At 42.9% G+C, this 57,671-nt stretch carries 48 protein-coding genes and 1 tRNA gene (2 of these 49 cut by a window edge); 33 read left to right on the top strand and 16 right to left on the bottom strand.

Annotated features, from left to right (window positions below; genetic code table 11):
* Positions 1-177, top strand: partial view of a glycoside hydrolase family 10-like protein gene (locus AC59JO_RS14830; protein WP_413669928.1) — the final stretch only. The gene continues 1,389 nt to the left of window position 1, outside the view; the window shows 177 of its 1,566 coding nt (coding positions 1,390-1,566); its start codon lies off the left edge, out of view; its stop codon occupies positions 175-177.
* Between the two features lie 159 nt (positions 178-336).
* Here the strand turns inward: AC59JO_RS14830 and AC59JO_RS14825 are convergent, their stop codons facing one another.
* The 4 genes from AC59JO_RS14825 to AC59JO_RS14810 form a co-directional block, all read right to left on the bottom strand.
* Complete coding sequence (locus tag AC59JO_RS14825) at positions 337-1,128, bottom strand: DUF1835 domain-containing protein (protein ID WP_413669929.1); 792 nt, start codon at positions 1,126-1,128, stop codon at positions 337-339.
* A gap of 180 nt (positions 1,129-1,308) precedes the next feature.
* Entirely contained in the window at positions 1,309-4,647 is a 3,339-nt protein-coding gene (locus AC59JO_RS14820) for a vitamin B12-dependent ribonucleotide reductase (protein ID WP_497306191.1), read from the bottom strand.
* Positions 4,648-5,270: 623 nt separating this feature from the next.
* On the bottom strand, positions 5,271-6,032 hold the full coding sequence (locus AC59JO_RS14815; RefSeq protein ID WP_413669931.1) for a phosphosulfolactate synthase: 762 nt from the start codon (positions 6,030-6,032) through the stop codon (positions 5,271-5,273).
* A 270-nt stretch (positions 6,033-6,302) separates the two neighbouring features.
* Positions 6,303-7,706: a tetratricopeptide repeat protein gene (locus AC59JO_RS14810; RefSeq protein WP_091172989.1), complete on the bottom strand. Its 1,404-nt coding sequence runs from the start codon at positions 7,704-7,706 to the stop codon at positions 6,303-6,305.
* Positions 7,707-7,945: 239 nt separating this feature from the next.
* Here AC59JO_RS14810 and amaB point away from each other — a divergent pair, with 239 nt between their 5' ends.
* From amaB to AC59JO_RS14745, 13 genes are all read left to right on the top strand, one after another.
* Positions 7,946-9,487 carry an L-piperidine-6-carboxylate dehydrogenase gene (gene amaB / locus AC59JO_RS14805; RefSeq protein ID WP_497306188.1) on the top strand — a complete coding sequence of 514 codons (1,542 nt, stop codon included), beginning with the start codon at positions 7,946-7,948 and terminating at the stop codon, positions 9,485-9,487.
* A 453-nt stretch (positions 9,488-9,940) separates the two neighbouring features.
* Positions 9,941-11,590, top strand: a complete 1,650-nt coding sequence (locus tag AC59JO_RS14800; RefSeq protein WP_497306186.1) for a S8 family serine peptidase — start codon at positions 9,941-9,943, stop codon at positions 11,588-11,590.
* A gap of 161 nt (positions 11,591-11,751) precedes the next feature.
* Entirely contained in the window at positions 11,752-12,273 is a 522-nt protein-coding gene (locus AC59JO_RS14795) for a YceD family protein (protein ID WP_413669935.1), read from the top strand.
* Between the two features lie 15 nt (positions 12,274-12,288).
* On the top strand, positions 12,289-12,480 hold the full coding sequence (gene rpmF / locus AC59JO_RS14790) for a 50S ribosomal protein L32 (protein WP_090534782.1): 192 nt from the start codon (positions 12,289-12,291) through the stop codon (positions 12,478-12,480).
* Positions 12,481-12,496: 16 nt separating this feature from the next.
* A complete protein-coding gene (gene plsX, locus AC59JO_RS14785; protein WP_413669936.1) occupies positions 12,497-13,435 on the top strand; it encodes a phosphate acyltransferase PlsX in 939 nt (312 codons plus the stop codon).
* A gap of 11 nt (positions 13,436-13,446) precedes the next feature.
* Positions 13,447-14,436 (top strand): beta-ketoacyl-ACP synthase III, encoded by a 990-nt coding sequence (locus tag AC59JO_RS14780; RefSeq protein WP_413669937.1) that lies wholly within the window; start codon positions 13,447-13,449, stop codon positions 14,434-14,436.
* 245 nt (positions 14,437-14,681) lie between these two features.
* Entirely contained in the window at positions 14,682-15,155 is a 474-nt protein-coding gene (gene accB / locus AC59JO_RS14775) for an acetyl-CoA carboxylase biotin carboxyl carrier protein (protein ID WP_413669938.1), read from the top strand.
* 117 nt (positions 15,156-15,272) lie between these two features.
* On the top strand, positions 15,273-16,607 hold the full coding sequence (gene accC / locus AC59JO_RS14770; RefSeq protein ID WP_413669939.1) for an acetyl-CoA carboxylase biotin carboxylase subunit: 1,335 nt from the start codon (positions 15,273-15,275) through the stop codon (positions 16,605-16,607).
* A gap of 67 nt (positions 16,608-16,674) precedes the next feature.
* Positions 16,675-17,541: a twin-arginine translocase subunit TatC gene (tatC, locus tag AC59JO_RS14765; RefSeq protein WP_413669940.1), complete on the top strand. Its 867-nt coding sequence runs from the start codon at positions 16,675-16,677 to the stop codon at positions 17,539-17,541.
* Positions 17,542-17,709: 168 nt separating this feature from the next.
* Positions 17,710-18,147: a ribose 5-phosphate isomerase B gene (rpiB, locus tag AC59JO_RS14760; RefSeq protein ID WP_497306182.1), complete on the top strand. Its 438-nt coding sequence runs from the start codon at positions 17,710-17,712 to the stop codon at positions 18,145-18,147.
* A gap of 109 nt (positions 18,148-18,256) precedes the next feature.
* On the top strand, positions 18,257-19,825 hold the full coding sequence (locus AC59JO_RS14755; protein WP_497306180.1) for a M28 family peptidase: 1,569 nt from the start codon (positions 18,257-18,259) through the stop codon (positions 19,823-19,825).
* Between the two features lie 348 nt (positions 19,826-20,173).
* Positions 20,174-21,562 carry a LutB/LldF family L-lactate oxidation iron-sulfur protein gene (locus AC59JO_RS14750; RefSeq protein WP_497306178.1) on the top strand — a complete coding sequence of 463 codons (1,389 nt, stop codon included), beginning with the start codon at positions 20,174-20,176 and terminating at the stop codon, positions 21,560-21,562.
* A 6-nt stretch (positions 21,563-21,568) separates the two neighbouring features.
* Positions 21,569-22,117: a dihydrofolate reductase family protein gene (locus AC59JO_RS14745; RefSeq protein ID WP_497306176.1), complete on the top strand. Its 549-nt coding sequence runs from the start codon at positions 21,569-21,571 to the stop codon at positions 22,115-22,117.
* Positions 22,118-22,276: 159 nt separating this feature from the next.
* Here the strand turns inward: AC59JO_RS14745 and AC59JO_RS14740 are convergent, their stop codons facing one another.
* The 6 genes from AC59JO_RS14740 to AC59JO_RS14715 all read right to left on the bottom strand — a co-directional run bounded on the left by AC59JO_RS14740 (position 22,277) and on the right by AC59JO_RS14715 (position 28,124).
* Positions 22,277-22,837 carry a hypothetical protein gene (locus AC59JO_RS14740; RefSeq protein WP_413669945.1) on the bottom strand — a complete coding sequence of 187 codons (561 nt, stop codon included), beginning with the start codon at positions 22,835-22,837 and terminating at the stop codon, positions 22,277-22,279.
* A 167-nt stretch (positions 22,838-23,004) separates the two neighbouring features.
* Positions 23,005-23,583: a gliding motility lipoprotein GldD gene (gldD, locus tag AC59JO_RS14735; RefSeq protein WP_497306174.1), complete on the bottom strand. Its 579-nt coding sequence runs from the start codon at positions 23,581-23,583 to the stop codon at positions 23,005-23,007.
* Positions 23,580-24,386 carry a shikimate dehydrogenase family protein gene (locus tag AC59JO_RS14730; RefSeq protein ID WP_413669947.1) on the bottom strand — a complete coding sequence of 269 codons (807 nt, stop codon included), beginning with the start codon at positions 24,384-24,386 and terminating at the stop codon, positions 23,580-23,582. Before AC59JO_RS14730 ends, gldD begins: the two co-directional genes overlap by 4 nt.
* 672 nt (positions 24,387-25,058) lie before the next feature.
* On the bottom strand, positions 25,059-26,075 hold the full coding sequence (locus AC59JO_RS14725; RefSeq protein WP_497306172.1) for a hypothetical protein: 1,017 nt from the start codon (positions 26,073-26,075) through the stop codon (positions 25,059-25,061).
* Positions 26,076-26,192: 117 nt separating this feature from the next.
* The gene (pyk, locus tag AC59JO_RS14720; protein ID WP_413669949.1) at positions 26,193-27,632 is read right to left on the bottom strand and encodes a pyruvate kinase; all 1,440 of its coding nucleotides are present in this window, start codon (positions 27,630-27,632) and stop codon (positions 26,193-26,195) included.
* Between the two features lie 66 nt (positions 27,633-27,698).
* Positions 27,699-28,124 (bottom strand): IPExxxVDY family protein, encoded by a 426-nt coding sequence (locus AC59JO_RS14715; RefSeq protein ID WP_497306170.1) that lies wholly within the window; start codon positions 28,122-28,124, stop codon positions 27,699-27,701.
* A gap of 148 nt (positions 28,125-28,272) precedes the next feature.
* Here AC59JO_RS14715 and AC59JO_RS14710 point away from each other — a divergent pair, with 148 nt between their 5' ends.
* The 3 genes from AC59JO_RS14710 to rnc are packed head-to-tail and all read left to right on the top strand — an operon-like array spanning position 28,273 to position 30,522.
* Positions 28,273-28,509 carry an acyl carrier protein gene (locus tag AC59JO_RS14710; RefSeq protein WP_031266521.1) on the top strand — a complete coding sequence of 79 codons (237 nt, stop codon included), beginning with the start codon at positions 28,273-28,275 and terminating at the stop codon, positions 28,507-28,509.
* A gap of 20 nt (positions 28,510-28,529) precedes the next feature.
* Positions 28,530-29,783 carry a beta-ketoacyl-ACP synthase II gene (fabF, locus tag AC59JO_RS14705; RefSeq protein WP_413669951.1) on the top strand — a complete coding sequence of 418 codons (1,254 nt, stop codon included), beginning with the start codon at positions 28,530-28,532 and terminating at the stop codon, positions 29,781-29,783.
* Between the two features lie 13 nt (positions 29,784-29,796).
* Positions 29,797-30,522: a ribonuclease III gene (gene rnc / locus AC59JO_RS14700; protein WP_413669952.1), complete on the top strand. Its 726-nt coding sequence runs from the start codon at positions 29,797-29,799 to the stop codon at positions 30,520-30,522.
* Positions 30,523-30,534: 12 nt separating this feature from the next.
* Here the strand turns inward: rnc and AC59JO_RS14695 are convergent, their stop codons facing one another.
* Positions 30,535-31,344: a hypothetical protein gene (locus tag AC59JO_RS14695; protein WP_413669953.1), complete on the bottom strand. Its 810-nt coding sequence runs from the start codon at positions 31,342-31,344 to the stop codon at positions 30,535-30,537.
* 247 nt (positions 31,345-31,591) lie between these two features.
* Here AC59JO_RS14695 and AC59JO_RS14690 point away from each other — a divergent pair, with 247 nt between their 5' ends.
* The 3 genes from AC59JO_RS14690 (at position 31,592) to nadD (ending at position 33,786) form a co-directional block, all read left to right on the top strand.
* Entirely contained in the window at positions 31,592-32,467 is an 876-nt protein-coding gene (locus AC59JO_RS14690) for a YicC/YloC family endoribonuclease (protein ID WP_413669954.1), read from the top strand.
* A 73-nt stretch (positions 32,468-32,540) separates the two neighbouring features.
* On the top strand, positions 32,541-33,122 hold the full coding sequence (gene gmk / locus AC59JO_RS14685; protein WP_413669955.1) for a guanylate kinase: 582 nt from the start codon (positions 32,541-32,543) through the stop codon (positions 33,120-33,122).
* 91 nt (positions 33,123-33,213) lie between these two features.
* Positions 33,214-33,786, top strand: coding sequence for a nicotinate (nicotinamide) nucleotide adenylyltransferase (nadD, locus tag AC59JO_RS14680; protein WP_091216099.1), 573 nt, complete (start codon positions 33,214-33,216; stop codon positions 33,784-33,786).
* Between the two features lie 514 nt (positions 33,787-34,300).
* Here nadD and AC59JO_RS14675 read toward each other — a convergent pair.
* From AC59JO_RS14675 to AC59JO_RS14660, 4 genes are all read right to left on the bottom strand, one after another.
* The gene (locus AC59JO_RS14675) at positions 34,301-34,762 is read right to left on the bottom strand and encodes a MaoC family dehydratase (RefSeq protein WP_413669956.1); all 462 of its coding nucleotides are present in this window, start codon (positions 34,760-34,762) and stop codon (positions 34,301-34,303) included.
* 58 nt (positions 34,763-34,820) lie between these two features.
* On the bottom strand, positions 34,821-36,437 hold the full coding sequence (locus AC59JO_RS14670) for an ATP-dependent DNA ligase (RefSeq protein WP_497306166.1): 1,617 nt from the start codon (positions 36,435-36,437) through the stop codon (positions 34,821-34,823).
* Positions 36,434-37,519 (bottom strand): ligase-associated DNA damage response exonuclease, encoded by a 1,086-nt coding sequence (locus tag AC59JO_RS14665; protein WP_497306165.1) that lies wholly within the window; start codon positions 37,517-37,519, stop codon positions 36,434-36,436. Before AC59JO_RS14665 ends, AC59JO_RS14670 begins: the two co-directional genes overlap by 4 nt.
* A gap of 234 nt (positions 37,520-37,753) precedes the next feature.
* Entirely contained in the window at positions 37,754-38,704 is a 951-nt protein-coding gene (locus AC59JO_RS14660) for a S66 peptidase family protein (protein WP_497306163.1), read from the bottom strand.
* 109 nt (positions 38,705-38,813) lie between these two features.
* Between AC59JO_RS14660 and metG the strand changes: the two genes are divergently transcribed.
* The 5 genes from metG to AC59JO_RS14635 all read left to right on the top strand — a co-directional run bounded on the left by metG (position 38,814) and on the right by AC59JO_RS14635 (position 43,907).
* The gene (gene metG / locus AC59JO_RS14655; protein ID WP_497306161.1) at positions 38,814-40,886 is read left to right on the top strand and encodes a methionine--tRNA ligase; all 2,073 of its coding nucleotides are present in this window, start codon (positions 38,814-38,816) and stop codon (positions 40,884-40,886) included.
* A 140-nt stretch (positions 40,887-41,026) separates the two neighbouring features.
* Positions 41,027-41,098, top strand: a tRNA-Arg gene (locus AC59JO_RS14650).
* A gap of 259 nt (positions 41,099-41,357) precedes the next feature.
* Positions 41,358-42,653, top strand: a complete 1,296-nt coding sequence (locus AC59JO_RS14645) for a site-specific integrase (protein WP_497306159.1) — start codon at positions 41,358-41,360, stop codon at positions 42,651-42,653.
* 103 nt (positions 42,654-42,756) lie between these two features.
* Positions 42,757-43,263 (top strand): DUF6922 domain-containing protein, encoded by a 507-nt coding sequence (locus AC59JO_RS14640; protein WP_497306157.1) that lies wholly within the window; start codon positions 42,757-42,759, stop codon positions 43,261-43,263.
* Positions 43,221-43,907 (top strand): nucleotidyl transferase AbiEii/AbiGii toxin family protein, encoded by a 687-nt coding sequence (locus AC59JO_RS14635; RefSeq protein WP_497306155.1) that lies wholly within the window; start codon positions 43,221-43,223, stop codon positions 43,905-43,907. Before AC59JO_RS14640 ends, AC59JO_RS14635 begins: the two co-directional genes overlap by 43 nt.
* A 306-nt stretch (positions 43,908-44,213) precedes the next feature.
* Here AC59JO_RS14635 and AC59JO_RS14630 read toward each other — a convergent pair whose 3' ends face one another.
* On the bottom strand, positions 44,214-44,852 hold the full coding sequence (locus AC59JO_RS14630) for an RNA polymerase sigma factor (RefSeq protein ID WP_497306153.1): 639 nt from the start codon (positions 44,850-44,852) through the stop codon (positions 44,214-44,216).
* Between the two features lie 205 nt (positions 44,853-45,057).
* Here AC59JO_RS14630 and AC59JO_RS14625 point away from each other — a divergent pair, with 205 nt between their 5' ends.
* The 8 genes from AC59JO_RS14625 to AC59JO_RS14590 all read left to right on the top strand — a co-directional run.
* Positions 45,058-46,221, top strand: a complete 1,164-nt coding sequence (locus AC59JO_RS14625; protein WP_497306151.1) for a FecR family protein — start codon at positions 45,058-45,060, stop codon at positions 46,219-46,221.
* Between the two features lie 363 nt (positions 46,222-46,584).
* The gene (locus tag AC59JO_RS14620) at positions 46,585-49,944 is read left to right on the top strand and encodes a SusC/RagA family TonB-linked outer membrane protein (protein WP_497306150.1); all 3,360 of its coding nucleotides are present in this window, start codon (positions 46,585-46,587) and stop codon (positions 49,942-49,944) included.
* Between the two features lie 27 nt (positions 49,945-49,971).
* Positions 49,972-51,519, top strand: coding sequence for a RagB/SusD family nutrient uptake outer membrane protein (locus tag AC59JO_RS14615; RefSeq protein WP_497306148.1), 1,548 nt, complete (start codon positions 49,972-49,974; stop codon positions 51,517-51,519).
* A 116-nt stretch (positions 51,520-51,635) separates the two neighbouring features.
* Complete coding sequence (locus AC59JO_RS14610) at positions 51,636-53,660, top strand: kojibiose hydrolase (RefSeq protein ID WP_497306146.1); 2,025 nt, start codon at positions 51,636-51,638, stop codon at positions 53,658-53,660.
* Between the two features lie 270 nt (positions 53,661-53,930).
* Positions 53,931-55,178, top strand: coding sequence for a cytochrome c3 family protein (locus AC59JO_RS14605; RefSeq protein WP_497306144.1), 1,248 nt, complete (start codon positions 53,931-53,933; stop codon positions 55,176-55,178).
* A 37-nt stretch (positions 55,179-55,215) separates the two neighbouring features.
* On the top strand, positions 55,216-55,383 hold the full coding sequence (locus tag AC59JO_RS14600; protein WP_497306142.1) for a hypothetical protein: 168 nt from the start codon (positions 55,216-55,218) through the stop codon (positions 55,381-55,383).
* Positions 55,384-55,646: 263 nt separating this feature from the next.
* Positions 55,647-57,512 (top strand): SGNH/GDSL hydrolase family protein, encoded by a 1,866-nt coding sequence (locus AC59JO_RS14595; protein ID WP_497306141.1) that lies wholly within the window; start codon positions 55,647-55,649, stop codon positions 57,510-57,512.
* A gap of 14 nt (positions 57,513-57,526) precedes the next feature.
* Positions 57,527-57,671, top strand: partial view of an SxtJ family membrane protein gene (locus tag AC59JO_RS14590; RefSeq protein WP_497306139.1) — the beginning only. It continues 242 nt past the right edge of the window; the window shows 145 of its 387 coding nt (coding positions 1-145); it begins with the start codon at positions 57,527-57,529; the stop codon falls past the right edge of the window.

Raw genomic sequence — 57,671 nt, 5'->3', positions numbered from 1 at the left:
GAAAAGATAAATATCGACAATCCTAAAAATATCCTTAAGATCAAATATGATCCAACACTCGGGTATGATGATAATACCGTCGTAAAAGGCAAAACCTATTTTTATGTGGTCACGGCACTGGATAGGATGAAAAATGAAAGCGAACGATCACCTACGATTGCGGTTACGGTGCCGTAAGGTATCTAATAAGATCCGTTGTCATTTCGAAACGAGGAACGAGTGAGAAATCTTATACATCATGCTTTGCGATCATGCTAACCGCCCAACCAGGCGCATAAGATTTCTCTTTCGCCCCAATGCTTTGCCCCTTCCTGCTCAGTCGAAATGACACAATGTTTAAATCTTCTCTATCAAACCCTTTTCTTTCAATTTATCCAGGTAGATATCAATCTCCAAATCGCCCATACCAAAAATGCTTTCAGATTTCCAGAAGGCATGGTAAATTTCGATTTTGGTTTTTGCGCCGCTCTTGTAGATATCCAATAGTTTTTGCTCAATATAAGTTAATCCATCTGCATTGTTTTGCATCCGTTTCAGGTGCGCTTTTAATGCCGGTTTAAGCAGCGGAACACCACCCCAAAAAGTGTTTTCATTGAGCCATTTTTCTAATCCCGCCAGATCATTATTTACGTACAATCTCCAGGCATCAAAGGCCAAGCCAAGCTCCCACTCGTTCAGCCGTTCGCGGGCGTCGTACAGCTCTTCAAATTGCTCGCCGGTCAACTCTCCTAATCCTTTCTTATTATCAAACTGAACACAATCTGCCAAACAAATGAGGTAAATAGCCGGGGCCGACATATCGGTTTTTAGCGATAACATCTCCAATACTCCCAACAGGTTTACCTGGCAATGCAAGTCGAACTCAAACCACAGATTAATCTCTTTGTACTGGCTGTTCAATTTACCGAGCTCGTCCAACACTTTATGCTGGTAATCGCCCTCCGGCGCGTTAAATGTCTTTTCGATCCAGTCACGGCGGGCACTCCAAAAACTGCCCGAAAGGATATTTTCCTGAAGCGGACCCTCAGAAAAAACTTCCCGCCAAACCATAACATCACCATCAAGCCCGGTTTGATCAAAACCATCTAACGCAGCATCGCCATTTAATATGTGTAGGATAGAGTTCATAAAAGCTAAGTTATAAATAATTAGCCCCCCACCCCGCTAAAGGCGGAGTTTTTTGATTTGCTTAATTTGCTATGACAGTTGTTATAAATACCTTGACCTTTCTTAACAAACAAGCCCCACCGGAGAGGCAGGGCTGTCACATAATTAACTATTTATAATTGATTAAAAAATCCATATTTATTAAGAGCACCCCATAGAGTTGCCGCAATTTAAACATTTGTAGCAGGTGCCGGAACGTACGGTGGTATGCCCGCAAACGTTGCAACTTGGCGCATCGCTTTGTACGCCCATACTAACGTCGAAAGATAAGCCTTTTCTTTGACCATTTGAAGAATTATCTGAAGATACCTGATTATGGGTAGATGGCTGGTAAACATTAGTTTCATCAGTATTAAAATCCTCATCGCCCATTTGCGGGTTGCCCAACACACCGTTCTTGTCGGTAATAACGTGTACAAGATCGGTACGGTCCTGGTATTCGTAACCCAACATCCTGAAAATGTAATCGATAATAGAAGTAGCGCTCTTAATGTTCGGGTGACCGATTACCATACCTGCCGGCTCAAAGCGGGTAAAAGTAAATTTCTCTACATACTCTTCAAGCGGCACGCCATATTGCAAACCTACCGAAACGGCTATAGCAAAACAGTTCATGAGTGAGCGGAAAGTAGCTCCCTCTTTGTGCATATCCACAAAAATTTCGCCCAGGGTGCCGTCCTCATATTCGCCGGTACGTACAAATACATTTTGGCCACCAATATTGGCTTTTTGCGTAAAACCACGACGCTTATACGGCAGGCTTTTCTTTTCAACCACCCGCGATAACTGGCGCATGAAAGCGGTATCCTTTGATTTTTCCATGATGGCCATGGCGGCTTCAATAACCTGTTCCGGGGTTAAGTCTGCCAGTTTTACATTGGCGGCTTCGCCCAATACTTCTTCAACAGTGTCCAGTTTATCATCGGCTTCCTCTTTAACATCCGATTTGGTTGAAAGCGGTTGCGACAATTTACAGCCATCGCGGTAAAGCGCGTTGGCCTTTAAGCCCAACTGCCATGAAAGCTCATAGCAATCTTTAATCTCCTCAACTTTAGCTTCGTTTGGCAGATTAATAGTTTTGGAAATAGCGCCAGAAAGGAAAGGTTGTGCGGCAGCCATCATTTTGATATGGCCATGAGCGTGGATGTAACGCTCGCCTTTCGCCCCACATTTATTAGCACAATCAAAAATAGTATAATGTTGCTGTTTAAGGTAGGGAGCACCTTCAATGGTCATTGTACCGCAGATATATTCGTTAGCTTCGGCAATCTGTTTTTTATTAAAACCGATTGCTTTCAATAAATTAAAATCGGGCGCATTGTATTGCTCGGCAGTCATGCCCAGGCGTTTCAGGCAATCTTCACCTAACGTCCAGATGTTGAACGCAAAGCTAATTTCAAAAGCGGATATCATTGCCTTGTCCAGTTTTTCCAGTTCATCGTCTGTAAACCCTTTGGCTTTAAGTGAATCAATGTTGATGTGTGGTGCACCTTTTAAAGTCGCCGCGCCCTTAGCATAATTAACAATGGCAGTAACCTCATGCTCCTGGTAACCTAAATTACGCAAGGCTTCGGGTACGGCCTGGTTAATAATCTTGAAATAACCTCCGCCAGATAGTTTTTTAAATTTAACCAGCGCAAAATCAGGTTCGATACCGGTAGTATCACAGTCCATTACTAAACCGATAGTACCGGTTGGCGCTATAACGGTAGTTTGGGCATTCCGGTAACCATATTTTTCGCCCATTTCAACCGCTTTATCCCAGGCATTACAGGCCGCTGAAAGCAAATAATCAGGGCAGATTTTTTGGTTGATACCCGGTGGAGCAGTTTCCAGTCCCTCATAGTTTTCGGTAGAGTTGTAGGCCGCGTAGCGATGGTTGCGCATTACCCGCATCATGTGGGCTTTGTTATCATTATAACGACTAAAAGTACCCAGTTCGCGGGCCATTTCGGCTGAGGTGGCATAGGCTGTGCCAGTCATGATAGCGGTAATTGCACCGCCGATGGCACGGGCTTTGTCACTGTCGTAAGCAATACCACTTACCATCAGCGCCGAACCGAGATTGGCATAACCCAAACCAAGCGTACGGTAATCATATGATAATTGAGCAACTTCTTTTGAAGGGAATTGTGCCATCAGCACAGATATTTCCAGAACTATAGTCCACATGCGGCAAGCGTGCTCAAAACCTTTTACATCAAACACCCGGGTTTGCGGATCAAAGAAATGAGCCAGGTTAATGGATGCCAGGTTGCAGGCCGTATTATCTAAAAACATGTATTCCGAACATGGGTTGGATGCATTGATCCTGCCACCTTCGGGGCAGGTATGCCACTCATTAATGGTGCTGTCAAACTGAACACCCGGATCGGCACAGGCCCATGCTGCAAAAGTAATATCATCCCAAAGCTTTTGTGCAGATATAGATTTTACGGTTTTACCGCTCATGCGGCTGGTCAGGTTCCAGCTTGAACCTTTTTTAAGCGCATTGAAAAAACTATTAGGGATCCGCACCGAATTATTGGAGTTCTGACCGGATACAGTGCGATAAGCTTCGCCCTCATAATCGGAAGAATAACCGGCGGCTATCAAGGCAGCTACCTTTTTCTCTTCCTCCACTTTCCAATTCACGAAGCTTTCTATTTCCGGGTGATCAAGATCGAGGCAAACCATTTTGGCCGCCCGCCGGGTTGTACCGCCCGATTTGATGGCACCGGCTGCCCTGTCGCCGATTTTCAGGAACGACATCAGCCCCGACGAATAACCACCTCCCGATAGTTTTTCATTATCACCCCGAATCTTGGAGAAGTTTGTACCCACACCCGATCCATATTTAAAAATACGAGCCTCTCGAACCCATAGGTCCATAATACCACCCTCATTCACCAGGTCATCATCAACAGAAAGGATAAAGCAGGCATGGGGCTGCGGGCGCTCGTAGGCCGAGGTTGATTTGCTAAGCTGTTCTGTTACCGGATCCACAAAATAATGCCCCTGCGGCTTGCCTGTGATACCGTATGAAGTATGCAAACCGGTATTAAACCATTGCGGCGAATTTGGTGCTGCCAATTGCCCCACTATGGTGTAAACAATTTCGTCATAAAATATATCGGCGTCTTTTGGTGTAGCGAAGTAACCGTAACGCATGCCCCAATCTTTCCAGCAATTGGCCATACGGTGGGCAACCTGTTTAATGCTTTTTTCCGATCCGGTTGTGCCATCGGGCTGTGGCACCCCTGCTTTACGGAAATATTTTTGAGCCAGGATATCGGTAGCCACCTGCGACCAGCCAGCCTGCACTTCAACATCGTTCATTTCAAATACAGCATCACCAGATGGGTTGCGGATAACCGACGATCGTTTTTCATATTTAAACAGGTCGTAAACACTGGTGCCTTCTTTGCTAAAATAGCGTTCTGTTTTGAGTCCCTTGCCTCCGCCTGCTGCGGGCGATTTACTGGTAATGTTTTTAGCCATAGCCTTGCGTAAATTATGATAAAATTAACTGAGTAGATGCAACACTAAAAAGGTTCAGGGGTTTTAACTCAAATCTATTAGTATGCTGAATAGCTTAATAGCCGGAGTTTTCCACAGGATTGACAGCAATTGCGCAGGATGAGGATTACGCGAATTAAACAGCTTGATTTTTAGATTTTTACAATGTTAATAATTATAAATTTCATATTTTTTCAGGAGGGGAAGTGTTAGTTATGTAAAGGCTTTACAATAATAGGCCCCCAGCTGGCGCAAGTCTTGTGTGGTCGCCCGTGTGGGGATGACTTGTGCCTTTAGGAGCCCTTGTAAACGTATAACAGGATTTAGCAAGAAAAGCACAAGTCCCCCCAGCTGGCGCAAGTCTTGTGTGGTCCCAGCTGGCGCAAGTCTTGTGTGATCTCCCGTGTGGGGATGACTTGTGCCTTTAGGGCCCTTGTAAACGTATAATAGGATTTAGCAAGGAAAGCACAAGTCAGCCACGCTCATCGTCCCAAACACAAGACTTGCGCTAAAAATGTAAACATATAATAGGACAAGACACAAACAAAAAGCCTCCGGATTGCTCCGGAGGCTGGGTTAATTGTTATATTAAGATCAGTCAACAATTACATCTCTAAAAAATGGTCGAATGTATCGCTGCGGATACCCAACCTTAAGGTTTCAAGCGGTATAATATCCGTTGGAGCGATATTGCCCAGGCTCACATTCGCCCCTATCAATTTAATAAACCAAACCTGCTGCGCTTTTTGAGGCGCTTCCCAAATAATAGATTCTTCTGGTATCTGGGTCAGGATCTCATCAACCAACCCCTGGCGTACCTCACCCGAATCACGGTAGATACCTACGTTACCGCTTTCGCGGGCTTCAGCGATCACTTTCCATGAGCCAGCCTGAATTTCGGCACTCATGAGTTTGATCCATTTATATGGTGCGAAAATCTTTTGTACATCTTTTGAGCCTACTTCAGATATTACAGTTACCTGCTTAGCCAGTTCGCTGATGTATTTGCATTTTACATCATGCTCAATAGTGATTGATCCGTCAGATACTTCGCAATGTTCCAGCTGATATTTATCCAGTAAGCGACGGTAATCATCAAACTGGTTCCGTACAATAAAGGCTTCAAATAGCGTTCCGCCAAAATAAACCGGGATTCCGGCTTCACGGTATAGCTTTAGCTTTTCCTCGAGGTTAGGCGTAACATATGATGTAGCCCATCCCAGCTTTACAATATCAGTATACGTGCCTCCCACCTCAATAAAATCTTCCACTTGTCGCAAACTAAGCCCTTTATCCATAACCATAGTAATGCCTTTATCACGTGGTTTAGCTGTACGGTCGGGAAGATGATTGATAGTGTAGTTCATTGTAAGTATTTGTTATAGCCTATAACTAAAAGTTCTAACGAGACAAAGGTCGCAACAAATATGCAGATGTGCAAATTTCAAATGTTAAATGATCTTAAAATTGATGTGCGAATTTGCAGATTTCAGATGTGCAGATTGAAGATTACAAAAAGCATATTTAGTAACATAAAACAAAAAAAGCAGATGAACCTGATTTATTCATCAAGCCATCTGCTTTTTCATCTGCATATCTGCACATTTAAAATCTGCACATCGTACCTATTTGCACATCTACTTGGTATACCTGTTAATGATATCCACAATCACCTTATTCTTTTGCAATTGCGGCAGGTAATCGAACAGGATATAATGTTTTTCCGGGTCGGCAGCCAAGGCATATTCGAGGTTGTTAAGGGCTTCGTTGTATTCGCCTTTTGCAAACAGGTAGGCCACCATACGATAGTATAGTTCAGCCGCTTCGGGATTGTTTTTGATGGCCTGGGCAATAATTTCAATAGCTTCATTAAGCTTTTGCTGCTCGTAAAGTATCGATGAATAATCAAGCCATGCATCAATATCCAGCGGATTCAGTTCCACTACTTTTTCGTAAGCCTTTTCTGCTTCGTCTAAATGGCCAAGCTTATACTCGGCATCGGCTATGGCAAACCAGTAATCGGCATTGGCTATATCCAGGTCGAGCGCTTTTTTGTAAAAGTGGAGAGCTTCAAAATAACGTTCTTCAAAATCAAGGGTAACACCAATCCCAAACCAGGCATCGGCCAGTTTCGGATCCATCTTAACCGATTTTTTGTAGAAGGCGCGCGCGTCGTCCATCTGTTCCAGCTTTTCATAGCATTCACCAATGGCGCAATACGTATCGGCATTAGGTTGCTCATACTCAAAGGTGTGGCGGTATACTTCTATAGCTTCAGCATATTTTTCAAGGTTAACCAGTGCATTGCCTTTGTTGAAATAGGCCGATGCAAAGCTGTCTTTAATTAATATAGCATAATCATAAGCATCAATGGCTTTTTCAAACAGGCTCAACTTGGTGTAGGCGTTGCCTAAGTTATACCAGGCCGCATAGCTGTATGGTTCGTTATCGATATACTGCTGATAAAATTGAACGCTTTCCTGCTGATTGTCCATTACGTCGTAGCAAAAAGCCAGTTCGTAAAGGGCATCCTGGTTTTCCATATTTTGCTTAAGGCAAAGCTTAAGGTAAGTTATAGCAGTATCATAATCGCCCATGTTTTGGTAAACGTAGGCAATGTGCAGCAGGATCTCGTCGGTCTCTTCGGCAAGGTCAAGGGCCTTTTCGTAGTTTTCCAGCGCCTCCGAATAACGTTCCAGGCTTTCATACAGGTTACCACGGATAATATATATATCCGCATCAGACGCTTCAAGCATAGCAGCCTGATCCAGTGCGGCAAAAGCCTCCGGAACTTTGTTGCTTACCACAAGCAGTTGGGCCTGTTTGATCAGGAAAATTGCCGCAAAAGGGTGCTGGCTCCGCGCGTACTCTGCTACCTGTAATGCCCTGGCCGGATCATTCTTTTCGATGTAGTAGTCGATAATGTTCTCAAACGCCTGGGCATCAAAAAAGTACAAGTCCTGATTTCTGATCATTTCCTCGTACCGTTCTACCGAGAATTTTGGGTCTTCGGTAAAACCAAATTCAAATTCTTCTTCCATTCAATTTTGTTTGCAGAACATCCGCTTTAGGTTGACAAATTGCCTTGTAAAGACTTATTGAGACTCAAATTACAACAAGTAAGCAACCAAAATGCAATTTAGTTTTCAACATTCAAACATTCTTAACAACTGTTCAATACAAAGCATTGATAATTAATGACAATGAATACAACAGGCAACGGATGAGTGATACTGAAAAATTGCCTTAAAGATTTCTACCTTTGGCAAAAGTAACAATTATGGAACCTAATATTTCAGATATCCTAAAACGTTTACATATAAACGATATTAATGATGCCTTTAGTACAGGCGGCAACTGGGGCAGCAACGCCGGTGCCGCAGTAAAAGATATAACCTCGCCGGTCGACGGTAAAAAGATAGCTTCGGTACGTATGGCAACCGAAGCCGATTATAACCAGGTTGTTGAACAAGCTGCCAAAGCATTTAAAACCTGGCGTAAAACCCCCGCCCCTAAACGCGGCGAAATAGTACGCCAGATTGGAGAAGCTTTACGCGCTGCCAAGCAAGATCTGGGAACTTTGGTATCATACGAAATGGGCAAAAGCCTGCAGGAAGGCCTTGGCGAAGTACAGGAGATGATAGATATTGCCGATTTTGCTGTAGGCCTGAGCCGCCAGTTGTATGGTTTAACCATGCACAGCGAAAGACCAGAGCACCGCATGTACGAGCAATACCATCCACTGGGTATAGTTGGCATCATTTCGGCCTTTAACTTCCCGGTTGCGGTTTGGAGCTGGAATTCGTTACTGGCCTGGGTTTGCGGTGATGTATGCATCTGGAAACCTTCCGAAAAAACACCGTTAACTGCTATTGCCTGTCAGCACATTGCGCAGGAAGTTTTTAAAAAGAATAACATTGACGAAGGTGTATCATGCCTCGTTATTGGCGACCGTAACATAGGCGAACTCATGGCTGCTGATACACGCGTTCCCCTGGTTTCAGCCACCGGTTCAACCCGCATGGGCAAAGCGGTGAGTGCTGCTGTTGGCGCAAGACTGGGTAAAAGCCTGCTGGAACTTGGCGGTAACAATTCAATTATCATCAGCGAAAATGCCGATCTGGATATGTCGCTCATCGGGGCAGTGTTTGGGGCGGTGGGGACAGCAGGTCAGCGTTGTACCAGTACCCGCAGGCTCATTATTCACGAAAGTGTTTACGAAGCCTTTAAGCAAAAACTGGTTAATGCGTACAAGCAGATCAGGATTGGAAACCCATTAGATGAGCACAACCACATGGGCCCGCTGATTGATACCGATGCTGTTGCCCTTTATCTTGATTCTATCGGGAAATGCAAGGCCGAAGGGGGCAATTTTGTGGTTGAGGGCGGCAAGTTGGAAGGTGCGGGCTATGAATCCGGCTGTTATGTAAAACCATGTATTGCCGAGGTCGAAAATCACTTTAAAATAGTGCAACATGAAACTTTCGCACCTATCCTTTACCTCATCAAATACAGTACTATTGATGAAGCCATTGAACTGCAAAACAGCGTTCCGCAGGGTTTATCATCGGCCATCATGACCAATAATTTGCGCGAGGCAGAACAATTTTTATCGTACACTGGTTCTGATTGCGGAATTGCCAATGTTAACATCGGTACATCGGGTGCGGAGATAGGCGGCGCATTCGGCGGTGAAAAAGAAACCGGCGGCGGCAGGGAGTCAGGCTCTGACGCATGGAAAGTTTATATGAGGCGGCAAACCAATACTATAAACTATTCAAAAACGTTGCCATTAGCCCAGGGGATAAAGTTTGATCTGTAATTTCTGAACCGGGATTTGGGGGATTTTTAGGATTGATGGGATTTGCTAGTCCCATTTTATAAGTAGTACAAGAAAAAATCCTGTCCTCCCCGTAATCCGCCCAAATCCAGGTTTAGACAATGCGTTAGGGATAGTAGCGGATACCGGCCACGAGCTTAAGGCCTGCAGGCGTATGAGCGAATAGCCCGGCCGGAGGCAACGCCCAAATAGTTGGGTCAATCATAATAGCTCCCGACAAGAGAAAATACATAAAATAAAGGAAACTTATATCTTAAGAAGCCGTTAAAAAAAGATTTAATCAAATAGTTAAAAAGGAATCAAACATATAAGGTACAAAAAGTAATCTCAAAATATGCACATCTGCTTTGTGAATTGGGGATTGCTTCGTACCTCGCAATGACGCTTTTATAACAAGCTTCTAAAGAATTCTATATATCATATTATACACTGTTCATGTTCAAATTTTGCAAGTACGTAGGCGCAACCACTTTATCAGCAGCACTATTAGTTAATTTACCGGCATCGGCACAGCAGGCGCCGGTTGCCGACCCCGCCCCGCCAAAAGCCTGGCACCTGCTCGATTTAAAAGAGAGCGGCTTTTACGGTATCAGCTTAAAGCAGGCTTACATGTTTGTGCAAGGCAAAAAAAGTAAGCCGGTTGTAGTTGCTACTATTGACAGCGGTGCCGATACCTCGCAAACGGACCTGAAAACAGTGTTGTGGGTAAATAAAAAAGAAATTCCCGGGAACGGCATTGATGATGACCATAACGGTTATATTGATGATATCCATGGCTGGAACTTTTTAGGCGGCCCCGGCGGTAAGGCCGACTTTACCGAAACCACAGAGGAAGTGCGTGAATATAACAAACTAAAAGGCAAGTATGCTTCAGCCACCGATTCTACAGCGACTGATAAAAAAGAATACGCTTACTGGCTGCGCGTAAAAACAGTTTATGATTCAACAGTAAACAAAGCTAATACCGAAATTGGCCAGCTTTCGCCGGTCATGAATGCGCTGATGGTTACCAGCGGATATATAAAACGCGGTCTCAACCTACCTGCCAACGGCACGTTTACTCAAGCCGATCTTATTAAAGTTAAGGCCACTAACGATACCTTAAGTCAAAGTAAATATGTTTGGGAGTCGGTATTTTCACAGGAAGGCGCGGGTTCTACCAACGCCAAGATCATTAAAGATTTGAGCGAATACCTGGCAAAACTTAACAATGATATCTCACCTGATCTTACTTCGCGTAAACGAATTGTAGGTGATGATCCGGATACGATGGATGGCAAACCTTATGGCAATAATCTTGTAAAATTTGCGGATGCCGCGCACGGAACAGGGGTAGCCGGGCTGATCGGTGCTGTGCGTAATAACAACTATGGCATTAAAGGCGTGGCCGATAATGTTAAGCTAATGATCATTAAAGCCGTACCTAATGGCGATGAATATGATAAAGATGTAGCCAACGCAATTCGTTACGCGGTTGATAATGGCGCCAGGGTGGTTAATATGAGCTTCGGCAAAAAGATCTCGCCGCACAAGGAGTGGGTTGACGCGGCCTTTAAATATGCTGCATCAAAAAATGTTTTATTGGTGATGGCTGCCGGTAATGACAACCAGGATATGGATACCCAACCCGAATTTCCGAATGATACTTTTTTAGATGGCTCATCAACCGATGCAGACAATGTGATCAGCGTAGGTGCTTCCGGCCCTAAACTGGGGCAAAACCTTGCCGGCGATTTTTCAAATTATGGTAAAAAAAGTGTGGATATTTTTGCACCGGGGGTTAAAGTAACTTCTATCACTACGGATGCCGAAGTTGACACCGAAGACGGCACCAGCTTTTCATCGCCGATAACGGCAGGCATAGCCGCTCTGATCTTAGAATATTATCCAACCCTGAGCGCTAAACAGGTAAAAGAAGCCATTTTAGGTTCGGCTACACCACTTACGGGCACCATGGTATTAAAACCGGGCAGCAAAACCGAAAAGGTTGATTTTACAACACTTTCAAAAACAGGCGGTATAGTAAATGCATACAAAGCTTTGCAACTGGCTTCAAAAATGAAGGGCGAAAGCTTAGCAAACTGATTTTTAGCAACATAACAGTGATTTTTATTTTATCCAAAAATCACTGTTATACAACCTTTTACCTTTCGCCCTTTGCCTTTCACCTTTCCAAAAGGGCAAAATAAAAAAACACTTTCCAGTTATGGTATTTTTCCCTACATTTGCGGGCTAATTGTTGCTCATTGAAATCGCTTAAGAAATATTCGATTCCCTTTACGGGGCTTAAACTGGGGAAACACCTGTTTGAGTATGACATACAGGATGATTTTTTTGACGAGTTTGAATATTCACTCGTTAAAAAAGCAACCCTGCACTGTGAAATTGAACTGGATAAGCAGGAAACTATGCTCATCCTTAATTTTAAGATAGATGGTACAATTGAAACCACCTGCGACAGGTGCCTGCAGGTATTGCCAATACAAGTTGACATTACCGAGCAGCAGATAGCTAAATTTAGCGATGAGCCGGTTGATGAGGATGAAGAAATTATAACACTTGGCAAAAATGATCATGAGATCGATGTTGCCGGGTTGATATACGAATACATTAATGTTGCAGTGCCGTTTATATCAATTTGCGGCGAGGGTAATACCTCAACCTGCGATAAAGAAATGCTTGATAAACTAAACAGTTTATCGGCAAATGGTGAACAAAGTGAGCAAACAGACCCACGGTGGGATGCGCTCAAAAACATGAATAAATAATTAATTTAGGATATTATGCCACATCCAAAGCGGAAATTTTCAAAATCAAGGAGAGATAAACGCAGAACCCATTACAAAGCGGAAGCTCCAACTTTAACTACCTGCCAAACTACAGGCGCTGTGCATTTGCCGCACCGTGCATATACTGTTGATGGTAACGTTTACTACAACGGTAAAGTTCTTATTGAGAAAGCAGCAGTAGCATAAGTTTAATTTTCTGAAAATGAAGATTGGCTTAGATATTATGGGCGGTGATTACGCTCCCAAAGCAGCTGTTTTAGGAGCTATCGAAGCTTATAAAACTTTATCTGCCGACCAGAAACTGGTACTTATTGGCGATAAGGAAGTTACAGTAAGTATTCTTCAGGAAAATGGTGTAAGCCCTGATAACTTCGAGTTTGTACATACAACCGAGGTTATTGGCATGGGCGAGCACCCTACCAAAGCTATTGTTCAGAAACCTGATTCGAGCATATCAGTTGGTTTTCAACTGCTTAAAGCTGGCGAAATTCAGGCTTTCTCATCGGCTGGCAATACCGGCGCTATGCTTGTTGGCGCCATGTTCAGCGTAAAAACTATTCCGGGTGTTGTACGCCCGGCTATGACTACTATTGTACCCAAACTTAAAGGAGGTTTGGGTATTTTGTTGGATGTAGGTGCCAATGCCGATTGCAAACCCGATGTGCTTGTTCAGTTCGGTGTGCTCGGCAGCTTATTTGCCCAGACAGTTTATGATATCAACAACCCACGGGTTGCCCTTATGAACATTGGCGAAGAAGAGGAAAAAGGTAACATCCTTAGCCAGGCTACCTACCCATTAATGAAAGCAACAACGTTGTTTAACTTTGTTGGCAATGTTGAAGGACGCGACCTTTTCAGCGAAAGCGCCGACGTGTACGTATGCGACGGTTTTACCGGCAATATAATATTAAAGCTGGCCGAATCGTTTTACGTTATAACAAGGAAGAAACAGCTGAAGGACGAGTTTTTTGACAGGTTTAATTATGAACAATACGGAGGTAGCCCGATTTTGGGTGTAAATGCCCCCGTTGTTGTTGGTCACGGCATCTCGAGCCCCGAGGCAATAAAAAACATGGTCCTTTTATCACGGAACATGGTAGAGAGTAACCTCGTTGATAAAATAAAACAAGCATTCCAGTAATTTTATAAAAGATGAGTAAAGTTCATGCCGCTATTACCGCTGTACATGGTTACGTCCCCGACTATGTATTAACCAACCAGGAGCTGGAAACAATGGTTGATACAAATGACGAGTGGATAACCAGCCGTACAGGTATCAAAGAGCGACGAATATTAAAAGGCGAAGGCCTTGCTACATCTGATATGGCGGTTCATGCCGTTACCGGGTTACTAAAAAAACGCGGTATCAGTGCCGATGAGATCGACCTTATCATCTTTTGCACTACCACCCCCGATATGATCTTCCCGGCTGCGGCCAACATTTTAGGCGCCAAAATTGGCGCTAAAAATGCATGGGGATTTGATTTACAGGCAGCCTGTTCAGGTTTCCTGTACGGCTTAACATCAGGCGCCCAATTTATTGAAAGCGGTAAACACAAAAAAGTATTGGTAGTAGGCGGCGATAAAATGTCGGCTATTGTTAATTACGAAGACCGTGCTACCTGTATCATTTTTGGCGATGGCTGCGGTGCCGTGTTGCTTGAACCAAATGAAGAAGGTAACGGTGTTATCGATTCGATCTTGAAAAGTGACGGTGCAGGTGCGCAGTATTTAAACCTTAAAGCCGGCGGTTCATTGAAACCGGCAAGCCACGAAACTGTTGATGCCAAAGAACATTATGCTTACCAGGAAGGGCAGGCAGTGTTTAAATTTGCGGTAACCAACATGGCTGATGTTGCCCATGAAGTTATGGAGCGCAATAACCTTAAGGGCGATGATATTGCCTGGTTGGTACCACACCAGGCCAACAAGCGCATTATCGATGCCACAGCAAACCGCACCGGTATCAGCCCCGAAAAGGTAATCATCAATATCGAGCGTTACGGCAATACCACCAACGGCACCATCCCCTTATGTTTATGGGAATGGGAAAGCAAATTTAAAAAAGGTGATAACCTTATTTTAGCAGCTTTTGGCGGTGGCTTTACCTGGGGCTCGGTATATTTAAAATGGGCTTATTGATGTGCAGATTTCAGATGTGCGGATGTGCAAATTTTATAAAAAGCACATTTGGTATATCAAAAAATTAAAACATCCGTAAAAAGCGCCTGTTATCTGCTTATGAACAATGTAAATGACAGGCTATTTATAGTAATCCGTTCACTAATTAATCAACATAATAATCTGCATATCTGCGTATTTGCATATCTGCACATTTGAGTATAACTTAGATATAAACTTTGTCCAAAACCAATTAATCCTTCAACATGGATATTAAACAAATTCAGGACCTTATTCGCTTTGTTTCCAAATCGGGCGTGAACGAAGTATCAATCGAGCAAAAAGATTTTAAGATCACAATAAAAACCAACGAGGTACAGCCTACAGTGGTCCATGCTACAATCCCGGCTGTTACACAGCCAGTTACCCATGCATTGCCAACTGCACCCGCTCCTGCCCCAGTTGAACCTGCTGCACCGGCCGCTCCTGATACATCGAAATACATTACCGTTAAATCGCCTATGATCGGTACTTTTTACCGCTCTTCAAGCCCGGATAAACCTATGTTTGTTAACGTTGGCGACGAGATAAAACCAGGTACTGTGGTATGTATCATCGAGGCTATGAAATTGTTCAATGAAATTGAATCTGAAGTTTCGGGCCGTGTAGTAAAAATCCTTGTTGATAATGCCTCACCTGTAGAGTACGATCAACCACTGTTTTTAGTAGAACCAGTTTAATAATTTGAAAATTGCTTGATTTGAAGATTTGAAAATGGTCAGGTCTTCAAATCAATCAATCATTTTTGAAGATACCATTTTCAAATTGACACATTTTCAAATTTTCAAATTATAATCATGTTTAAAAAAATATTAATAGCTAACCGCGGCGAAATCGCCCTTCGTATTATCCGTACCTGTAAGGAAATGGGTATTAAAACGGTTGCTGTATATTCAACTGCCGATCGCGACAGCCTTCACGTTCGTTTTGCCGACGAAGCTGTTTGTATCGGTCCGCCACCAAGCCGCGATTCATATTTAAATATCCCCAACATCATTTCAGCTGCCGAGTTAACCAACGCCGATGCGATCCATCCCGGCTATGGCTTCCTGTCTGAAAATGCTAAGTTCTCGGCTATTTGTGCTGAGTATGGTATCAAATTTATCGGTGCAACTGCCGAACAGATCAACCAGATGGGTGATAAAGCTTCGGCTAAGGATACCATGAAAAAAGCGGGCGTGCCTATTGTGCCAGGTTCTGACGGTTTGCTTACCGATGTTAAATCAGGTATCGCTATCGCCAACAAAATTGGCTACCCTGTTATATTGAAAGCTACCGCCGGCGGCGGTGGCCGTGGTATGCGTATTGTTTGGAAAGACGAAGAGTTTGAGAACGCCTGGGATTCGGCCCGTGCCGAGTCAGGTGCAGCTTTCGGTAACGATGGCTTATACCTTGAAAAATATGTTCAGGATCCTCGTCACATCGAAATTCAGGTTGTAGGCGATCAGTTTGGTAAAGTATGTCACCTTTCTGAGCGCGACTGCTCTATTCAGCGCCGTCACCAGAAACTGGTTGAAGAGTCACCTTCTCCTTTCATGACCGAAAAACTGCGTAAAAAAATGGGTGAAGCAGCTATTAAAGGTGCTAAAGCCGTTTCATATGAAGGTGCGGGTACAGTAGAGTTTTTGGTTGACAAAGACCGTAACTTCTACTTTATGGAGATGAACACCAGGATCCAGGTTGAGCACCCGGTTACTGAAGAGGTGATCAACTTTGACCTGATCAAAGAGCAAATTAAAGTTGCTGCAGGCATCCCTATCTCAGGTAAAAACTACGAGCCAACAATGCACGCCATTGAGTGCCGTATCAACGCCGAAGATCCGTTTAACGGTTTCCGTCCGTCACCAGGTAAGATAACCAACTTCCACTCACCAGGTGGCCATGGCGTACGTATCGATACGCACGTATATACAGGTTATGTAATTCCGCCAAACTACGATTCGATGATTGCTAAAGTTATTTGCGTGGCCCAAACCCGCGATGAAGCTTTAAGTACTATGGAACGTGCATTGAGCGAATTTGTGATAGAAGGCGTTAAAACAACCATTCCATTCCACTTAAAATTATTGAAGGATCCAAACTTCCGCGCTGGTAACTTTACCACCAAGTTTATGGATACATTTGAGATATAATTCAAACTATCTTCATAAAACACTACGTACTTAGCAAGATAGCGTTTATACAGCGGTATATATTACAATGAGCGAGAACAAGATCATCAAGGCCATAAAGGATAAAGGAAAAACGTTAGAGGCAGAAATGTCCTTCTTTGATCACCTCGAGGCCCTAAGATGGCACCTCGTAAGAGCCTCAGTAGCCATTGTAGTATTTACCGCTGTTGTTTTTTATTACTACGACTGGATCTTTGATACCATTATCATGGGCCCCAGCAAGTCAACCTTCTGGACCTATCGTATGCTTTGCAAAATTGGCGCAGCTTTACACCGCGACGGTTTTTGCATTGATAAAGTAAATATCAAATTAATTAACACCGAAATGGCGGGGCAGTTTACCCTCCAAATCAACTCTGCGCTGATTATTGGCATTACACTCGGCGTTCCTTACCTGATATGGGAGATCTGGCGTTTTATTAAGCCCGCCCTGCATGATGCCGAACGCAAAGCTGCTACCGGCTTTGTATTTTATGCCTGTGTGCTTTTCTTTTTAGGTATCACGTTCGGTTACTTCGTGATTACGCCTATGTCAATCAATTTCCTTTCAAGCTATACCGTTAGTGCCGCTATTGAAAACTTATTTGATATTGACTCTTATATTTCATCTGTAGCTACCCTTACCCTTGCTACCGGTGTGGTTTTTCAACTGCCTATACTGGTTTATATACTGGCGAACCTGGGCGTTATGACACCTAAGTTTATGAAGGAAACCCGCCGCTATGCAATTGTGGTAATCCTGATCATAGCGGCTGTAGTTACCCCTACGCCCGATATGCTTACCATGACGGTTGTTAGTATCCCGTTGTTTGTGCTATATGAGGTTAGTATAGTTGTAGCAGGCCTTGTTGAAAAACGCAGGATCAAAAAGGAACAGGAATTGGATAAAGCATAATTGTCGTTTTCGCCTTTTGACAACTTGCTTTATTGTACGGTAAAGCAAAAAAAGTGAGATTTTCATATTTTCAATTGGATTAATCCCCTTTTTTGGTAAATACACACTGGCTGGTTTATAACAAATTATTTACCTTTAGAAAGTAGTAAAACGTTATACTTTTGTTAAATGAAGCAGGGACTAAAAATCGCTATCGGTTCGGATCACGCCGGGTATGAATACAAACAAATTTTAACAGAGGCTTTATCATCAGTCGAAATAAAAGACTTCGGCACTTATTCATCCGAATCGGTTGATTATCCTGATTTTGCGCATCCGGTTGCCGGCGCCGTTGAAAGCGGCGAATGCGACCTCGGAATCCTGATCTGCGGTGCAGCCAATGGTGTGGCCATAACAGCCAACAAACACCAAAACATTCGTGCAGCTATTTGCTGGAAAGAAGAAATTGCGGTACTGGCCCGCAGCCACAACAACGCCAACATTGTTTGCGTACCTGCCCGCTTTGTCACCCCCGAAGAAGCGAAGGCAATTGTAACTACATTTTTAACTACTGAATTTGAAGGCGGCAGGCATGCTAATCGTGTTGAGAAGATAGCCTGTGTTTAAGCCGGAGATTGGAGGTTAGAGATCAGAGATTAGTCGGATTTGTTCCGGCTGATGGCTATGATCTATTAACTATGATCCATTAACTAACATCGAACTATTAACTAAAAGAATGAATAAATTACCATTATTGCTTATCGCGCTGGCCTCGGCAACTACGGCTTGTGCCCAGCAAAACGCTACGGCAATGAAATATGCCGGGCTGATTACTGCTGAAGACGCGAAAAAGCACCTGAGCATCCTGGCTTCGGATGCCTTTGAAGGCCGCGAAACCGGTAAACCAGGTGCCGAAAAAGCCGCTAACTATATAGCCGGCGAGTTTAAAAAATTGGGGCTTCAGGCTCCTGTTAACGGTTCATACTTTTTTGACGTACCCCTTACCGAAAATGCTTTGAAAGTAACGGCTTTCACCGTTAACGGCAAATCATTTGAGTATGGTACCGATTTTTATTTAGGTGGTTCATTTCCGGATAAAAGCACATCTGTAAATGATATCGTTTTTGTTGGCTACGGTACCGATGCCGAAATTGGCAACGCCGATTTAACCGGTAAAATTGTACTTTGGATCAACGAAGACAAACCCGAAGCAGGTACAACTCCAAATACCAGCTACCGCATGAGCAATGCGCGCATGAAAGTTGTAAAAAACCTGCAAAGCAAAAATCCGGCAATTATATTGGCTGCTAACCCGGGTATTGCAGACGCACTGGCCCGTTTTGGCAAAAGTGTAACCAGTCCGCGGTTAACTATTAAGGATGACGCAGCAAAACCGGCAAATACCAATGCACCTGTATTTAACATCACTGCAACATTGGCCGATGCACTGGTAAAGCCAACAGGAAAAACCTATGCCGATCTTAAGTCAGCTTCGGCAGCAGCGGTTACCCCGGCAACAGCTATTAAAAACAATGTGGTTATCAACTACGCTACTACAAAAAGTGATGTAAAAGCAGTTGACGTATTAGGCTACATGCCCGGTACTGATTTAAAAGATGAAGTACTGGTATTTTCGGCACACTATGACCACATCGGTTTAAACCCAGATGAAAAAGCTAAGGATAAAGTAAACAATGGCGCCGATGATGATGGCTCGGGGACTACCGGCATTCTTGAAATTGCCCGCGCTTTTTCTAAAGCTAAAAAAGACGGTCATGGCCCGCGTCGCAGTATCCTGTTTTTAGGTAACGTTGGCGAAGAAAAAGGTTTGTTAGGCTCTGAGTATTATTCAGATCATCCTGTATTTCCATTGGCTAATACCATTACCGATTTAAATATTGACATGATTGGTCGTGTAGGTGAAGAGTACATTGGCAAACCCGATTCTGCAAACTATGTATACCCAATCGGTTCGGCTATGCTGAGCAAAGAGCTTCATGAAATTGGTGAAAATGCCAACAATACTTACACCAAATTAAAACTTGATTATAAGTATGATGATCCAAATGATCCTAACAGGTTTTACTATCGCAGCGATCACTACAATTTCGCAAAGCACGGCGTACCAATTATCTTCTACTTTAACGGTGTGCACGCCGATTACCACCAGCCAGGCGACGAGGTAAGCAAAATCAACTTCCCATTACTGGCCAAACGTGCTCAACTGGTATTTTATACCGGCTGGGAACTTGCCAATCGCGATAAACGCCCCGTAGTGGATGCAGTTGCTGGAGAAGGGAAATAGTGAATGCTCGATTAGGAGAATGGTTCCCCTACTAAAAATAAAACACAAAAAGGTGCACAATGTGCGCCTTTTTGTGTTTTATAAATCCTGACTACCGCAGGTTTAGCGTAGCGTAACCCGTGGGATGTATGTGTTAAGTTTTCAACTTAACCACAGAAGTGGAAAGCTTAACTACTGAAGCTGAAAGCTTCAACTATTTAACACCACGGGTTACGCTGCGCTAAACCCGCGGCAGCGAGAAAACTTCTAAAACCTTCTCATATCTTATCTGTTCAAAAACAACCACTCACCTAATCAACTTAATCAACCATTCACCAACTTTAAAAACAAAATCCTACTTTCGCATATATGGGAGCAACCGCTGAAGAGTTTTTGGTAAAATCGGAAGAGAAGGCATTTGATGCCGATCATCGCCGTATTATCAATTTCAATATTGACCGGTACAATACAGCGGTTTCGCGTGGCCTGTCGCGCGTTATTAACTTAGATAATGCCAAGAAAAAAGGCCACGTACTTAAGTGGAAAGTGATGGAGAACCTCGACAAATTCCTTCCGGAGTTTGAGGCCAACTTTCAGAAACGCGGCGGTAAAGTGATCTGGGCTAATGATGTGGAAGAAGCCCAGCGCGAGATTCTTAACATCATCAAAAAGGCCAACGCCAAAACCGTGGTCAAATCCAAATCGATGGTTACCGAAGAGATTCATTTGAATGAGTTTTTGGAGAGCAACCAAATCGAATCGCTGGAAACAGATCTTGGCGAATATATAGTGCAGCTATTAGGTCAAAAGCCTTACCATATTGTTACGCCTGCCATGCACCTCAGTAAAGAGGATATCGCGAAGCTTTTCCACGAAAAGTTTGGTACCCCCATTGACGCTACGCCCGAACAAATTACCCTGAAAGCACGCGAGCTGCTTCGCGAAAAATATGTACAGGCCGATGTAGGTATCACCGGCGCCAATTTCCTGCTGGCCGATACCGGCAGCATTGCCATCAGCGAAAATGAGGGCAACGCACGCCTTTGTACCACGTTTCCTAAAATCCACATCGCCATCGTTGGTATTGAAAAGATTATTCCTTCCATTACTGATCTGGATTTGTTTTGGCCGATGCTCTCGACACATGGCACAGGTCAAAATCTTACTGTTTATAACAGCATACTGAGCGGCCCGCGCCAGTCAAACGAAACCGACGGCCCCGACGAAATGTACGTGGTGCTTTTGGATAATGGCCGTACAAATCTCCTGGCAAAAAAAGATCAGCGCCAGGGGCTTTACTGCATCCGTTGCGGGGCTTGCCTTAATGGTTGCCCTATTTATAAAAACATTGGCGGCCATACTTATGCCACTACCTACAGCGGCCCTATCGGTTCTATTATCACTCCGCACACACGCGGAATGGAAGATTTCAAGCACCTGAGTTATGCATCAAGCCTGTGCGGCAAATGCACCGAAGTTTGCCCGGTTAAGATCGATATTCACAAAATGTTGCTTCTGAACCGCCGCGACGCGGTGAAAGAAAACCTGGTTACCAACAAAGAACGCTGGGGCTGGGCCATCTGGAAAAAGGGAATGCTTAAACGTAAGCTCACCGACTTTTTTGGCGGCGGCATGAAAAACTTCCTCCTTAAAACTTTCTTTAAACGAACCTGGGGGCATTTACGCGAGATGCCTAAAGTGGCTGATAAATCATTCAGCAAACAATGGCAGGAGATGAATAACACACCTGAAGAATAGCAATCCATGCGCAAAATAATTTTAAACCTTGCAGTGAGCCTCGATGGCTTCATTGAAGGCCCTAACGGCGAATATGACTGGTGCCTCGCTGATCAGGACTATGGCATGACCGAGTTTTTGGGCAGCAGCGATGCCATTTTCATTGGCCGTAAAAGCTACGACTTGCTGATGGGTACTGACCCGGAAATGTTCGGCGCATTGAAAATGTATGTTTTTTCGGATACCCTTCAGGCATCGCCAAATCCTAACACCAAGATTATCAAAAGCGCTGATTTTAAATCAAGTGTTGAAGCCATCAGGAATCAACCGGGCAGCAATATTTGGCTGTTTGGCGGAGCAAGCCTGCTTTCGGCGTTTATTGATGAAGGTTTTATTACCGAACTTCTCCTATCGGTGCATCCCATTATTTTAGGTAGCGGTAAACCACTATTCACCGGCTCCAAAGATAGGATTGAACTTATATTATTAGGCAGCGAACAATTTTCAAGCGGGCTGGTACAGCTCCGGTATGCCATTAAACCTAAATTTGATTTAGGGATGCTGGAGGGAATGTAACAGACTTTAGGCTCTTAAAAAATGTGTCATTTCGATAGAGCAAGGGGACGGACTGGAAGATGGGGCGACAGAGAAATCTTATACGCCATACTTAGCTCGAATTGCAAGATGTATAAGATTTCTCCTCGTTCGGAATGACAAATTTTACTGGGAAAAGGTCTATCCCACCTGAATTACCACATAGTCCTTTTGCATCCGCTTCACTTGTTCGGCCATTCGTTTAATAAAAAGGTAATTTGCTGTACCGCCAATAACTGCACCAATCACAGGCACCAAACGTTCGGCAGTTCGGGTACCTAATATCATCAACATCCGTTCGGCAATACCTTCCATCATGCTTTTGGTAATGGCTACCCCGGCTTCCACTCTTACTGATGTTGCTACTAATGACATGAAATCGTCGAATCCGTTATCATAGGTGCCCCGGTAATAATACATGATCCCCATGGTAGCTCTAAACTGCTGGGTTATGAGATTAATAAAATCAAATGGGATTCCAGCTACCAATGTAAACATGCCGCCACTACCAGCCATAGCGCCCGAACCTGCCGCAAGACATGCGCACTGGTTAATGAAACCTTCGAGGCCAAGTTTATCAACACCATTTTTTATTTTAAGCTGATCTATACCCTCAAATATTTTCCTGAACCCGGTGTGGGCAAGGCTTTCGGTATGCATCCGGATATCGGTACGTATTTTATTGAGTTTGATGAGTTTCATTGTTTACTGATTAATTGCAGGTAACGATCCTGCGTATATCAGTAACAACAGATGCCAACACCTGTTTTGTCAACAACCCGAAATAGACATAATAATTTAAAAGATTGATGACATCAAACAAACCTTCATGTCCTGTTTCCTGACTCTTAAAGCCTTGCCCCACGTACTCACTTCCATTTAAAGCTTTTGATCATTACAGCCATGTCCTGTTTGATAAAGCTAAGCACAGGCTGGATCGAATCAAGCCGGGGTTCGCTGTTAAAATATAGCGCCCCGCGGATATAATTTTGTGTGCTATCTGTCAAGAAAAACTGAGCTGATGAAGCAGCGTTCCCGTCTATGGTATAATAAATGCCATAAACCTTTTTATCGGCATAGTGGATAATGCCCTCATCAATTGATGTGGCTTTTACGGTATGTTTAAAGGCAAACGTACGCGCGTCTTCAACCAGTTGATTAAACTCCTTTTTGGAGGTGATGGGCTGATAACTTAAATGCAGCGTAGCGTTAAACTGCGGAAATTGCATATTAACCCAGCAGGGCTTGGCATCACGCTTTCTATCCGGTTCGATATAGGCATATTTAGGGTAGGTAAAAGTGTAAGGACAACCTGTAACATAATCCCGGTATTCCTTTTTAGGGAATACTATGCGATAAAATCCGCGCGGCTTAGGGGCATAATCATGATTGCCACCACACGCCGCCAGGAATAGCAATGCCGCTACCAATAGGGTTAAATACTTCATGGGTGTTTCTCTTTTGAATTCCAGATCTCCCATGACTTTTCTGCCTGCAAAACCAGCATTTCGTAACCATTTTTGGTAATAGCGCCACGTTCCCGGCCTTGCTTTAAAAACAGGGTTTCTTCGGGATTGTATATCAAATCATATAAAATATGCTCTTCACCTATAAAATCATAGGGTATAGGCGGGCATTCATCAACATTGGGATGAGTGCCTAAAGGCGTTGTATTGATGATAAGTTTATGTTGCATGATATGGTGCGGCTGAAGGTCCTTAAACAATATATTATCTGCATGATGTGTGGGCTTGCGGGTAACAACTTTATAAGCAATACCTAAATTTTCCAGCACACATTTTACGGCTTTTGCAGCACCACCATCGCCCAAAACCAGGGCATCGTCATTACCATCACCAATTAAAGGCTTTAATGATTCCTCAAATCCGTAGATATCGGTATTGTACCCTTCCAGCCTGAAATCATGGTCTTTAATGCCAATTTCGCCCGAAAATGCGGCTTCAATAGGGCTTTCGGCAGTTACCCTGATACAGTTTACGGCACCGGCTTTACGGGCATCATGCTCTATCCAATCTAAAAAAGGTAATACATTTATTTTATGCGGAATAGTTACGTTGAGACCGCAAATATCGGGATGTTCATCGAGCAGGTCCTGCAGGTCCTTAATATGTTCAATGGGGTAAAGATCATAGCGCGAATCTGTAATGCCTTCGGCTTCGAATTTTTCGGTAAAAAACTTTTTTGAGAATGAATGAGAAAGCGGAAAACCGATTAGTCCGTAATGTTTCATGGTCAATTTTATAACAATACCAGCTGCTAAAGTAATCAATTATAGCATTAAGCCGGCCATGTAACTTTTAATGACGTAATATTAACAACAAAACAAGCAATTTTGATTACCCGATTTAAAAGGGCATACAGCGAAACATTCCGGATAATTTTATTTAGAACGAAATTTATTTCAAAACGGGATATTTTCAACACTAATAAAAAATTGCGGGATATTTTTTAATGTAAATGGCGGTTTTGTAAAGGTAAATGGCAGTTTTATTATGTTGCTTTTGGGCAGCTTTGTTAGATATAATCCCCCTAAGATAAATGACAGTGATTTTTAATGAGGATAAGCTCCGAATTCATAACAATCCAACTGATACAATACCAACTATCGGCAAAGCACCCGCCGCAATATGCCCGAGATGCAAAAACAAATTTTGCGACCGGATAAAAAGAGGTGCGCTGGTTAAGCTTTTGCTTCCCAGGCTTCAGGTAAAACGCTACCACTGCAACAAATGTTTAAATCGCTTTTATAAACGCGGGTAAACTTTATTGAAGAAACATCTACCTTTTATTTTTTAGGATAGCAAGAGAAGTCGGACTTTCAACCTAAACCTGAGTTGTGCCAGATTTTAATTGTGCTTTGCCGGCTTACTTTCGGGTAGCCGGCATTGTTTTTATAAAGGGATTAATTAATTGTTACTTCCTTAAGATATAAATAGACATTATCAGTGGATAACTTAAAAACAAATTCATCCCAGAAAATTTCATTATCCATGGTGCATGATGAATCAAGGTAGCCTTCCTGGTTCCAACTGGAAATTTGCTTCAAGTCGTCAATGATCAGGTCGCCGTAAGCAAATGAAAAATCGCATTCTACCGGATTGTTAAAAAAAGTCCATTTATAAAACCTCCGTGATTGGTTCTCAAGTAAAAAATATTGTAACCTCCACTTATCTTGTCTGTTTTTGATATGAGCACAAAATAATGTGTGTTTTTTATGCTGAGGGAAAATCATTGAGTAACCATACCTGAGCTGCGCAGCTTCCCGATAATTTTCAGGATCCGATATTTTTAATTTACTAAAAAAGGGTTCTAAAAACTCTTCATTAATATACCGGACATAGGCCATGTTTACGCGTTCCTTCTTTTGCTGTTTAATTATTGACACCATCCATGGTTGGTCTTTAAACTCAATAGAAGTTGGTAATAGCTCTGCTTTTTCATATCCTGCTAATTGATACACTTTTTCAGGATAAAATAGGGTGTCTTTCCAAATATTACCTGTAATAATACCTCTCTCTTTATTCATTTTCAATTCAGGCTCGGTCAACTGATCTCCATAAAAGGCAAGACTGGGCACAATAAACCATTCGCCTTCAAAGCATATCCCGATAAATGATATTGAAAAATACTTGTAGATACCTTCATCAATGCATTCATTCACGGTTTTGCTTTGCCACGAGTTTAAATCAACCATCTTTTTAGTTTTTTCATAATCGTGATGACTTGATGAATAACCGCTTAGCTGTTCATGATGCCACTCATAAATTTCATAGTCAACATACGAAAGCTTTACCCAGGTTAGTGCATAAAGCTTATCTCCATCCTGATTAAAAACACCTCCATAATATCCATCTAACAAATTTTCATGAAACCTGCGTTCAAGAATAGTTTTTAGCTCCTGGTTGTAAGGTAAAGACATAGCTGTTTATCAATTACTTTTTGAATATATGATTTTGATCAAAACATTCCCACAATAAAAAAGCCCGCCAGTTATCCCGGCGAGCCTTCTTCATTAAAAGTAAGATCTTAAATGGCCTTATTCAATAACACTTAATTTAAGCGTATTGGTTTTACCCTGCTTAATAATAGGAGTAGAAGCAGTGTTAATAACGATATCACCCGCTTTAATCAGGCTTTCGGCTTTCAGTATATCATTAACATCGGCAATGGTTTGATCGGTACTTTCCAGCTGATCATAGTAAAACGCCCTAACACCCCATACAAGGCTAAGCGCATTTAACAATTGCTTGTTTGACGTAAAGATATATGTACTGGCTTTAGGCCTGTGGCTTGATATTTCAAATGCAGTATAACCTGACGTAGTCATTGAAACAATACCTACCGCATTGCTTTGTTCGGCGATGTGTACTGCCGACTCGCAAAGTGCATCGCTCAGGAAATACGGAGAAGCCGGGTCTTTAACTACCGCTTCTTTAGGGGCGTTAAAAGGATATCCAAACTCTTCAACATTGCGTACAATTTTAGCCATTGTTTCAATAACAATAACCGGAAACTCACCAACAGATGTTTCACCGCTTAACATCACCGCATCAGCACCGTCAAGTACCGAGTTGGCAACGTCATTTACCTCTGCACGGGTTGGGCGCGGTGTAGTGATCATTGACTCCAGCATCTGAGTAGCTACAATAACCGGTTTTGAAGCAGCGCGACACTTACGGGCAATCATTTTTTGCAGCAATGGTACTTCTTCAAGTGGCATTTCAACCCCAAGGTCGCCACGTGCAACCATTACACCATCAGTTGCAGCAACAATGGCATCAATATTTTCAATTGCTTCAGGCTTTTCAACTTTGGCAATTACTTTAGCTGCCGAGCCGTTCCGTGCAATGATGCGTTTCAGGTCAATAATATCCTCACCGGTACGAACAAAAGAAAGACCAATCCATTCAACATCCTGTTTAAGGGCGAATTCAAGGTTGATCAAATCTTCCTCAGTTAAGCTTGGGATAGATACTTTAGTATTTGGCAGGTTAACACCTTTACGTGATGTTAAGATACCACCGTGAACAACTTCACATATAACCGTATCAACTTTGTTGGTTTCTATAACCCTTAATTGCAATTTACCGTCATCAAGCAAAATAATTTCATTTGCCTGTACATCCTGAGGGAAAGTATCATAAGTAATATAGATCTGCTCGTCGTTACCAATGCACTCGTGCGTGGTAATTTTGATGTGCGTTCCGTTAACTAAATGAATACCGCCATCCTTTACAAGGCCAATACGGATTTTAGGGCCCTGTAAATCGGCCAGGATACCTACGTTGGTTTTGTATTGCTCGTTAATTTCGCGGATAAGATCGATCACTACCTTATGATCTTCGGGTTTACCGTGCGAAAAGTTAAGACGGCAAACGTTAACACCTGCCTTGATCATCGCTAATAAAACGTCCTTTTTAGCTGATGCCGGCCCCATGGTGGCAACAATTTTTGTGCGATTATAGTATAGTTCCATATTATTCGGGTTAAAACTGGAGGGTATTTAATGATTGTAAAACCAACATCTATTTTAAATTCGGCGCTAAAATAAAAGATTTTCCCGTGATTTTATTTTTTTTGGGTCAATCTTTACTGCTGCCACTATCTCAGGAATTTTATTGAGCGAAGAGATGATTGTATCAAGCTCATTATCATCTATATAGTTGCGGATCATTAAAAAATAGTCGGCACTTTTTATTTCGGGCACCAGGTAACCGTCTGAGCCTTTATTGCCTATAAAGAAGAAGTCTGTTTCGGTGGTTTCCCAACTGTAGCGGTATAATGAAAACAAAACAGGCTCGGCCCCGGGATAGATATCCACTTCCAGGTCATCGTTTTTTACGAAATTAAAATTCAGATACTTGTTGATTAGAAAACAAACCCGGTAATCCTTAAGTGAGCTTGTTACTGCAATGAGCACAAAATCAAAATCGATCTCAAACTTTAAAAATTTCCTGTTCAAAATCATTACTTTTACGCCGTCAAAATTACTAATACAAACCGTTTCAATAAAATTTTGTTTAGAGATTTATATTGTAAAAGTTTTAGATTTGTTTATTGACAGAATTTATTTTTCTTTGCACTGAATTTTTATTAATCATTAAACTATAAAGACTATGTCTGATATCGCTTCAAGAGTAAAAGCTATTATCGTAGAAAAACTGGGTGTTGACGAAAGTGAAGTTACGCCAGAAGCGAGTTTCACCAATGATCTTGGTGCCGACTCGTTAGACACCGTGGAATTAATCATGGAGTTTGAAAAAGAATTTAACGTGGCTATTCCTGACGATCAGGCAGAAACTATTGGTACTGTTGGCCAGGCAGTTGCTTACCTTGAAAAAAACGTTAAATAAGAACTCCCTAACTGGATTAAATGGAGTTTAAAAGAGTTGTAGTAACCGGGCTTGGAGCACTTACTCCTATTGGCAACACTGTTTCAGATTACTGGAACGGACTGATCAATGGAGTAAGTGGCGCTGCCTTGATTAAAAGTTTTGATACCGAAAAATTCAAAACTAAGTTTGCGTGCGAAGTAAAAGGCTTTGACGCGGATGGTTTTTTGGGCCGTAAAGACGCCCGTAAATTAGATCCTTTTGTACAATACGCTTTATTCTCAACAGAAGAAGCTGTAAAAGACGCGGGATTAGATTTCTCGAAACTGGATACCAGCCGCATTGGCGTTATCTGGGGTTCGGGTATTGGCGGTTTAAAAACTTTCCTTGATGAGGTAATGACCTTTGCCAAAGGCGATGGTTCTCCGCGTTTTAACCCGTTCTTCATCCCTAAAATGATTGCCGATATAGCTCCTGGCCATATCTCAATTAAATATGGTTTGCGCGGGCCTAACTTCACTACCGTTTCAGCGTGTGCCTCATCAAATAACTCACTGATTGATTCATTTAACTATATCCGTTTGGGTAAAGCTAACATGTTTATCAGCGGTGGTTCTGAGGCAATCATTAACGAAGCCGGTATTGGTGGTTTTAACGCTATGCATGCATTATCAACCCGCAATGATGATCCGGCAACGGCATCACGTCCGTTTGATCTGGACAGGGATGGTTTTGTGGCTGGCGAAGGTGCAGGTACCATTATTTTAGAGGAATTAGAGCACGCTAAAGCCCGTGGCGCTAAAATATACGCCGAAATGATAGGCGGCGGCATGAGTGCCGATGCTTATCACATGACCGCACCTCACCCCGATGGTTTAGGCGCTGCTTTTGTAATGCGCGCTGCCCTTGAAGATGCAAACTTGAAACCTGCCGATATTGATTATGTGAACGTTCACGGCACATCAACCCCAATTGGTGATCCGCAGGAAATTAAAGCAATACAGGATGTGTTTGGCGATGATATTTACCGTATCAACATCAGCTCAACCAAATCAATGACAGGTCACCTGCTTGGTGCTGCCGGCGCGGTTGAAGCTATTGCATCGATACTGGCATTGAAACATGGTATCATCCCTCCAACCATTAATCACTTTACTGATGATCCGGCATTTGATCCTAAGATCAATTTCACCTTTAATACCGCTCAAAAACGCGATATTAACATAGTTCAAAGTAACGGGTTTGGTTTTGGCGGCCACAATGCTTCTGTAATATTTAAAAAGTACGAAGATTAATTGTGGTAATTTGATGCCTATCAATCGGTTCTACAAACTATATATATCCCCTAACCGGAAATATGTTAAAATATTAAAGAATTTGCTCGGCTTCGTGCCGGGCAATTTGTCTTTATACCGCATGGCTTTTCGCCATAAATCGGTAGCACAAAACATTAAGAAGGGGGTGAAGAACAGTAACGAGCGCCTGGAGTTTTTGGGCGATGCCGTATTGGGCAGCGTTGTTGCTGAAGTACTTTTTAAATTATACCCTTATGAAGATGAGGGATTTTTAACCGAGTTACGCTCAAAAATAGTGAGCCGCGTTAACCTCAATGCGCTGGGTAAAAAATTGGGCTTTGACAAACTTATTGAGTATGATAACCGGATGCTTAATTCAAGCAGGCAGGGGTCATTACTTGGCGATGCGTTTGAAGCCCTGATTGGTGCGGTTTATTTGGATAAAGGATACGATTTTACCAAAAACTTCCTGATCAACCATATCATAAAGCCTCATATCGACATCCACAAGCTTGAGCAAACCGAAACTAACTTCAAAAGCAAGCTTATTGAATGGTGCCAGCGCCATGGCCGCGATATTATTTTTGAACTGGTAACCAACCAGGATGGCGAAAGCACCAAACTTTTCACTGTGCAAGCCAATGTTGATGGTGAAGTAATGGGCTCAGGTAAAGAATTCAGCAAAAAGAACGCCGAAAAGCTTGCCGCAGAAAAAGCGTGTGAAGCTTTAGGTATTTAAAATGCCTTTTGTTTAAAGCGGTAATTTCTTTTCCTTTTTAAGCTCTACAGGCCCCTCGCCAAGTTTTACAGTTGAATCCGGAACGATAAATGTTGGACTGTTTAGGCGCTCAAGCTTATCTTTTTCGCTGCTGTTTTTGTAGTACTCATATGCCCGTATGGTATGCTTAATCAGGTCATAATCTGTCCAGGCTTTGATATCCTTATATGTAGGTGTATAATAGTTCATGAACTTACGGGCGAGGCTATCTGTAGCCAGGCCAGTGTATTGTTTCACAAACGGAATATTATAATGTTTATGAATCTCTGCCTGTTCAAGTTCGCTTTGGGCGTTTTGTGCAAAACGACGCGCTCTGTTAGGGGTTGTACCCAAAAGCTCATAAAGACCGGTTACAGGATTGCTTAAAAAAGATAATGCCGGCGGCCTTCCGTTGTAAGTAGAACCTTGTTTCTTGTAATCTTTCAAAACCTCGTTTATCTCCTGCCTTTTGGTTTGGCCAACAACTTTTACTTCATCAAGCTTAATAATGGGTTGCATATAAACCGGCATATCGCTGTTATTAAGTACCACAACCTTTTGAGGAGTATAATCATCCCTGGTAAAAAGCAGGGTATCGCCAACACGGGTTTTTATGCTAAACCAGCCGACATCATCGCTAAGTATTAGCGTTTTTGTGTTGAGATCTTTAACGAAAACCTGCCCTACGCGCTCGTTGGTTACCTTTTTAGAGATAACACCCTTTACCGTAAACTCCTGGGCCGAAACATGAACGGTTACAAGGCATAGAACGCCTGTTACAAGCAGGTATAAATAGTTGCGCATCAGTGATAATTGAACGTAAATATAGGAACTGTATTTTATTTGAAATGTGAAAAAGTGTTAAAGGGCTTTGTTTCAGTGGTTGGAGATTAGAGATTGGAGGTTAGTTTTTCTTTTTTTTGAGTGGTGAATTCTCTCAATTTTCGCAATTGCATTTATTTCAAATCCGAAATCGAACATTCGAAATCCGACCTAACCCAACCTCTAATCTCCGATCTCTAACCTCTAACTAAATTTGCTATCTTTGCGCATGATAAAATCCATGACAGGGTATGGAATTGCCAGTTTTGATTCGGGCAATACAAAATATACCGTAGAGGTTAAATCCCTGAACAGCAAATTTTTAGAATTATCGCTTCGTTTGCCGAAGATTTTTGCCGAAAAAGAGTTTCAGCTACGTAACGACTGCAGCAAGCTCATTGAACGCGGTAAAGTTAATCTATCTATTAACACCGAGCAGGTAAGTCAATCGGTAAAAGCAGCGGGGATCGATAAAGATCTGCTTAAACATTACTATAATCAGCTTAAGTCAGTAAGTGAAGAGCTTGGCGAGCCAACCGGCAACCTGCTTCAGCTGGCATTGGGCTTACCCGAAGTTGTTAAATACGAAGAAGATACCATATCCGAAGATGAGTGGAAAGCCGTTGAAAAAACTTTTCAGCAGGCAATGGCCGCTTTTCAGGATTTCAGGGCGCAGGAAGGCATTGTTATTGAACAGGAAATTAAAGGCCGTATCAATACCATATTAAAAAACCTGGAACTTGTTGAACTGGAAGATCCCAAACGTGTTCCGTTGATCCGCGAGCGCCTCGATGCATTTTTAGCCGAAGCTGCAAGCCGTGAAGCTATCGACCAAAACCGTTTTGAACAGGAGTTGATCTATTATATCGATAAGCTTGATATTACCGAAGAAAAGGTAAGACTTAAAGCTCATTGCGAATATTTTATTGAAACCCTTAAAAATGCCGATGCCAATGGTAAAAAGCTGGGTTTTATTTCGCAGGAGATTGGTCGCGAGATCAACACATTGGGTTCAAAAGCCAATGATGCCAACATCCAGAAACTGGTAGTAGGCATGAAAGAAGAGCTTGAAAAAATTAAAGAACAACTGTTAAACGTATTGTAAAGTTCATAGATAATGGTTCATAGTTCATGGCCCCCATTTACTATAGCCAGCTATGAACCATGAACTATAAACTATGAGCCAAAACGGTAAACTCATCATATTTTCGGCGCCGTCGGGTGCTGGTAAAACAACAATTGTACATCATTTGCTGGGGAAAATCCCTGAGCTTGAATTTTCCATTTCGGCCACCACGCGCGAACGCCGCGGTGATGAGGTGCATGAAAAAGATTATTATTTTATAAGCAAGGAAGAGTTTCTGCACCGTATTGCCAAAAAACAATTTGTTGAATTTGAGGAGGTTTACACCGGTACTTTTTATGGTACGCTTCGTACCGAAATTGAGCGCATCTGGGCAAAAGGCAAAACCGTAATATTTGATATTGACGTTGAAGGAGGTCTGCACCTTAAACGCAAATACGGCTCGCAGGCACTGGCCATATTTGTACAGCCACCATCACTTGAGATTTTGATTGAAAGATTAACCGGCAGAGGTACCGATAGCGAAGAAAAACTAAAAGAACGCTTTGCTAAAGCAGAAAAAGAGCTCAAATACGCCCCACAATTTGATATTATACTGAAAAATTACGATCTTGAAACGGCCTGCAATGAGGCAGAGGAATTAGTGAGCACGTTTATTGGCCCCCCGGCCCCCTGAAGGGGGAGTACAAAAATCCCATTTTGTACACCGGGACATTTTAATCTACAAAAACTTTTAATTCCCCCTTTAGGGGGTTAGGGGGCACCGCATGAAAATAGGCTTACTGTTTGGTTCGTTTAATCCTATACATATAGGGCATTTGATTATTGCTAACTACATGGCAAACCATACCTCACTTGATAAGGTGTGGCTGGTGGTATCGCCCCAAAATCCTTTTAAAAAGTATGGCGATCTGATCAATACTTATGACAGGTTGGAGATGGCCCGGTTAGCTACTGATAACGCAACCAATATAACCGTGAGTGATGTGGAATTAAAACTCCCTCAACCATCATATACCATTGATACCCTTGCCCATTTGAAGGAAAAGTATCCTGAACATGAGTTTGCCCTGATTATGGGGTCCGATAATCTCGGTACCCTGCATAAATGGAAAAATTATAAGCTTATCCTGCGCGATTACCGTATTTATGTATACCCGCGCCCTGGCTATGAAAATGCAGAGCTGGCCGATCATCCATCAGTTACCATCACCATGACGCCGCTTATGGAGCTATCTGCAACATTTATCCGCAAATCCATCGCCGAAAAAAAGAACGTACAGTACTTTGTACCGGATCCTGTATTGAAGTTTATTGAGAATAAGAGTTTATATAGGTAGTTAGCGCACCTAATCAATAAAATATCCCCTGCGCCCGTGTCCTCACGGGCGCTTTTTTTATTACATGCAAGTTGACCGTAAAGACACGGCCAACGGGGAAGAATTTGTAAAGGCAGTTACAAAAAACGTCATTGCGAGTAACCATCAGGGAAATCCTGAAAAAAATCGTAATGACGTGCAAGATATTTTTTAGAGATGGTGCGCTGGACTGCGTTAGGGATGGGAGCGGATACCGGCTTGTGGCTAAGGCCTTGTGCAGTATGAGCGTACAGCCCGGGCCGCAGGCAACGCCCATATTATAAAACTCACTTAAAAAAAACATATTTAATAATCAACAACTTACAATCACGTCACTATAAGGTACGAAGCAATCGCGAACAATACAGGGCGGATCTGTTAATTGGGGATTGCTTCGTACCTTACAATGACGTGTGTATAAGAATATTCTCGCAGACGCTTTTTTGTGTACAAGTTGACCGTGAGGACACGGGCAACGGGGAATATTTGTTATATCTTATCCAATAAAGTGGTATAAAAACACAACGTCGCCGCTAAAGGCTGGTTTACGCTGATCTTTTATTTCCATTTCGATGCTCATAGTAGCTTTGATCACACCGCGAAGATTAAGCAAACCAGCCAGCTTTACTTTTAACCGCACTTCATTATCAACCAATACCGGCTGGGCGAAACGCAGGTTTTCGATACCATAATTGATTTCCATTTTCAGGTTTTCGATCTTAACAATCTCTTTCCACAAATGAGGGATCAGTGACAGCGTAAGGTAGCCGTGTGCTATGGTTGATTTAAAAGGACTTTCTGTTTTGGCCCTTTCAGGGTCGGTATGGATCCATTGGTGATCGAGGGTGGCATCGGCAAATTTGTTGATCTGCTCCTGCGTAATGGTGTGCCATGACGAAACACCAAGATTGTTGCCTACCTGTTGTTCAAACTCCTGAAAATTACTGATTACAATCATATTGGTTTATTAATAGTTAGGGTCTTTTTTAAGCCGCAAAGGTATTAAATTATAGCGCTTATTCACCCAGCAAAGCCTTTAAGCTTTCGAGGGTATCGGCCTCTTCTTTGGGTTTATCACGCCGCCACCGCAATATCCTCGGGAAACGTAAGGCAATGCCCGATTTATGCCGGGTTGATTTATTGATCCCCTCAAAACCTATCTCAAACACCAGCTCGGGCTTTACGGTGCGTACCGGGCCAAATTTTTCGATAGTGTTACGCTTGATGAAATAATCAACCTTGTTGATCTCTGCATCGGTAAGACCGGAATAAGCCTTAGCAAAAGGCACCAGTTTATCCCCATCCCAAACAGCGAAGGTATAATCGGTATAAAGATCGGCCCGGCGACCGTGACCTTTCTGGGCGTAGATCATTACAGCATCAACCGATAGTGGGTCTATCTTCCATTTCCACCAATCGCCTCGCTTACGGCCAACCTGATAAGCAGCACTTTTACGTTTAAGCATAATACCCTCGGCTATCATGACACGCGATTGCTCCCTGATGCTGCCAAGCTGTTCCCAGGTTTCAAACTGAATGAGTGATGAAATGCGGAATACTTCGGGGTATTGCGTTTCTGACTGCAACCGTTCTAAAACCTCCCGCCTTTCTGCCTGGGTTTTATAGCGGATGTCTTCGCCATTATATTCAAGACAGTCATAGGAGATAACTGCAACCGGGCTTTCCTCCAAAATCTTTTTACTTAAATTTTTGCGGCCGATACGGGTTTGCAGCACATTAAAGGGCATTGGTTGTCCATTTTGAAAACTGAGGATCTCGCCGTCAATCACCGTACCATCGGGCAGGGCATTCAGGAAAGGATGTAACTCGGGAAATTTTTCGGTAGCCAGGTCTTCTCCCCTGCTCCAGATAAATATTTCACCACCACGCTTTATCATCTGCGCACGGATGCCGTCCCACTTCCATTCAGCCTGCCAATCGGCGGCATCACCGAGGGCGATCCCTACTTCGGCAGGTGTTTTTTGCTTTTCGGAAGTTTCCTGGATAGGGTAAGCTAAAAAAAATGGATAAGGCCGGGAGATATTGGCTTCGGCATCCTGTTCCTCCATCAACTGCGAAAACTGGTAAGTTTCGGGCAGCCAGCTTCCCATAACACGGTGGGTTAGCACTGCCGGTTCCAGCCCGGAGATATCCGCCAGCGCTTTGATCACCAAATTTTGCGAAACCCCAACCCTGAAACTCCCGGTGAGCAGTTTGTTAAATACAAAGCGCTCCTGGCTATCCAGCATAGCCCATGATTCCATCAACCATTCCTTTTTTTGCTCTTCGGTTTTATCCTGAAGGGCATTGATCTCGGCTATCCACTCAGTAAGCGTTTTGCTGCTGCTCGCGTTACTTTGCGGCATCAGCAAAGCCATGGTTTCGGCCAGATCACCTACTGCGTGATAGCTTTCCTCAAACAACCAGGCCGGAATATGCGACGCTTCAACGGCCCAGTTACGAACAAGCGTTGAATTGATCTGCCGCTTCGGTCGCCGCCCGGTGAACAGGGCAAGCATATGCATTTTATCCGTATCGGGCACGGCATTAAAATAGTCTTTTAATACTTTAACCTTTTCGTTGGTTTTGTTGGTTTCATCGAGCGAGAGAAAAAGTTGAGCGAAAGCTTTCATGATACCCCTCCTAAATCCTCCCCGAGGGAGAGGACTTTCTTTTCTGATTCTCCGGCGTTGGAAGCCTCCCCTTCGGGAAGGTTGGAGGGGTCTTCTTCTCCACCATATAATGTATGCACCTCCCTGGCGTTAAAGCCAATCTCATTTAAATATCTCGAAAAAGTGGCAGTGTATCCGTGAGTGAGATAAACACATTCGCAGCTTGTGGCATCAATAGCACTGATGAGCCCGTCCCAATCGGCATGGTCAGAGAGCACGAATCCCCTATCTGCAGCACGACGGCGTTTAGCTCCGCGGATAGCCATCCACCCCGAGCAATAACCAAAACTATATGGCTGGAATTTCCGCATCCATGGTGTACCTACCGATGATGGCGGCGCGATGATAATGCCTTTTCTTACTTCTTCTTTCAGACTCTCTTGTGTGATCCTTTCAGTTGGGTTTAGTAACACACCATTGCGGCGCAAAGCTTCATTGATGTTTTCGATAACACCGTGGGTATAAACCTTGCCGTTAAACAGATCGAGGTTTTGCAAAATCCGCTGGGCTTTTCCCAACGAATAACCAACAATTACTGTTGCCAGTCCGTTTGCAACGTTATTATGCCACCAGTTATTGATCTCATTAAAAGTTTGCACCTGTGGTTTCCATTGATACACCGGCATCCCGAAAGTACATTCTGAAATAAAATGGTGGCATTTAACCGGTTCAAAAGGAGTGGAAATGCCATCGTTTTCTACCTTGTAATCACCTGAAACCACCCAAACCTCGCCTTTATATTCAACACGAATCTGTGCCGATCCTATCACATGGCCTGCAGGGAAGAGTGATACAGTAACACCATTTTTCAGAACTGTTTCACCATACTCAACAGTTTGCAGGTTGATTTCACCAAGGCGATATAGTAATACCTCGCGTGAGAGATGGTGTGCTAAATAATGTTTATGCCCCCAATAAGCATGATCGGCATGCGCATGGGTTATCACAGCGTCGTCAACCGGCTTCCAGGGATCGATATAAAATTTGCCCTGCGCACAGTAAATCCCTCTATCAGTAAATTCAAGCAGCGGTTTTTTAGCCATGATGTATAAACTACTGATAAGCAAATTGGTTTGGGTCCCTGCCCCTAAAGGGGGAGTTTTAAAAACTCAAAAAGATGTCATTTCGAATGAGCAGCGGGTCGGAAACGAGCATCCGGGCGAAAGAGAAATCTTATACACCCTGCCAGCGGCTATGCATGGCGTATAAGATTTCTCCTCTCGCTGCCGCACTACCCTGGCATGTTCGTCGAAATGACATTTCTTTTATTTTGAGGGTTATTTAAACCACAACCTCGCCTGCTTCTCATCTGCCTGCAATCCTACCTCCCGCCCGAGCACCAGGCTATTATTATCCGGGATATGCCCCGCCGGGAAATCAAAACATACCGGGTAGCTATATCCTTGTACAATATCCATCACTATTTGCGATACTGTTTGCCCAAAGGGTATATCGTTATCTTTGATATCGGTAAAACCGCCTACCACCAGACCTGCGAGTTTTTTTAATTTGCCGGCCCTGTCCAACATCCGCAGCATCCTGTCTACTGAATAAAGGTATTCGCCAACATCCTCTATAAACAGAATTTTTCCTGCATAGTCCAAATCAGATACTGAACCCGCCGATGCTACCAGAAGGGATAAATTACCGCCAACTATAACGCCTGTAGCTTCGCCGGGTTTATTAGTATCATGTGTTGTAAATTCATAGCTTAACTCCTCGCCAAATAACGCCCGCCTTAAAGTATCTATCGAATGTTTGGATGCGTCGGGAATGTTAACCGGCATTTGCCCGTGAATGGTTTGCGCCCCGTAATTAGTAAAAAGATGAGTATGCAATAGGGTTATATCGCTAAAGCCTATAAGCCATTTGGGATTTTGTGCAAAACGACTGAAATCAACCTTGTCAATCATCCTCACGGTTCCGTAGCCGCCACGAGCGGCAATGATGGCCTTGATGCTATCATCATCAATAAATCGCTGCATATCGGCTGCCCTAAAGTTGTCATCACCGGCAAACTGATGAAATGAAGCATCTACGGTGTCGCCCAACACCACTTCCAGGCCCCAGCTTTGTAGTAGTTCCACAGCATCAGTCATTGGGTTAGGTAGTTTTTTTGCAGGGCAGGTGATGGCTATTTTGTCGCCTTTTTTGAGGTATGGGGGTTGAATTCCGGAAGTCCGAAAGTCGGAAAGTCCGGAAGTAGCTCCATTATTTGGATTATCCATGGTTCAATATTATCAAAACTTTTAGATTCATCTTTCGGACTTCCCGACTTTCGGACTTTTCCGACTTAAAAAATTTATCTTTGCACACTATTTACCAAGGCGATACTTAATGTCACAACTCAACAAATATAAACGATTCACCATTACATCGGCCCTGCCTTATGCCAACGGCCCCTTACATATTGGTCACCTTGCGGGCGCTTATCTCCCAGCAGATATTTTTGTGCGGTATTTAAGGCTAAAGAAGAAAGATGTAGTGTATATATGCGGCTCGGATGAGCATGGCGCGGCCATTACCATCAAAGCCAAAAAAGAAGATACTACCCCGCAAGCTATCATCGATAAATATCACAAGCAAATAAAAGAGAGTTTTGAAGAGTTTGGGATTGCTTTTGATATTTATCACCGTACCTCGTCGCCCATCCATCATGAGCTAAGCCAGGAGTTTTTCCTGAACCTGTATGAGAAAGACGAGTTTGTTGAGAAATTCTCCGATCAGTATTTTGACGAGGATTATCAGCAGTTTTTGGCCGACCGCTATATCATAGGCACCTGCCCAAATTGCGGCAATGAAAATGCCTACGGCGACCAATGCGAACGCTGTGGCACTTCCCTTAGTCCAACTGACCTGATCAACCCGATATCAACCCTGAGCGGCAAAACGCCAGTGCTTAAATCAACCAAGCATTGGTACCTGCCTTTGGATAAATACCAGCCATGGTTGGAGCAGTGGATAGATGCCAAAGAAGGCAGCTGGAAAGTTAACGTTTTTGGCCAGTGTAAATCATGGCTTAAATCGGGCCTGCAACCGCGCTCTATGACCCGCGACCTTGACTGGGGTATCGACGTGCCGCTGGCAGAGGCCAAAGGCAAAAAGTTGTATGTGTGGATGGATGCCCCTATCGGCTATATATCTGCCACCAAACAATGGGCCATTGACAATAATAAAGACTGGAAATTATACTGGAAAAAACAAGCCGACGAGCAGGATGACGCTTGTCTGCTGCATTTTATCGGCAAGGATAACATCGTTTTCCACTGTATTATTTTCCCTTCAATACTGCACGCGCATGGCGAATATATTTTGCCTCAAAACGTACCTGCTAACGAGTTTTTGAATTTAGAAGGTGATAAACTTTCTACCTCACGTAACCACGCCGTTTGGCTGCATGAATACCTGGAAGAGTTTCCGGGTAAACAGGATGAGTTGCGTTACGTGCTAACCTCTATCCTCCCCGAAACCAGCGACAGCGAATTTACCTGGAAAGATTACCAGGCCCGTGTAAATAATGAACTGGTGGCTATCCTGGGTAACTTCGTAAACAGGGTAATGATACTGATGCATAAGTTTTACGGCGGTAAAATTGAGACTGACACCGACAGGATTGAATTTACCGACGCAAGCCTAAGCACCGGCATTGGCGAATATTACGATGAGATAGAGAAGAACCTTGAAGCTTACCGCTACCGCCAGGCTTTGCAGGCTGTAATGGATATGGCCCGCTTAGGTAACCGCTATCTTACCGAAAAAGAGCCATGGAAAACCATCAAAACAGATCCTGCCGCTGCTAAAGAAGCGCTGCACAACTGCCTGGTACTGATTGGGCACCTGGCTACTGCAGCACAGGCGTTTTTACCGGCTACGGCTAAAAAGATCATCACCATGCTTAACCTGCCAAATGAGCCAATAGCTTATGACCAGGAAATGTATTTTAACAACGGTCACCTGTTAAACCCGGCTGCATTGTTATTTGAAAAGGTTGAGGATGATGTAATAGAAGCCCAGCTTAAAAAACTATCAGATAAAAAAGCCGCTGCCGCCCCGCCAAAATCAGCAGACGTATTACCTGCAAAGGAAAACGTTAATTACGAAACCTTTGCCACCATGGATATCCGTACCGGTACCATTTTAGCTGCCGAAAAGGTTGCCAAAACCAAAAAGCTGCTAAAACTGACCATTGATACTGGTATCGACGAGCGCACCGTAGTGTCGGGCATTGCCGAATATTATGAACCGGAAAACATCATCGGCCAAAAAGTAAGCATCCTGGTAAACCTGGAGCCAAGGGAGATCAAAGGCATCGTATCGCAAGGTATGATCCTGATGGCCGAAAACAGCGAAGGCAAGTTAAGCTTTGTTGCCCCAACCGAAGATTTCCACAACGGCGCAGTAATTAGGTAGATGTGCAAATTTCAAATGTGCAGATGTGCAAATGAAGCCTGTTTTAAATTTTGAATTTTAAGGTGTGATTTTTCAATGAAAAATTGCACCTTTGCAAACTAAATAAAAGATCGGCCTTTTTTCGAGGCTGATTTTTAAACGGTCCCGTAGTTCAACGGATAGAATAGGAGTTTCCTAAACTCTAGATATGAGTTCGATTCTCGTCGGGACCACATACGCTTAATTCAAAAACAATCAAAAGCCTGTAAATCAAACGTTTACAGGCTTTTTGATTTTGGTAAAATGGCCATTTTATGCATCTTTTTTCACTGTTCTGGTGAGTTTTAGAGCGTTTTTTGGTCACTTACTAATTTACTCACCAAAAGTGTCATAATTCGCTGTCTGTCAAGTAGTTCAAAAAATGAACATCTTGACTTTCGAGGCCTGTAAATGTAGGTTTGTAACGAATTGTGAACAAAAATTGGTGAGTAAATGAAGACTAAAAATTTTAACCTGCTTTTTTACCTGAAGAAGGTAAAGGGCTATGAATCAGGTAATCTACCTATCTATTTGCGTATTTCCGTTGACGGAAAAAGAAGTGAGGCAACTATCGGGCGAGGAATCGAACCTGAAAAATGGGACGAAAAACGCGGAAAAGCTCGTGGAAATACGGAGGATGCCAGGAGTTTAAATGCCCATTTGGACAGTATCCTGGCGAAGCTAAAACGTATCCATACACGCTTGCTGGACAGCGAAGAAGAGATCTCTGCCGATACCTTGCGGAACGAACTCGACGGCAAAGGAAAGAAATCTAAAATGTTGTTGGAGATTTTCAGCGATCATAATAAACAGATGGAATCGCTGATCGGCAGGGGCTTTGGTGCCAATACACTTAAAGCTTTTAAAAGCTCTTTTAAACATGCGCGTGAATTTATTGAATGGAAATTTAAGCGACCAGACTATGAATTGCGAAAAGTCGATTTTAATTTTATAAAAGACTATTACTTCTATTTGCGGACCGAAAAGAATTGTATCCCTATTTCAGCTGACAAATATGTCAAACACTTAAAAAAGATCATCTTGATTTGCCTTGCCAACAGATGGATCGTCGCCAATCCTTTTTTACATTATAAGTCGACCGCTAAGCCTTCGCCAAGAACTTTTTTAACAAAGCATGAGTTGGACCTTATCCGAAATAAAGCGTTAAGTGTCGAACGGCTGAATCTCGTGCGGGATATTTTTATTTTCAGCTGCTATACGGGGCTGGCCTATATCGATGTGCAGAAATTGACCCCAGGTGAGATAGCCAAAGGCGACGACGATAAGTTATGGGTGTTTACCAAAAGGCACAAGACGGATACCCCATCACATATCCCCTTATTGAAAGAGGCACTGGCGATTATAGAAAATTACAAAGACCATCCTGTTTGCGTACGCAGGTCACTGCTCTTACCGGTACTGACCAACCAGCGGATGAACAGTTATCTAAAGGAAATTGGCGACTTGTGTGGTATCAACAAAACGTTGACCTTTCATATGGCCCGGCACACTTTTGCCACTACAGTTACTTTATCTAATGGAGTTCCAATGGAAACTGTTTCAAAAATGCTCGGACACAATAGTATTAAGACAACGCAACATTACGCAAAGGTTCTGGATAGTAAAACAAGTGAGGATATGCAGAAGCTTGAAGAACGGCTATATTATAAGGCTATAACGATCAGCAACTTTGAGGCTACGGGGCAGGAACAAATTGAAATGGGGCGTGTAGTCAGCATGTTTCGTTAAGACACACACGACCGGATATCATATTAGAATTTTTATTTTAATACTTCAATTGACAAATATTGTACAATATTGGTTGAAAAGTTATTTTACATATCTTTGTATAATGCAGGAACAGACAGATCAAAACCGGCGTGTATTGGTAGTTCAGTGGAAAAAACTGGCTGAGCATAGTTTGGAAATATTCTCCAGCCTGAAAAATTTCTGTGAAAATCATCCCGCTTATAACTATAACACGCTGAATAATTACCTGTCAAAGAGAAAGATCCCGTTTGAAAATGATGAGATCCGCATAGAAAGAAAACCGGTGCAACAACGATCCGCTAAACCCGACCTGCCGAAACATTTATTCTGGGAGTTTGACTACGATAAAATGGATTGGCAGCGGAGTTATCGGACGGTAATAGAACGTGTCATCGAAAGAGGGCTACCCGCAGAATGGGAAGCGATGATCAACTTTTACAGCAGGAACCGCGTAATTAGTGCATTAACAGAAGATATACCTTATTTAACCGACCACGGCATGGAAGCCGCTTGTACCTATTTTCAGTTGAGTAAAACTCAACTCAAATGCTACACAAGGAAACAGTTACGCCAGGAACACTGGAACTAATCCATCGTTTGATGGATGATGAAAAATTAAAACAATTTTATTTGGTAGGAGGCACTGCACTATCATTAATGCTTGGGCATCGGTTATCTATCGATATAGATCTTTTTACGACGGATAATTTTAATGGATTGGAATTAGCTAAGCATTTAAACGATAATCATCAGGCAACTATCTTAAATGCACGTAACAATTTTTTGACTGGTCATATCAATGGTGTAAGGCTGGACATGTTGTTGCACAACTACCCTCACATAAATCCAGTACTCGATCCTGGAGGTATCCGAATGCTCGGTTTGGAAGATATCGCTGCTATGAAGATCAACGCCATAGTAGGCAATGGTACACGGGTAAAGGATTTTGTGGATATCCATTACCTATTGAAAGAAATGCCCTATCAGCAGATTGTTGAGGCCTACTCAACTAAATATCCTAATACGGATAGCCATCAAGTGCGAATGTCACTGCTCCATCACCAAGATATAGATTTTACAACCGAAATCCTGCTCATCAAGGATAAATTTAAATGGCCGGTTATCGAAAAATCGATCAAAGCTGCCATAGCTGAGCATGAACTCATTTTACAAAAGAATATCGTCCATAACATTAAACGCAGACCTAAAAAGGGCTTCGGTCGCAAAATGTGATTTGATATGCAGGCAGGATAGAAGTGCTGATGGTGAACACACAACTTGTATTCTCTAGTTGTGCAAGCGCAAGCGGTTTATAAGTGTCATAGAGGAATCGAAGCCAGGTGTGCCCGTTTTTGCCTGCACTCCAGATAAATTCCCCGATCTGATGGCTGCCGCCAACCGACTCTCGTTTTTCAGTAACTATAGTTCAGCCCAAAGGGGAAATTCTTAGAACACTTATTTGAGTTTTTAGAGGCTGTTGAACCAATTTTGAAATATGAAAATAAGGTTTCAACGACGACTGATGCTTCTACCAGTTAATCAGTGTAGTAAATGCAATAAGTTGCCAGAGTCGGAGATTATGCTGGACTCGGAATAGCAGAACAATAAGAAGACAAGAACTATGTCTTGGTTTTTAAGTAGGTATTCTCGCACGAGCTTCATCGATTGGGTCATGTGGCTGTTGACGGTTGGTACGGAGATACCCAATTCCAAACTGGTTTCTTCGTAGGTTTTGCCTTCGATCTTGCAGCGGGTGAAAACCTCGCGACGCTGTGGCGATAACTGCTCAATGGCTTTTTGCAGAAGTTCGCGGCTTTCTTTGGTTTCCAGCAGGACGTCTGAATGCAGGTAATAATCTGTGGCGTTCAGTAATAGTCTGGCAGTCAATCGCTTGTCTTTGGCGATCCGGCGGAAATGATCGTAAACCAGATGCTGTGCAATAGTAAACAGATAGGCTTCAAAAGATTGCTGGGGATCGATATCTTCCCTTTTTTGCCATAATTTAAGAAACAGGTCTTGAACGAGTTCATCGGCTATGGCTTCGTCTTTAACCAGGGAAAAGATGCGTCGATAGATTGGGCGGAAGCAGGTACCGTATAGTTTGTTAAAGGCGCGTTCATCATTGTTGTGGAGTCGTGCCAACAAGTACTGTAGTTCCGTATCCTCAAATAATTTCACGCTGCCAATAGTCTAAAGAATCTGCTAATGTAACAATAATCGGTTATTTCTCAACTACTAACGGTTTCAGCATAATATAAATATTTTGTTTTTATGAATTTTTACCTTTGATTATCAGATTTTTATGATATAGTTAAAAATTATTCACTTTTTGATTCATTGGTTTTTTTTCAATTGACGTATTCCCACTATAAACGCTTGAATTATGGACGGAAGTCAACAGGATTTATGGGAACGCTTTATTCGAAACGAATGCACGATAGCAGAAATCGAAGCTTTATTGGCTCAATTTAAGAATGCCGCCAATGAAACCGATTTGCGTATGCTGATCGAAGCAGAACTGCGTAAAGAGGCAACCCAGATTGATCCTGCCTTACCTGACCTGGAACAGAAGGAGGAAGAAATATATGCAGCCTTATTGCCACATATCCGGATGGAACGCAAACTATCTTTATGGCCACGCATTGCTGCTGCAGCTTCCGTCGTAGTATTATTAGGATTTGGCGGGTATTTTGCGTTGCACAAAAAGCATACATCGGTACAATTAGTGCAAAATCCTCTACAAGTTATTGCTCCAGGACAAAATCGGGCAACGCTAACCCTGGCAAATGGCCAAAGGATCGTTTTAGCTAAAGGTTTGAAAGGGCAATTAGCAGTACAGGGCGGGACGGTTATTCAGGCCAGCGACAATGATATTACCTACAATAGCTCTGATAAAGAAGAGACGGTTAGTTATAACACATTAACCACAACAAAAGGCGAACAGTCTCCCTATCCATTGATTTTGGCAGACGGCACCAAGGTGTGGCTGGACGCGGCCTCTTCAATCACATTTCCAACGAGTTTTACTGGCAAACAGCGTAAGGTTCAACTCACTGGACAAGGTTATTTTGAAGTAAGTCATAATCCGGCTATGCCATTTATTGTGAAAACATCCAAATCTGAAGTGCAGGTATTAGGTACGCACTTTAATATATCGGCGTATGACGATGATCAGGAAACTAAAACAACGCTATTGGAAGGTTCAGTGAGAATAAAGGGCAAAACTGCAACTGGCATACTAAAACCTGGAGAACAAGCTGTATTAACAGAAAATGATCGGCTGTCAATAATTAAAGACGTAGATACTGAAGCGGAGGTCGCATGGAAGAATGGATTGTTTGTCTTTAAAAAGGAGAGCATCGAGCAGGTTATGACGAAGGCTTCACGCTGGTATGATATAAATATTAAATACGAAGGAAACGTTCCTAAAAGAAAGCTTAGCGGAAGGATGTCACGCGCAGCGGATATATCAGAGTTGCTGGGAATATTGCAATTTGGAGGCATTAAATATCGGGTCGAGGGAAAAAATATCATTATCGCTAATTAGATAAAGACTGGCTTATGGGAAGGCCAATCTGTTGAATATCTGATATAGTACTGAATTTAATAAACAACCAATTATTCACTTAAAAACTAATTATGGAGAAAGAACTACGAAGAACCACCTAAAAACTGATACCCTTAATGATTATGTATGGACTATTAGTGTAATATCCTTATTACACGGTTGGCCTGTATAAATAAAAACCGGGAAGTGCTCTAACACTTTCCCGGCTAATATCTGGGTATCCAACCATCAGAAGTAAACCAATTTAAATCTAACGTTTAACCCAAAGTAACCAAAATTATGAAAATTAATTTAAAGTGCGCGGAAGCGTCATGGCGCACTATGTCCAAAATTTTTCAAATTATGAAGCTAACGATTGTCATATTGATTATAGCATTTGCACAAGTAAGTGCAAAAAGCTTTGGTCAGCTAATTACTCTTCATGAAAAGAATGTGTCTGTAGACAAAGTTTTATCATTAATAGAAACCCAGACAGGATATCATTTTGTATACTACGATAATTTTGATGTTCTTAAAGCGAAAACTTTAAATATCAACGTAGAAAAGCAAACAATTGCTAATGTTCTTGACCAATGTTTTAATGGCATTCCGGTTAGTTATAAAATACTCAAAAAAACCATTGTTTTAAAAGAGACAGACCAACCGCAAATTGAAAAACAGGCAGCCACACCCCAGAAAATTAAAGGAATTGTAACCGACGACAAGGGTGCGCCATTGCCCGGTGCATCCGTTACTATAAAAGGTACGTCGAAAGGTGTCATTACCAATAACAACGGAGAATTTTCGATTGATACCCAACCCGGAGACGTATTGGTCGTGTCTTTCATAGGCTTTCAAATCCAGGAGATTAAAATTGGCTCTCAAACAAATATTGAAATCAGGATGACCGCGCTCAACAGCGGATTAAATGAGGTCGTTGTTATAGGATACGGCACGCAAAAGAAAGCTACTCTAACCGGCGCCATTTCGAGTGTTAGCTCAGATGATCTGAAAGGCCAACAGGTCACCCGCGTTGACGATGCGCTGGGAGGCCGTGCAGCGGGCGTTGTGGTTACGCAAAGTTCAGGTGCCCCTGGTTCTGCTCCAAGCATTGTCATAAGAGGTGTTAACTCATTAACCAATAGCAATCCTTTATACGTAGTTGACGGACAGATATGGGATAATGGTGGTTATGACTCTATTAATCCCAATGATATTGAATCGATCCAGGTCCTGAAAGATGCTTCGGCGGGTATTTACGGTTCGCGCTCAGCAAATGGCGTTATATTGATCACCACAAAAAAAGGTAAAGCAGGTGAACCAAAGCTTAACTATAATTTTTATTACGGTTCGCAAACAGTTGCTAATAAGCTCAAATTAGCTAATGCTACCCAGTATGCCCAACTAAGAAACCAAGCTGTTACTAATGATGGCGGTACTGCACCATTTGCAAACCCCTCGCAATATGGTACAGGTACAAACTGGGAGAATGAAATATTCGGCACAGCACCTATCATGAGTCAAAACTTGTCAGTAAGCGGCGGTACCGATAAATCAAGTTATTTTACCTCAGTAGCTTATCTTGACCAGAAAGGTATAGTTATGCCAGACTATTCTGATTACAAAAGGGCGAACTTCAGGGTAAACACCAGTTTCCAACCTAAAAAGTATATTAAGTTTGGTGAAAACTTTAACTACAACTATACAAGGACCACAACATTCTTTAATACAAACTACTGGGGCGGCGGCCCGCTGATCGAGGCGATCAACCTCGACCCGATCACCCCGGCAGTTGTTACTGATATAAATTCACAGCCTAACGCTGCACTATATAACAACAACGCTGCCTACCTTGTAAGAAATGCACAAGGCCTGCCTTACGGTATATCAAACTATGTGGCCCAGCTTAACCCATTGGCAGATGTTCAAACAGTGAAAGGTGATTACGGCTGGTCGCATAACTTATTCGGCGATGCATATTTCGAAATTGACCCGATAAAAGGTTTGTCAATTAAAACAGAAATTGCTGCCAAGCAATCGTTTTATGGCATAGAGGCGTTCACACCGCTTTATTATTTAAACTCGACCAACAGCAACCTGGCACAAACCATCCAGTCGCGCACATCGAACCAGAACCTCGAATGGAACTGGGACAATACAGCAACCTATACCCGTTTAGTAGGTAAACATAACTTTACCGTTTTGGTTGGTACAAGCGCTGAACAGGAAAGCGGTACCCAGGTGGGCGCTACCAACTATGGTGAGCCTATTTCTACTTATCAACAGGCTTCATTCAATTTTAACTTGCCCCAGTCACAACGATTTGGTTCTGGCGGCGATAGCCAACCAATTACGCATTCTTCATATTTCGGTCGTGTTACTTATGATTATGATCAGAAATACCTGATCCAGGGTAGTATTCGCCGTGATGGTTCTTCAAAATTCGGCCCCGATAACGTCTATGGTACTTTCCCTTCTGTGTCGGCAGGGTGGGTTGCCACAAAAGAAGACTGGTTCCCTAAAAATACCTTTATTGATTATTTGAAAGTTCGTGCTTCTTATGGTGTGTTAGGTAATGAGCTGGCATTAGCCCCTTTCCAATACTCCCCAGTAGTAAGCGGTATCGGCAGCTATATTTTTGGCCCTGCAGGCAGCCAGACATTAGTTACCGGTTACGGCCCGCAAACATTGGCTAATCCGAATTTGCAGTGGGAGCGGGACAAATCAACTGATTTAGCAATTGACGTTACTATGTTTCATGATCTTACAGCAACACTTGATTTTTATAAAAAAGTTAGCGATCATTTGTTGATGCAGGTACCACTTCCGGCATACGTAGGTGTTAACAGCGCCCCATATTCAAATGCCGGCGGCATAACTAACAAAGGCGTTGAATTGCAGTTAGGCTACAACCATAATTTTGGTGACCTTACTGTAAAATTAAACGGAAACATCTCCTACAATAAAAACACAGTTACAAACCTGAACGTGCTTCCATTTATCAATACAGGCTACTGGCAAGCAGCTAACCCATCCAACATCCAGCGTATTTCAGTTGGCGAGCCGATCAACTATTTCTACGGTTACAAAGTAACGGGCATATTCCAGTCACAGGCTCAGGTAAACGCGTATAAAGATGCCAGCGGCAACCTGTTCCAGCCTAATGCTAAACCTGGTGACCTGATCTATGCTAACACCACAGGCGTAGGCCCGATTGGCCCAAGCGATCGTCAAAACCTGGGCAGCCCGATTCCAACCTGGTATTATGGCTTTAATTTTGCGGTAAATTACAAACAGTTTGACCTTAACGTATTTGGCCAGGGTGTTTGGGGCAACAAAATATTTCAACAATATCGCCGTCTGGATGTAACACCCGCTAACTACCCGATAGCTGCGCTAAATGCCTGGACACCAAGCAATACCAATACAAGCTATCCAAGGCTGACAGATGCCGATCCGAACGGCAACTTCCATACTCCGTCAAGTTTCGACCTGCAAAGCGGTGCTTATCTGCGCATAAAAACATTACAGCTTGGTTATACATTACCAAAATCTCTTACCAGCAAATGGGATGTTAGCCGTATACATGTTTACGTAGGCGGTGATAACCTGTTCACTATAACAAAATATAACGGTTACGATCCTGAAATATCTGGTGGTGTTGACCAGGGCGTGTACCCTAAAGCTAAAATTATTCGCATTGGTTTAGATGTATCATTATAATTATTGAACCATTAAAAATATTATATCATGAAAAAAATTGATCTTAAATATATGGCTATTTTTTTGCTGGGGTTATTTACATTAGCGTCCTGCAAAAAATCTTTCCTGGAAACAACTCCCAAGGGGGAGTTTCTTCAGGCGAACTATTACTCTACGCCCGACGAGGCGTTTGCTGGCCTGACAGCGGCTTATGACCCGCTGGTTACTGAAACAGGTGGTTTGGATGGCACCTATACCGATCCGCGCGGACCATTAAACTCGGCTTCGGATGATTGCTACGCTGGCGGTGGTGGTTCAGGCGACGTTCCAGACTGGCAGTTGTTCAATAATTACCAGCTTACCTCGGGTTCAGGGCCACAGCAGGGTTTCTGGCCAATCAATTTCTTAGGTGTGAGCAGGGCCAACACTATTCTTAACGTACTGCAAACTACTTCTATTGCAGGGTTGAGCGACGCTACTAAAAACAGGTACATTGCCGAAGCTACATTTCTGCGTGCGCACTACAATTTCGATCTGCTAAGGTTATTCAAAAATATTCCGTTGATAACCAAACCGGTGGCTGCTACTGATATTTACACCCTAACTCAAGCGGCTCCTGACGCTGTTTACGCTTCCATTGAGGCTGACTTGCAGGCTGCTATCCCTAACCTGCCTGCAACTGTTAGTGGCAGTGAACTGGGCCGTGTTACACAAGGCGCTGCAATTGCATTGCTTGGTAAAGTTTATTTGTACGATAAAAAATACACCCAGGCAGCAACTGAACTGGCAAAAGTAAATGGTGCACCAGGTAGCACAACCCCTATTTATGGCTATCATTTACAGGCAAATTTTGGCCAGATATTCAACCCGGATAATAAGTTCAACAGTGAATCTATCTTTGAATGGAATTTTTCACCAAACCAGGCTTATACCTGGAATAACTGGAATACATTCAAAGGCGACATTTACACACAAATGATCGGCCCGAGGGATTATGCCGACGCAGTGTATGCTGGTGGCTGGGGCTTTAATCCCGTTACCAAACAATTGGTAAGCGCATTCACTGCTCCTTACGACGGCAGTGGTGTTAAAGATCCAAGATATGGTTACACCATACTGAATATGGATAGCCTTGCCGCAGCACGAAGCGCAACCTACTCACCAAGCTACCAGAACACAGGTTATTTCACTTTAAAATATGCTCCGTTAACCAAATACATTCCAACACAAGGTACTTCTACGCTAAACTTTCCAAACAACTATATTGAAATACGTTTGGCCGATACTTACCTGATGGAAGCTGAGGCTTTATTACAAGGCGGCGGTGATGCTGCAAGGGCCGCTGCTTTAATAAATGCAGTGCGTGCCCGTGTTGGCCGAGCACCAGTAGCAGCAACAATGGCTAACATTAAAGCCGAGCGCCGTTTGGAACTTGCGACCGAAGGCCACCGTTGGTTTGACCTTGTAAGGTGGGGCGATGCAGCGTCGACACTTGCATTTAAAGGTTTTACAGCAAATAAAAATGAACTTTTGCCTATCCCGCTTACTGATCTTGCCAATACCAAGCTTGTTCAGAACCCTGGATATGCTAAGTAATGATTAATAGACGATTTGTAAATAAAGCTACCGGGTAATACCGGTAGCTTTTATGAAGAACTATCAATCACGCAGCTTAATGAGGCTTTAAAAAATACGCGCTTTAAAATTTTGTTATGATTTATAGAATTATTACGTCCGGATTTTTTATATTTTTTTTCATAATCATTTCTCTAACGGCACAGGCACAAGACCCTTGGATACTTAAGGCTGATAACGTTAATGGTCGTTATTATGGGGAAACCGTTGCCAATGGCGCAGTAGGCATAGTGACTTCAAATACGCCCTTTAAAATTCAGGATGTGGTACTGGCCGGCGCATACGACTTGTACGGCAGAGGCCGGGTCAGTAATTTCCTGAAAGACTTTAACCTGTTAAATATGCGTTTTCAAATTGACCGGGCATTAAATGTTTCAGGAATGACGCAACAGCTCAACATGCGTAACGGTTCCTTCACTACCACGTTCAATGATACCGACAAGGCAACGGTTACTTATACGTATTATGCCCTAAGACAATTACCCTATACGGTCATGATGGACGTTTCCGTTACCGCAAAAAAAGATATTACCATTGATGTGGCAAATATATTGTCATCACCGGATGCTATGAAGGATGTTCAGAATTATTTCCATCAAATCGACGACCTTCCGCACGCTATGATCAGCTTACTTACCTCTACAGGTAAAAGCCCTACCGGAAAACTGACTATGGTTGCCTCCAACACTTTTTTATTACCTGAACCAAATGGTGAAGGGCCCAGGCTGGTTAATGAAGAATTTGACAGTAACGAGAACATACTGAAGTTTTCAAAAAGAATAAAAGCCGGGGAAACATATACATTCGCACTGGTAGGCTCCACACTTACATCAGCGCAGCACGACGACCCCTTGAACGAAGCCGAGCGTCTGACCATCTTTGCAAAACTGGAAGGAAGAGAGCGCTTGTTGAAACTCCATAACCAGGCATGGGATGAATTATGGAAAAGCGATATCCAGATTGAAGGCGATCCGCAATCTCAGCAGGATGTTCACGCTATGTTATATCATTTGTATGCTTTTACACGTGAAGGTTCCTCCTCTTCTCCATCTCCTATGGGGCTAAGTGGTCTCGGGTATAATGGCCATGTGTTCTGGGACACCGAATTATGGATGTACCCCGGATTACTGTTGCTGCATCCTGAATTGGGTAAATCACTTCTGGAATACAGGTATCAAAGACTGGAAGCCGCTAAGCGAAACGCGTTCGACAAAGGCTATAAAGGTGCTATGTATCCCTGGGAAAGTGCAGCAAGCGGTGTTGAAGAAACACCGGTATGGGCGCTCACCGGCCCGTTCGAACACCATATAACGGCAGATGTTGCCATAGCTGCCTGGAATTATTATTGTGTAACAAAGGACAAAAACTGGCTGAAAGAAAAAGGTTGGCCCATACTATCGGCAACAGCGGATTTTTGGGCAAGCCGTGTTGAAAGAAACAGGCCGGGAAATTATGAAATCAAGAATGTGGTCGCTGCCGATGAGTGGGCGGAAAATATAAACAACAACGCGTTTACCAATGCCGCCGCCAAGGCAAATTTAAAATACGCCACCGAAGCTGCAAAAATAATTGGTGTTACCCCAGATCCGGACTGGATGGCCGTCGCTAACAATATTCCTATCCCGAAATTCGAAAATGGAGTAACCAGAGAGTATGATAGCTATAATGGCCAAAATATCAAACAGGTTGATGTCAACCTGCTGGCTTATCCACTCCACGAAGTGACCGACCCTGAAGCTATCAAAAAAGACCTTGAGTATTATGAAACCAGGGTGGGTAATGGACCTGCGATGACGCATGCCATCTTTTCAATTTTATATTCGAGGCTTGGCGATGGAGAAAAAGCATTCCAAGTATTTAAGAACGGATACAAACCGAATGAGCTGCCGCCATTTGGCGTGCTTGCTGAATCAGCTGGAGGAACCAATCCATATTTTGCCACGGGAGCCGGTGGACTGATACAGGCGATGCTCAATGGATTTGGAGGGCTTGAGATTACTTCCAACGGTATTATCCAAGTAAAATCGAAATTGCCTGCTCAATGGAAGTCATTGAAACTGATTGGAATAGGTGTGGATAAGAAAACATATTTAGTAAAGTAAACAGCAAATAATATAATGGTACGTTGCCACATTTTTTGAAGAACATTAATTGTTAGCGGATGGGCTACGGTGTCTGCCGTAATGGCAGGCAAGGAGATTCAGGAACATACCAACAGCGAGTTTGGTAGATTTAAGACCTCCATTCTTAAGAAGTATGGCTGCCAATACAATCAGTTTGCCACATTCTATTACAACGCTTATTGTTTAATAATAGCTTAGATACCAATGCAGCTATATAACCGATCATAAATTGATATTTGTAAAACTTGGATGAAGAATAGTAGAAAATTATTTTTAACACTGGTATTTATCATCCCGTTGGTGGCCATTTTTTCGCAATGCCTTACCATCAACAAAGATAAGCCTGACCCCCGCGGAGATATTTTTGCCGGTTCATCAACCTGTATAAAATGCCATAGGGATGTTTATGACAATTACCTGCAAACCGCCCATTTTTCGACCACGCGACTTGCCGATATTCATAGCATAGGCGGCAGTTTTGATCATGGTAAAAACGAATATCATTTTAGTAAAGACGAAAAAGTTGTGATGGAAAAACGCAAGGACGGGTTATACCAGGTTGCGTATGTTAAAGGAAAAGAGATCGCTGCCCAACGCTTTGATATTACCTTCGGTAGTGTAAAAGCCGAAAGCTATTTATCATGGAAAGGGAACCAAACATTTCAGTTGCCATTATCATACTTCAAAGCTTTAGGATGGACAAACAGCCCCGGTTTTGATTCAACCTATGTTGATTATGGCAGGGTGATAGGCAGGCGCTGTTTTGAATGTCATGCTTCGTACATTAAAGATCTGCCGATGCAGAATCAAAGCCTTAGACAAACCGAAAGCTTTGATAAAAGCTCGGTCATATTAGGTATTGATTGCGAACGCTGCCACGGCCCATTAGCTAACCATGTTAATTACCAAACAGACTACCCTAATGAAAAGAATCCGAAGTATGTGGCAACTTATCTCTCACTATCGAGGGCGCAACGGGTAGATATGTGTGCAGTCTGTCACTCAGGCAATAAAAGCCGCATTTTAAGGTCTGTTTTCGCTTTTAAGCCGGGCGATACGCTTGCTCACTTTAAGGAAATGCCACTGTTTCCCGAAGCCATCGATTCAACAAAACTGGATGTGCATGGTAACCAGGCTCAGTTGCTCGCCAGCAGCAAATGCTTTATATACAGCAAAATGGATTGCGCCAGCTGCCATAATGTGCATAAGAACGATAGAGGCAACCTGGCTTTATACTCACAAAAATGTATGACCTGCCACAATACCGTCAACCATAACTTTTGCCCAATGGAATCATCATTAGGCGCGGCAATAAAAAACAATTGTATTGATTGCCACATGCCCGCACGGTCGTCGAATGTAATTACTGTTGAAACCGCCGGAAAAGGAAGGGAAGTACCCTACCTGGTACGTACCCATCACATAGCCGTATACGCCGATGCTTCCCAAAAAGTAATTAACTATTTAAAAGCGGCTAACAAGTTAACATCAAAATAAAACAAGGACAATTTGTAATATTTAACCTATTTACACCATGAATATCAACATCAAAAAATACCCGTATGCATTAATAGCTGTAGGATTCATCATTACACCGATTGCAGTTAAGACCCAGCTGGGCTTCACAGCGGCATGCGGTATAGAAGTTGTGGGGGCCGATGACAAACCATTTTTAATGCGTGGCACTAATTTAGGAAACTGACTTATACCCGAGGGTTATATGTTTTTGCATAAGGGCGATACCAACTCAATTGCAGTGGAAGCTCTCAAATATTCAATATAAAACTCAATTCAAAAAAAAGTATATTAACTAACGGATTTGTTGCTACTTATACATACTAATATCAAACATTATTTAACTACTATAGAAATTGAACAAATGAAAAAAGCGACCTCAATTCTATCTATTAGCAAATATTTTATTATGGGTAGAACACAAAAGCAACAATACCAATACCCGAAGCAATGGTAAGCGAGCAAATTCAAACATCTGCCAACAATGGATTTTGGCAGAATACAGGTAAATCGCCAAAAGGTAAAAAACTACTGCTATTTAAGGCGCTGGCTATTTTGTTCCCGTTTGCGCTTTTGGTAATATTAGAGTTTGCGCTACGCCTTGGGAACTACGGCCACAATACCAACCTGTTTGTTAAATACGCGAAAGACGACCGCTTTATGCAGATGAATTATTACGCATCGGACAAGTTTTTTTCGGATACTTTAAATGCTACTAAAGGCAATAACGAGCTTTTTACTGTTGATAAAGCACCAAATACCTTCAGGATATTTGTTTTGGGCGAATCAACTACTATCGGGTATCCTTATTTCCATAACGGCTCGTTCCATCGCTGGCTGCAATACCGGCTGATGCAGATGTACCCTGATAAGAATTTTGAGATCATCAACCTGAGTTTAACGGCTGTAAACTCGTACACCGTGCTTGATTTTGGCAGTCAGCTTGCCAAATACCAGCCCGATGCCATAATGATATATACCGGCCATAACGAATATTATGGTGCTTTGGGCATAGGCTCGACCAGTTATGTCGGGAGCAACCGCTTTTTGGTTGAAACCCTGCTTAAGCTGCGCGGGTTAAAACTGGTGCAGTTGCTGAATAATACCATGAAAAAGGTGGCGGGCGTGTTTTCGGGCAAAAAGGTAGACGACCGCGAAACCCTGATGAAACGCATGGCAGCCCGGCAGGAGATAGCCTATGGATCGAAAGATTACCAGGCTGGTATTGACCAGTTTGATAAAAATATGACTGGACTGTGCAGCCTGTTTAATGATGAAAAGATACCTGTATTTTTAAGCACGGTAGTAAGCAATGAAAAAGATCTGCCGCCTTTTATAAGCAATGGTAGCGGGCAGGGTTCGGCAACTTATATTTATAAAGCGGGGCAGCAGGCTTACGCACAGGGCAACTTTGTCCTTGCCAAGCAGGATTTTGATAAGGCGAAAGAACTGGATGAGCTACGTTTCCGCGCGCCGGAGGCTATAAATACCATTATTAAAAAAATAGCCACTGAATATCCAGAAGTCCATTTGGTTGATACAAAAAAGCTGTTCGAGCAATATTCGCCGCATGGCATTATCGGCAGAGAAACTATTTTGGAGCATGTACACCCCAACCTGTACGGGTATGCGATTATGTCGGAGGCATTTTACCAGGCCTTTCAGCAACAACACCTGATAACAGCTACGCCGCAAAAGGTAATGACCTTTGATGAACTGCGGAAGGATATGCCTGTAACCCGCCTCGACTCGTTGAACGGGCAGTACCAGATAGCATCATTAAAAACCGGCTGGCCGTTCAATCAACCTATGCCCGCTGCAACAGGCACCCTGGATCTGGAAGATACACTGGCCGAAAAGGTAGCAATGGGCCAAATGCAATGGCGCGACGCGATGAACATGATATTTGAGCACGACAAGCAAACTGACAACAAGCAAGGTGCATTAAGGGTTCTTGAGGCTTCATCGTTGGAATACCCCCAGAACGAGCAGTTCTGCGGCTACGCGGCTAATTTGAACGCGATATTAAATAATTACGATAAGGCAATATTTTACTATAAAAAGCTATATAACCTAAGTCCCGGCGACCAGATACCCCAAAGTATTATTAAACTGTATATTAAAGCCGGTGAACCCCAAAAGGCGCTGGCTTTTGTACCGAATCTGCCGCAGGCACAACAGGCTCCGGTTGAAAATATACTGGGGCAAATTTTGAGCGATGAGCGAACCCTTAAAGCCCAGCCGGATAACAAGCAAGCCGCCGACCGGATGGCAACTAATTATAGATTATTGGGTATTAGTGAAAACCCCCGTTAAAGCGCAATAAGTAAATGACAACAAACGAAGCCATAAAGCAAAACCGGAAATTTGGATACACAGTAGGCATAGCTTTGTTGGTATTGGCCGTATTACGCGTATTGGTAAAGCATAAATACGGTTGGGTGCTGCCCGGAATTGGGATACTACTGATATTGT

It is taken from the genome of Mucilaginibacter sp. A5337 (assembly GCF_059690695.1).
The sequence above is the reverse complement of the archived record's forward strand: the minus strand, read 5'-3'. Positions and strand labels throughout refer to the sequence as shown.

What these genes read in the sequence shown, in the direction of transcription:
- AC59JO_RS14825 (WP_413669929.1), bottom strand. Translation starts at nt 1,128, where the DNA reads ATGAACTCTATCCTACACATATTAAATGGCGATGCTGCGTTAGATGGT.
- AC59JO_RS14820 (WP_497306191.1), bottom strand. Translation starts at nt 4,647, where the DNA reads ATGGCTAAAAACATTACCAGTAAATCGCCCGCAGCAGGCGGAGGCAAG.
- AC59JO_RS14815 (WP_413669931.1), bottom strand. Translation starts at nt 6,032, where the DNA reads ATGAACTACACTATCAATCATCTTCCCGACCGTACAGCTAAACCACGT.
- AC59JO_RS14810 (WP_091172989.1), bottom strand. Translation starts at nt 7,706, where the DNA reads ATGGAAGAAGAATTTGAATTTGGTTTTACCGAAGACCCAAAATTCTCG.
- amaB (WP_497306188.1), top strand. Translation starts at nt 7,946, where the DNA reads ATGGAACCTAATATTTCAGATATCCTAAAACGTTTACATATAAACGAT.
- AC59JO_RS14800 (WP_497306186.1), top strand. Translation starts at nt 9,941, where the DNA reads ATGTTCAAATTTTGCAAGTACGTAGGCGCAACCACTTTATCAGCAGCA.
- rpmF (WP_090534782.1), top strand. Translation starts at nt 12,289, where the DNA reads ATGCCACATCCAAAGCGGAAATTTTCAAAATCAAGGAGAGATAAACGC.
- plsX (WP_413669936.1), top strand. Translation starts at nt 12,497, where the DNA reads ATGAAGATTGGCTTAGATATTATGGGCGGTGATTACGCTCCCAAAGCA.
- AC59JO_RS14780 (WP_413669937.1), top strand. Translation starts at nt 13,447, where the DNA reads ATGAGTAAAGTTCATGCCGCTATTACCGCTGTACATGGTTACGTCCCC.
- accB (WP_413669938.1), top strand. Translation starts at nt 14,682, where the DNA reads ATGGATATTAAACAAATTCAGGACCTTATTCGCTTTGTTTCCAAATCG.
- accC (WP_413669939.1), top strand. Translation starts at nt 15,273, where the DNA reads ATGTTTAAAAAAATATTAATAGCTAACCGCGGCGAAATCGCCCTTCGT.
- tatC (WP_413669940.1), top strand. Translation starts at nt 16,675, where the DNA reads ATGAGCGAGAACAAGATCATCAAGGCCATAAAGGATAAAGGAAAAACG.
- rpiB (WP_497306182.1), top strand. Translation starts at nt 17,710, where the DNA reads ATGAAGCAGGGACTAAAAATCGCTATCGGTTCGGATCACGCCGGGTAT.
- AC59JO_RS14755 (WP_497306180.1), top strand. Translation starts at nt 18,257, where the DNA reads ATGAATAAATTACCATTATTGCTTATCGCGCTGGCCTCGGCAACTACG.
- AC59JO_RS14750 (WP_497306178.1), top strand. Translation starts at nt 20,174, where the DNA reads ATGGGAGCAACCGCTGAAGAGTTTTTGGTAAAATCGGAAGAGAAGGCA.
- AC59JO_RS14745 (WP_497306176.1), top strand. Translation starts at nt 21,569, where the DNA reads ATGCGCAAAATAATTTTAAACCTTGCAGTGAGCCTCGATGGCTTCATT.
- AC59JO_RS14740 (WP_413669945.1), bottom strand. Translation starts at nt 22,837, where the DNA reads ATGAAACTCATCAAACTCAATAAAATACGTACCGATATCCGGATGCAT.
- gldD (WP_497306174.1), bottom strand. Translation starts at nt 23,583, where the DNA reads ATGAAGTATTTAACCCTATTGGTAGCGGCATTGCTATTCCTGGCGGCG.
- AC59JO_RS14730 (WP_413669947.1), bottom strand. Translation starts at nt 24,386, where the DNA reads ATGAAACATTACGGACTAATCGGTTTTCCGCTTTCTCATTCATTCTCA.
- AC59JO_RS14725 (WP_497306172.1), bottom strand. Translation starts at nt 26,075, where the DNA reads ATGTCTTTACCTTACAACCAGGAGCTAAAAACTATTCTTGAACGCAGG.
- pyk (WP_413669949.1), bottom strand. Translation starts at nt 27,632, where the DNA reads ATGGAACTATACTATAATCGCACAAAAATTGTTGCCACCATGGGGCCG.
- AC59JO_RS14715 (WP_497306170.1), bottom strand. Translation starts at nt 28,124, where the DNA reads ATGATTTTGAACAGGAAATTTTTAAAGTTTGAGATCGATTTTGATTTT.
- AC59JO_RS14710 (WP_031266521.1), top strand. Translation starts at nt 28,273, where the DNA reads ATGTCTGATATCGCTTCAAGAGTAAAAGCTATTATCGTAGAAAAACTG.
- fabF (WP_413669951.1), top strand. Translation starts at nt 28,530, where the DNA reads ATGGAGTTTAAAAGAGTTGTAGTAACCGGGCTTGGAGCACTTACTCCT.
- rnc (WP_413669952.1), top strand. Translation starts at nt 29,797, where the DNA reads ATGCCTATCAATCGGTTCTACAAACTATATATATCCCCTAACCGGAAA.
- AC59JO_RS14695 (WP_413669953.1), bottom strand. Translation starts at nt 31,344, where the DNA reads ATGCGCAACTATTTATACCTGCTTGTAACAGGCGTTCTATGCCTTGTA.
- AC59JO_RS14690 (WP_413669954.1), top strand. Translation starts at nt 31,592, where the DNA reads ATGATAAAATCCATGACAGGGTATGGAATTGCCAGTTTTGATTCGGGC.
- gmk (WP_413669955.1), top strand. Translation starts at nt 32,541, where the DNA reads ATGAGCCAAAACGGTAAACTCATCATATTTTCGGCGCCGTCGGGTGCT.
- nadD (WP_091216099.1), top strand. Translation starts at nt 33,214, where the DNA reads ATGAAAATAGGCTTACTGTTTGGTTCGTTTAATCCTATACATATAGGG.
- AC59JO_RS14675 (WP_413669956.1), bottom strand. Translation starts at nt 34,762, where the DNA reads ATGATTGTAATCAGTAATTTTCAGGAGTTTGAACAACAGGTAGGCAAC.
- AC59JO_RS14670 (WP_497306166.1), bottom strand. Translation starts at nt 36,437, where the DNA reads ATGAAAGCTTTCGCTCAACTTTTTCTCTCGCTCGATGAAACCAACAAA.
- AC59JO_RS14665 (WP_497306165.1), bottom strand. Translation starts at nt 37,519, where the DNA reads ATGGCTAAAAAACCGCTGCTTGAATTTACTGATAGAGGGATTTACTGT.
- AC59JO_RS14660 (WP_497306163.1), bottom strand. Translation starts at nt 38,704, where the DNA reads ATGGATAATCCAAATAATGGAGCTACTTCCGGACTTTCCGACTTTCGG.
- metG (WP_497306161.1), top strand. Translation starts at nt 38,814, where the DNA reads ATGTCACAACTCAACAAATATAAACGATTCACCATTACATCGGCCCTG.
- AC59JO_RS14645 (WP_497306159.1), top strand. Translation starts at nt 41,358, where the DNA reads ATGAAGACTAAAAATTTTAACCTGCTTTTTTACCTGAAGAAGGTAAAG.
- AC59JO_RS14640 (WP_497306157.1), top strand. Translation starts at nt 42,757, where the DNA reads ATGCAGGAACAGACAGATCAAAACCGGCGTGTATTGGTAGTTCAGTGG.
- AC59JO_RS14635 (WP_497306155.1), top strand. Translation starts at nt 43,221, where the DNA reads ATGCTACACAAGGAAACAGTTACGCCAGGAACACTGGAACTAATCCAT.
- AC59JO_RS14625 (WP_497306151.1), top strand. Translation starts at nt 45,058, where the DNA reads ATGGACGGAAGTCAACAGGATTTATGGGAACGCTTTATTCGAAACGAA.
- AC59JO_RS14620 (WP_497306150.1), top strand. Translation starts at nt 46,585, where the DNA reads ATGAAGCTAACGATTGTCATATTGATTATAGCATTTGCACAAGTAAGT.
- AC59JO_RS14615 (WP_497306148.1), top strand. Translation starts at nt 49,972, where the DNA reads ATGAAAAAAATTGATCTTAAATATATGGCTATTTTTTTGCTGGGGTTA.
- AC59JO_RS14610 (WP_497306146.1), top strand. Translation starts at nt 51,636, where the DNA reads ATGATTTATAGAATTATTACGTCCGGATTTTTTATATTTTTTTTCATA.
- AC59JO_RS14605 (WP_497306144.1), top strand. Translation starts at nt 53,931, where the DNA reads ATGAAGAATAGTAGAAAATTATTTTTAACACTGGTATTTATCATCCCG.
- AC59JO_RS14600 (WP_497306142.1), top strand. Translation starts at nt 55,216, where the DNA reads ATGAATATCAACATCAAAAAATACCCGTATGCATTAATAGCTGTAGGA.
- AC59JO_RS14595 (WP_497306141.1), top strand. Translation starts at nt 55,647, where the DNA reads ATGGTAAGCGAGCAAATTCAAACATCTGCCAACAATGGATTTTGGCAG.